Annotated in this window: 61 protein-coding genes, 1 pseudogene, 1 riboswitch and 1 other annotated feature (1 of these 64 running past the window's edge); of the genes and pseudogenes, 17 read left to right on the top strand and 45 right to left on the bottom strand. The window is 46.6% G+C overall.

Going from position 1 to position 55,630, the window contains the following annotated elements:
* Window positions 1-98 precede the first annotated feature (98 nt).
* A complete protein-coding gene (locus ACINLD_RS01820) occupies window positions 99-2,372 on the top strand; it encodes an ATP-dependent helicase (RefSeq protein WP_410206888.1) in 2,274 nt (757 codons plus the stop codon).
* Window positions 2,373-2,410: 38 nt separating this feature from the next.
* Here ACINLD_RS01820 and ACINLD_RS01815 read toward each other — a convergent pair whose 3' ends face one another.
* From ACINLD_RS01815 to ACINLD_RS01800, 4 genes are all read right to left on the bottom strand, one after another.
* A complete protein-coding gene (locus tag ACINLD_RS01815) occupies window positions 2,411-2,668 on the bottom strand; it encodes a stage VI sporulation protein F (RefSeq protein ID WP_026586447.1) in 258 nt (85 codons plus the stop codon).
* Window positions 2,669-2,799: 131 nt separating this feature from the next.
* A complete protein-coding gene (locus ACINLD_RS01810) occupies window positions 2,800-2,919 on the bottom strand; it encodes a YjcZ family sporulation protein (RefSeq protein ID WP_026586446.1) in 120 nt (39 codons plus the stop codon).
* Window positions 2,920-2,998: 79 nt separating this feature from the next.
* On the bottom strand, window positions 2,999-3,208 hold the full coding sequence (locus ACINLD_RS01805; protein WP_410206887.1) for a hypothetical protein: 210 nt from the start codon (window positions 3,206-3,208) through the stop codon (window positions 2,999-3,001).
* 289 nt (window positions 3,209-3,497) lie between these two features.
* The gene (locus ACINLD_RS01800; protein ID WP_026586444.1) at window positions 3,498-3,854 is read right to left on the bottom strand and encodes a DUF1360 domain-containing protein; all 357 of its coding nucleotides are present in this window, start codon (window positions 3,852-3,854) and stop codon (window positions 3,498-3,500) included.
* Between the two features lie 171 nt (window positions 3,855-4,025).
* Here ACINLD_RS01800 and ACINLD_RS01795 point away from each other — a divergent pair, with 171 nt between their 5' ends.
* From ACINLD_RS01795 to ACINLD_RS01775, 5 genes are all read left to right on the top strand, one after another.
* A complete protein-coding gene (locus ACINLD_RS01795) occupies window positions 4,026-4,412 on the top strand; it encodes a spore coat protein (RefSeq protein WP_026586443.1) in 387 nt (128 codons plus the stop codon).
* 46 nt (window positions 4,413-4,458) lie between these two features.
* Window positions 4,459-4,800 carry a hypothetical protein gene (locus ACINLD_RS01790; RefSeq protein ID WP_026586442.1) on the top strand — a complete coding sequence of 114 codons (342 nt, stop codon included), beginning with the start codon at window positions 4,459-4,461 and terminating at the stop codon, window positions 4,798-4,800.
* Window positions 4,801-4,867: 67 nt separating this feature from the next.
* The gene (locus ACINLD_RS01785; protein WP_026586441.1) at window positions 4,868-5,374 is read left to right on the top strand and encodes a spore coat protein; all 507 of its coding nucleotides are present in this window, start codon (window positions 4,868-4,870) and stop codon (window positions 5,372-5,374) included.
* A gap of 130 nt (window positions 5,375-5,504) precedes the next feature.
* Window positions 5,505-5,990: a CotY/CotZ family spore coat protein gene (locus ACINLD_RS01780; protein ID WP_026586440.1), complete on the top strand. Its 486-nt coding sequence runs from the start codon at window positions 5,505-5,507 to the stop codon at window positions 5,988-5,990.
* 150 nt (window positions 5,991-6,140) lie between these two features.
* Window positions 6,141-6,590: a CotY/CotZ family spore coat protein gene (locus tag ACINLD_RS01775; protein WP_026586439.1), complete on the top strand. Its 450-nt coding sequence runs from the start codon at window positions 6,141-6,143 to the stop codon at window positions 6,588-6,590.
* A 27-nt stretch (window positions 6,591-6,617) separates the two neighbouring features.
* Here the strand turns inward: ACINLD_RS01775 and ACINLD_RS01770 are convergent, their stop codons facing one another.
* The 10 genes from ACINLD_RS01770 to ACINLD_RS01725 all read right to left on the bottom strand — a co-directional run bounded on the left by ACINLD_RS01770 (window position 6,618) and on the right by ACINLD_RS01725 (window position 15,422).
* Window positions 6,618-7,094, bottom strand: coding sequence for a CotO family spore coat protein (locus tag ACINLD_RS01770; protein ID WP_026586438.1), 477 nt, complete (start codon window positions 7,092-7,094; stop codon window positions 6,618-6,620).
* 107 nt (window positions 7,095-7,201) lie between these two features.
* Window positions 7,202-7,978 (bottom strand): enoyl-ACP reductase FabI, encoded by a 777-nt coding sequence (gene fabI / locus ACINLD_RS01765; RefSeq protein WP_026586437.1) that lies wholly within the window; start codon window positions 7,976-7,978, stop codon window positions 7,202-7,204.
* A 150-nt stretch (window positions 7,979-8,128) separates the two neighbouring features.
* Complete coding sequence (gene thiD / locus ACINLD_RS01760; protein ID WP_026586436.1) at window positions 8,129-8,938, bottom strand: bifunctional hydroxymethylpyrimidine kinase/phosphomethylpyrimidine kinase; 810 nt, start codon at window positions 8,936-8,938, stop codon at window positions 8,129-8,131.
* Window positions 8,939-8,961: 23 nt separating this feature from the next.
* On the bottom strand, window positions 8,962-9,972 hold the full coding sequence (locus tag ACINLD_RS01755; RefSeq protein ID WP_026586435.1) for a ThiF family adenylyltransferase: 1,011 nt from the start codon (window positions 9,970-9,972) through the stop codon (window positions 8,962-8,964).
* The gene (locus ACINLD_RS01750; protein ID WP_026586434.1) at window positions 9,969-10,736 is read right to left on the bottom strand and encodes a thiazole synthase; all 768 of its coding nucleotides are present in this window, start codon (window positions 10,734-10,736) and stop codon (window positions 9,969-9,971) included. Before ACINLD_RS01750 ends, ACINLD_RS01755 begins: the two co-directional genes overlap by 4 nt.
* A gap of 2 nt (window positions 10,737-10,738) precedes the next feature.
* Window positions 10,739-10,942 (bottom strand): sulfur carrier protein ThiS, encoded by a 204-nt coding sequence (gene thiS, locus ACINLD_RS01745; protein WP_026586433.1) that lies wholly within the window; start codon window positions 10,940-10,942, stop codon window positions 10,739-10,741.
* Window positions 10,939-12,048: a glycine oxidase ThiO gene (thiO, locus tag ACINLD_RS01740; RefSeq protein ID WP_410206886.1), complete on the bottom strand. Its 1,110-nt coding sequence runs from the start codon at window positions 12,046-12,048 to the stop codon at window positions 10,939-10,941. The genes thiS and thiO overlap by 4 nt, the downstream gene beginning before the upstream one ends.
* A complete protein-coding gene (tenI, locus tag ACINLD_RS01735; RefSeq protein ID WP_026586431.1) occupies window positions 12,032-12,649 on the bottom strand; it encodes a thiazole tautomerase TenI in 618 nt (205 codons plus the stop codon). Before tenI ends, thiO begins: the two co-directional genes overlap by 17 nt.
* Window positions 12,624-13,325, bottom strand: a complete 702-nt coding sequence (gene tenA, locus ACINLD_RS01730) for a thiaminase II (protein ID WP_026586430.1) — start codon at window positions 13,323-13,325, stop codon at window positions 12,624-12,626. Before tenA ends, tenI begins: the two co-directional genes overlap by 26 nt.
* An 85-nt stretch (window positions 13,326-13,410) precedes the next feature.
* Window positions 13,411-13,519, bottom strand: a riboswitch (TPP riboswitch).
* 58 nt (window positions 13,520-13,577) lie between these two features.
* Window positions 13,578-15,422 (bottom strand): monovalent cation:proton antiporter family protein, encoded by a 1,845-nt coding sequence (locus ACINLD_RS01725; RefSeq protein WP_410206885.1) that lies wholly within the window; start codon window positions 15,420-15,422, stop codon window positions 13,578-13,580.
* A 326-nt stretch (window positions 15,423-15,748) separates the two neighbouring features.
* On the opposite strand from ACINLD_RS01725, the gene prpE reads away from it, so the two are divergent.
* Window positions 15,749-16,489 (top strand): bis(5'-nucleosyl)-tetraphosphatase PrpE, encoded by a 741-nt coding sequence (prpE, locus tag ACINLD_RS01720; protein ID WP_026586427.1) that lies wholly within the window; start codon window positions 15,749-15,751, stop codon window positions 16,487-16,489.
* A gap of 14 nt (window positions 16,490-16,503) precedes the next feature.
* Here the strand turns inward: prpE and ACINLD_RS01715 are convergent, their stop codons facing one another.
* The 4 genes from ACINLD_RS01715 to ACINLD_RS01700 are packed head-to-tail and all read right to left on the bottom strand — an operon-like array spanning window position 16,504 to window position 19,258.
* On the bottom strand, window positions 16,504-17,379 hold the full coding sequence (locus tag ACINLD_RS01715; protein ID WP_410206954.1) for an RluA family pseudouridine synthase: 876 nt from the start codon (window positions 17,377-17,379) through the stop codon (window positions 16,504-16,506).
* A 27-nt stretch (window positions 17,380-17,406) separates the two neighbouring features.
* The gene (locus ACINLD_RS01710) at window positions 17,407-18,207 is read right to left on the bottom strand and encodes an NAD kinase (RefSeq protein WP_026586425.1); all 801 of its coding nucleotides are present in this window, start codon (window positions 18,205-18,207) and stop codon (window positions 17,407-17,409) included.
* 18 nt (window positions 18,208-18,225) lie between these two features.
* On the bottom strand, window positions 18,226-18,861 hold the full coding sequence (locus ACINLD_RS01705) for a GTP pyrophosphokinase family protein (RefSeq protein WP_026586424.1): 636 nt from the start codon (window positions 18,859-18,861) through the stop codon (window positions 18,226-18,228).
* 31 nt (window positions 18,862-18,892) lie between these two features.
* Complete coding sequence (locus tag ACINLD_RS01700) at window positions 18,893-19,258, bottom strand: hypothetical protein (protein WP_026586423.1); 366 nt, start codon at window positions 19,256-19,258, stop codon at window positions 18,893-18,895.
* A 123-nt stretch (window positions 19,259-19,381) separates the two neighbouring features.
* Here ACINLD_RS01700 and ACINLD_RS01695 point away from each other — a divergent pair, with 123 nt between their 5' ends.
* The 5 genes from ACINLD_RS01695 (at window position 19,382) to ACINLD_RS01675 (ending at window position 22,765) form a co-directional block, all read left to right on the top strand.
* Window positions 19,382-19,972 (top strand): CYTH domain-containing protein, encoded by a 591-nt coding sequence (locus tag ACINLD_RS01695; protein ID WP_026586422.1) that lies wholly within the window; start codon window positions 19,382-19,384, stop codon window positions 19,970-19,972.
* Window positions 19,969-20,601: a lytic transglycosylase domain-containing protein gene (locus ACINLD_RS01690; RefSeq protein WP_077737036.1), complete on the top strand. Its 633-nt coding sequence runs from the start codon at window positions 19,969-19,971 to the stop codon at window positions 20,599-20,601. The genes ACINLD_RS01695 and ACINLD_RS01690 overlap by 4 nt, the downstream gene beginning before the upstream one ends.
* A 287-nt stretch (window positions 20,602-20,888) precedes the next feature.
* Window positions 20,889-21,287, top strand: a complete 399-nt coding sequence (locus ACINLD_RS01685; RefSeq protein ID WP_026586420.1) for a thiol management oxidoreductase — start codon at window positions 20,889-20,891, stop codon at window positions 21,285-21,287.
* Entirely contained in the window at window positions 21,284-22,186 is a 903-nt protein-coding gene (gene spxH, locus ACINLD_RS01680; RefSeq protein ID WP_077737037.1) for a protease adaptor protein SpxH, read from the top strand. The genes ACINLD_RS01685 and spxH overlap by 4 nt, the downstream gene beginning before the upstream one ends.
* Window positions 22,187-22,597: 411 nt before the next feature.
* On the top strand, window positions 22,598-22,765 hold the full coding sequence (locus ACINLD_RS01675) for a hypothetical protein (RefSeq protein WP_026586418.1): 168 nt from the start codon (window positions 22,598-22,600) through the stop codon (window positions 22,763-22,765).
* A 45-nt stretch (window positions 22,766-22,810) separates the two neighbouring features.
* Here ACINLD_RS01675 and pepF read toward each other — a convergent pair whose 3' ends face one another.
* Window positions 22,811-24,637: an oligoendopeptidase F gene (pepF, locus tag ACINLD_RS01670; RefSeq protein WP_306292036.1), complete on the bottom strand. Its 1,827-nt coding sequence runs from the start codon at window positions 24,635-24,637 to the stop codon at window positions 22,811-22,813.
* Between the two features lie 214 nt (window positions 24,638-24,851).
* Entirely contained in the window at window positions 24,852-26,000 is a 1,149-nt protein-coding gene (locus tag ACINLD_RS01665; protein WP_026586416.1) for a competence protein CoiA family protein, read from the bottom strand.
* A 117-nt stretch (window positions 26,001-26,117) separates the two neighbouring features.
* On the opposite strand from ACINLD_RS01665, the gene ACINLD_RS01660 reads away from it, so the two are divergent.
* Window positions 26,118-27,740 carry a sensor histidine kinase gene (locus tag ACINLD_RS01660; protein ID WP_026586415.1) on the top strand — a complete coding sequence of 541 codons (1,623 nt, stop codon included), beginning with the start codon at window positions 26,118-26,120 and terminating at the stop codon, window positions 27,738-27,740.
* A complete protein-coding gene (locus tag ACINLD_RS01655; RefSeq protein ID WP_026586414.1) occupies window positions 27,737-28,459 on the top strand; it encodes a response regulator in 723 nt (240 codons plus the stop codon). Before ACINLD_RS01660 ends, ACINLD_RS01655 begins: the two co-directional genes overlap by 4 nt.
* A gap of 22 nt (window positions 28,460-28,481) precedes the next feature.
* On the opposite strand, the gene ACINLD_RS01650 is transcribed toward ACINLD_RS01655, so the two are convergent.
* From ACINLD_RS01650 to ACINLD_RS01625, 6 genes and pseudogenes are all read right to left on the bottom strand, one after another.
* Complete coding sequence (locus ACINLD_RS01650) at window positions 28,482-29,987, bottom strand: tripartite tricarboxylate transporter permease (RefSeq protein WP_026586413.1); 1,506 nt, start codon at window positions 29,985-29,987, stop codon at window positions 28,482-28,484.
* Between the two features lie 23 nt (window positions 29,988-30,010).
* Complete coding sequence (locus ACINLD_RS01645; RefSeq protein ID WP_026586412.1) at window positions 30,011-30,466, bottom strand: tripartite tricarboxylate transporter TctB family protein; 456 nt, start codon at window positions 30,464-30,466, stop codon at window positions 30,011-30,013.
* 81 nt (window positions 30,467-30,547) lie between these two features.
* Window positions 30,548-31,573 (bottom strand): tripartite tricarboxylate transporter substrate binding protein, encoded by a 1,026-nt coding sequence (locus ACINLD_RS01640; RefSeq protein ID WP_410206884.1) that lies wholly within the window; start codon window positions 31,571-31,573, stop codon window positions 30,548-30,550.
* Window positions 31,574-31,822: 249 nt separating this feature from the next.
* Entirely contained in the window at window positions 31,823-33,034 is a 1,212-nt protein-coding gene (locus tag ACINLD_RS01635) for a glycosyl hydrolase family 8 (RefSeq protein WP_410206883.1), read from the bottom strand.
* A 313-nt stretch (window positions 33,035-33,347) separates the two neighbouring features.
* Window positions 33,348-33,986, bottom strand: a complete 639-nt coding sequence (mecA, locus tag ACINLD_RS01630; RefSeq protein WP_026586409.1) for an adaptor protein MecA — start codon at window positions 33,984-33,986, stop codon at window positions 33,348-33,350.
* Window positions 33,968-34,099, bottom strand: a pseudogene (locus ACINLD_RS01625) (hypothetical protein). The gene mecA and the pseudogene ACINLD_RS01625 overlap by 19 nt, the downstream one beginning before the upstream one ends.
* Before the next feature lie 167 nt (window positions 34,100-34,266).
* On the opposite strand from ACINLD_RS01625, the gene ACINLD_RS01620 reads away from it, so the two are divergent.
* Window positions 34,267-34,929, top strand: coding sequence for a TerC family protein (locus ACINLD_RS01620; protein WP_077737041.1), 663 nt, complete (start codon window positions 34,267-34,269; stop codon window positions 34,927-34,929).
* Window positions 34,930-34,970: 41 nt separating this feature from the next.
* Here the strand turns inward: ACINLD_RS01620 and spxA are convergent, their stop codons facing one another.
* The 7 genes from spxA to ACINLD_RS01585 all read right to left on the bottom strand — a co-directional run bounded on the left by spxA (window position 34,971) and on the right by ACINLD_RS01585 (window position 41,927).
* Window positions 34,971-35,366 carry a transcriptional regulator SpxA gene (gene spxA, locus ACINLD_RS01615; RefSeq protein WP_009328833.1) on the bottom strand — a complete coding sequence of 132 codons (396 nt, stop codon included), beginning with the start codon at window positions 35,364-35,366 and terminating at the stop codon, window positions 34,971-34,973.
* A 174-nt stretch (window positions 35,367-35,540) separates the two neighbouring features.
* Window positions 35,541-36,119, bottom strand: coding sequence for a GNAT family N-acetyltransferase (locus ACINLD_RS01610; protein ID WP_026586407.1), 579 nt, complete (start codon window positions 36,117-36,119; stop codon window positions 35,541-35,543).
* A 223-nt stretch (window positions 36,120-36,342) separates the two neighbouring features.
* The gene (locus ACINLD_RS01605) at window positions 36,343-37,266 is read right to left on the bottom strand and encodes an ABC transporter ATP-binding protein (RefSeq protein WP_077737042.1); all 924 of its coding nucleotides are present in this window, start codon (window positions 37,264-37,266) and stop codon (window positions 36,343-36,345) included.
* A gap of 1 nt (window position 37,267) precedes the next feature.
* A complete protein-coding gene (locus ACINLD_RS01600) occupies window positions 37,268-38,329 on the bottom strand; it encodes an ABC transporter ATP-binding protein (RefSeq protein WP_026586405.1) in 1,062 nt (353 codons plus the stop codon).
* Between the two features lie 13 nt (window positions 38,330-38,342).
* Window positions 38,343-39,260, bottom strand: a complete 918-nt coding sequence (locus tag ACINLD_RS01595; RefSeq protein ID WP_026586404.1) for an ABC transporter permease — start codon at window positions 39,258-39,260, stop codon at window positions 38,343-38,345.
* 4 nt (window positions 39,261-39,264) lie between these two features.
* Entirely contained in the window at window positions 39,265-40,200 is a 936-nt protein-coding gene (locus ACINLD_RS01590) for an ABC transporter permease (RefSeq protein WP_026586403.1), read from the bottom strand.
* Window positions 40,201-40,298: 98 nt separating this feature from the next.
* Window positions 40,299-41,927 carry a peptide ABC transporter substrate-binding protein gene (locus ACINLD_RS01585; RefSeq protein ID WP_409444887.1) on the bottom strand — a complete coding sequence of 543 codons (1,629 nt, stop codon included), beginning with the start codon at window positions 41,925-41,927 and terminating at the stop codon, window positions 40,299-40,301.
* Between the two features lie 455 nt (window positions 41,928-42,382).
* Window positions 42,383-42,604: a binding site (T-box leader), on the top strand.
* Window positions 42,605-42,653: 49 nt separating this feature from the next.
* Between ACINLD_RS01585 and trpS the strand changes: the two genes are divergently transcribed.
* Window positions 42,654-43,646, top strand: coding sequence for a tryptophan--tRNA ligase (gene trpS / locus ACINLD_RS01580; RefSeq protein ID WP_077737044.1), 993 nt, complete (start codon window positions 42,654-42,656; stop codon window positions 43,644-43,646).
* A 221-nt stretch (window positions 43,647-43,867) separates the two neighbouring features.
* Here trpS and ACINLD_RS01575 read toward each other — a convergent pair whose 3' ends face one another.
* The 9 genes from ACINLD_RS01575 to ACINLD_RS01535 all read right to left on the bottom strand — a co-directional run bounded on the left by ACINLD_RS01575 (window position 43,868) and on the right by ACINLD_RS01535 (window position 53,714).
* Window positions 43,868-44,620 carry a YjbA family protein gene (locus tag ACINLD_RS01575; protein ID WP_077737045.1) on the bottom strand — a complete coding sequence of 251 codons (753 nt, stop codon included), beginning with the start codon at window positions 44,618-44,620 and terminating at the stop codon, window positions 43,868-43,870.
* A gap of 122 nt (window positions 44,621-44,742) precedes the next feature.
* Window positions 44,743-45,657: an oligopeptide ABC transporter permease gene (opp4C, locus tag ACINLD_RS01570; protein WP_277692631.1), complete on the bottom strand. Its 915-nt coding sequence runs from the start codon at window positions 45,655-45,657 to the stop codon at window positions 44,743-44,745.
* A gap of 20 nt (window positions 45,658-45,677) precedes the next feature.
* Entirely contained in the window at window positions 45,678-46,628 is a 951-nt protein-coding gene (locus ACINLD_RS01565; RefSeq protein ID WP_026586399.1) for an ABC transporter permease, read from the bottom strand.
* 77 nt (window positions 46,629-46,705) lie between these two features.
* Complete coding sequence (locus ACINLD_RS01560) at window positions 46,706-48,337, bottom strand: peptide-binding protein (RefSeq protein ID WP_409444888.1); 1,632 nt, start codon at window positions 48,335-48,337, stop codon at window positions 46,706-46,708.
* A gap of 112 nt (window positions 48,338-48,449) precedes the next feature.
* Window positions 48,450-49,472 (bottom strand): ABC transporter ATP-binding protein, encoded by a 1,023-nt coding sequence (locus ACINLD_RS01555; protein ID WP_077737048.1) that lies wholly within the window; start codon window positions 49,470-49,472, stop codon window positions 48,450-48,452.
* 4 nt (window positions 49,473-49,476) lie between these two features.
* Window positions 49,477-50,451: an ABC transporter ATP-binding protein gene (locus tag ACINLD_RS01550; RefSeq protein WP_077737049.1), complete on the bottom strand. Its 975-nt coding sequence runs from the start codon at window positions 50,449-50,451 to the stop codon at window positions 49,477-49,479.
* A gap of 191 nt (window positions 50,452-50,642) precedes the next feature.
* Window positions 50,643-51,431, bottom strand: a complete 789-nt coding sequence (locus tag ACINLD_RS01545; protein ID WP_077737050.1) for a DUF2268 domain-containing protein — start codon at window positions 51,429-51,431, stop codon at window positions 50,643-50,645.
* Window positions 51,432-51,514: 83 nt separating this feature from the next.
* A complete protein-coding gene (gene fabF, locus ACINLD_RS01540; protein ID WP_026586394.1) occupies window positions 51,515-52,753 on the bottom strand; it encodes a beta-ketoacyl-ACP synthase II in 1,239 nt (412 codons plus the stop codon).
* 22 nt (window positions 52,754-52,775) lie between these two features.
* The gene (locus ACINLD_RS01535; protein ID WP_077737051.1) at window positions 52,776-53,714 is read right to left on the bottom strand and encodes a beta-ketoacyl-ACP synthase III; all 939 of its coding nucleotides are present in this window, start codon (window positions 53,712-53,714) and stop codon (window positions 52,776-52,778) included.
* A gap of 167 nt (window positions 53,715-53,881) precedes the next feature.
* On the opposite strand from ACINLD_RS01535, the gene ACINLD_RS01530 reads away from it, so the two are divergent.
* Window positions 53,882-54,115, top strand: coding sequence for a hypothetical protein (locus ACINLD_RS01530; protein WP_026586392.1), 234 nt, complete (start codon window positions 53,882-53,884; stop codon window positions 54,113-54,115).
* A gap of 36 nt (window positions 54,116-54,151) precedes the next feature.
* On the opposite strand, the gene ACINLD_RS01525 is transcribed toward ACINLD_RS01530, so the two are convergent.
* The 3 genes from ACINLD_RS01525 to ACINLD_RS01515 all read right to left on the bottom strand — a co-directional run.
* Entirely contained in the window at window positions 54,152-54,340 is a 189-nt protein-coding gene (locus tag ACINLD_RS01525) for a ComZ family protein (protein WP_026586391.1), read from the bottom strand.
* 7 nt (window positions 54,341-54,347) lie between these two features.
* Window positions 54,348-55,307: a BMP family ABC transporter substrate-binding protein gene (locus ACINLD_RS01520; RefSeq protein WP_077737052.1), complete on the bottom strand. Its 960-nt coding sequence runs from the start codon at window positions 55,305-55,307 to the stop codon at window positions 54,348-54,350.
* An 85-nt stretch (window positions 55,308-55,392) separates the two neighbouring features.
* Window positions 55,393-55,630, bottom strand: partial view of a hypothetical protein gene (locus tag ACINLD_RS01515; protein WP_077737053.1) — the final stretch only. 338 nt of this gene lie beyond the right edge of the window; 238 of the gene's 576 nt are visible here — the last part of the coding sequence; its start codon lies beyond the right edge, outside the window; the stop codon is at window positions 55,393-55,395.

Below are 55,630 nucleotides of genomic sequence, written 5' to 3'. Positions count from 1 at the left end.
TTACATTCCCAAAAATCGACTGTTTGAAACGGATCTCATTTGATATGATAGACGTTGTCTCACAACTGGACGACTACCAATTGTTGGAGGTGCTCTTTTTGAAATGCGCCCGATTAAATAACCGAGACATTCATATACATAAATATTCGAGAGAACATCTTCAATTCCTCTTTGATGAGGCAAGAAAAGACCGCATCACTTGCAAACACTGCGGCACACCTCTCAGACTGAAATTGACGATTCATGAAGAGCCGCAATTTTTCCATAGAGAAAACGGAGATTTTTCTCTATGTGAAGCGGAAGATCTGAAAGAACAAACAGAAGAGATCAAAGAAGCGGACTATCAGGAAAGCGGCGTCTTCCGCCTGCCGCAAGGAAAAGCGATTGCAGAATCACAGCAGACGGTACATTGGGAGCCGCCGAGAGAAGCGGCTGTTTCGACTCCGTTTGCTCCGGAGACAGAAGCGGCGGCAGAGCAGGTGTTTCCGAATATCCCTTTAAATGAAAAACAGCTTGAAGCCGTTTCTGCTTCAGAGGAGCCGCTGTTAGTCCTGGCCGGTGCCGGAAGCGGGAAAACGCGGGTATTAACCGCCCGGGCGGCGTATATGATCGAAAAGCTCGATGTCCCGCCGTCAGCCATCCTGCTTGTGACATTTACGACAAAAGCGGTGAAGGAAATGAAGGAGCGGATGGCTTCCCAGTACGGACTGGCCGAACGCACTGTCAACCGCATCGTGACCGGCACATTCCACAGCCTTTTTTATAAAATTCTCTATCATCACGATCCGGATAAATGGAATGGCGAGCATTTATTGAAATGGGAATGGCAAAAAGAACAGTATATCAAAATGGCGCTGGCCGAAGAAGGTCTTGATGAAAAGGATTTTCCCGTTGACCAAGCGATCCAGCAGATCGGCTACTGGAAGAACGCTTACCTTCCGAAAGAGCGCATCCCCCTTGAAGACGAATGGGAAAAGCGGGTGCACCGGCTGTACCGCCATTATGAAGAACGAAAAAGAGAGCGGCGGCAATTCGATTTTGACGATATGGCATCGGCATGCTATGAGCTCTTTCAAGAACGGCCCGATGTTTTAGAGAAATACCAGATGCGCTTTCATGCGATTCTGATCGATGAGTTTCAGGATATCAATCCCGTTCAATACGCGATCATCAAGCTTCTCGCAAGTCCTGAAAACAACCTGACATGCGTCGGGGATGATGATCAGTCGATCTACGCGTTCAGAGGCAGCAGCCCGTCTTTTATACTGGACTTTGATCAAGACTACCCAAACGCGAAAACGATCCGCCTCACAACCAACTACAGGTCATCCCACCCGATCGTGGCAAGTGCGGACGCGGTCGTGAAAAAAAATAAAAAGCGCTTCCCGAAAACATTGAAAGCAGTCAGGGACGACCAGAAAAAACCGATTTTATTTTATCCTTATGATGAGGAAGAAGAAGCGATCATGGTCGTCTCAGATATCCGGAAAAAAATCGAAATGGGGGCAAAGCCGGAAGATTTCGCCGTGCTTTATCGGACAAACAGCGGCGGACGGGCCATTTTTGAACGGCTCCATCAATCAGCCGTTCCCTACGCAGCCGAGCAAGGCGTCAGAACATTCTACAGCAGGCGGATTGTCCGGCAGATGCTCAGCTTTTTGTATTTAAGCCAAAATCAGGACGATGCCGAAGCCATCAAACAGCTTTTGCCGGCGCTGTTTCTCAAACAGTCCGCATTAAATACGCTCAAAGCCGCCTCGATCACGGAAGACTGCACAATGGTAGAGGCGCTCGCAACATTAACTGACATCAAACCGTTTCAGCGCGAAAAAATCAAAAAAATCATTCCTTTTTTCACCGGCCTGAAAACGATGAAACCGGTCGAAGCGATCACGTTTGCCGAGGAAAAGATGGGCTTTTCCGATTACTTGAAAAAGCGCGGAAACGAAGGCAACAAGCTCGAAAAAGGGTCGGATGATCTGCGCGATCTCAAAACAGCAGCGAAAAAATTCAAGACGATTCCGGAATTTCTCGAACATGTCGACCATATGCGGGCTGCCGAAAAAAGCAAACCCGATCCCGGCGGTGTCCAGCTTTTGACGATCCACCGCGCGAAAGGACTCGAATTTAAAACGGTCTATATCCTCGGAGCGCTAGACGGCTCCATCCCCCACGATTTCGCGCTCGATGCGGCGAGAAAAGGGGATGAAACCGCTCTTGAAGAAGAACGAAGGCTCCTCTATGTCGCGATGACCAGGGCCGAACACAATTTATATATCAGCGTCCCTTCGGTCAGAAGAGGCCGAAGCGCATACCGCTCAAGATTTTTGCAGCCGCTTTTAAAACCGAAACCTGAATTGCAACTCAAGTAAAAAACACCGGGCCTCCCTTTCATCGGAAGGCGCGGTGTTTATTTTTTGGAGTTCATCATTTTCGTGATCGTATTGAAATCCATTTTTTCTTTTCCGCTGACAATCGATTCGACGATCTTATCTTCCATTTCCTTCGGAACCCGTTTGTTCGCCAATTGTGCAACGCGCTTGATGACGCTGCGGACCGTATTTTCATCTTTGAAGTTTGCGTTTTGCAAAGAATTTGCCAGCTGCATGACGTCCGTCATACTGACGCCCGTTTTCTTTTCAATTTTCTTGAAAAATTGATTGTCCATACCCCTGCCTCCTTTTTTGGGAGTGATACGCTATCTTATGCATTCGGAAAACGTGTTGTGCTTTTCCACCTGAACAAGAAGAGAGCGCGCAAACCAAAGGCGCGGCGCTCTCTTCCTTTTGAACTAGAGAATTAGTATTTAAAAGAAGCACCTACAATGATAAGAAGAATAAACAACACAACGATCAGCACAAATTGCGAGCCATAGCCGCCTCCGCCATAGCCATAGCCTCCGCCACAACAAAAGCCCATCTAAAGCACCTCCTTTTCTCTCTACACGATATGATAGTTGCTAGGTTTCGCTTGGATTGATGCATAGGGCTTGTGTGGATTATTTAAAAATGCCCGGAAGATTCCCCTCTTCCCCCAGCCGTTTTTCAGCGTATTCCGCAAATTGTTCAAGCTGTTGTTCAAACTGTGCTGCGAAGCGATCAAACCGGTCCAATTCTTTCTCGTTATCAAACATGATCCGCTCATGATCTGCCTGCTTTCGCTGATGCTTTTCGAATATGGACTCGAACAGCTGTTCAAAAAGATTCATGCGATCTTCCTCCTCATGAATGATGTATGCAAGAGGTGAAAAAAGGGAAACAAAAAACCGGATGATTTCCGGTTTTTTTGTTCATATTATTGAATTCTCTTTTTTTTGCCGCATCCGCAGCCTTTTTTCTTCACTTTTTTTGAGAAAGTGGACTGATTGTTGCTGGAAGCATTCTTTAATCGGCCTTGCTGCCGTCTTTTCAATTGTCTCATTGCCATTCCTTCCTTTCTCATTCTTATGTGCCATTATATGATTCTTTCTTCGATAAGTTGCTGTGACAAACCCCCATTCAGTCCAGCCATTTTGATACGATCGTCTCCAGCACCCCCGCTAAGCCTGCGATGGCAAGCAAGAGGATCAGCCATTGGGCGACGTCCGGAATGAAGGCATAAAAAATCAGCAAGAACGCCGTACACCACACCCCCGTGCACCAATAGCAGCTCAACAGCTCGCCGATCCAGGCTCTCAAGCCTTTCCCTTTCATGACAATATAGGTTTCAATTTCACCGGTTTTTTCGTTTTTTTCTTCAATTTCCTCGTGGAAAAAGCTGCGCAGCGGGGCCGTGATCGTATCAAACACGATCAGGCGCGTCAGCCGAAACACCGCAATGGAAATTAAAATGAACAACAGCCAGCTTTGTATCACAGGGCTCCCCCTCTAAAAAAGTCTATTTCCAAATATATGCTATTCGCATCATAAACATGATGCGAGAAGCTTCATTCCTCTAAAATTGGGTGCTGAATTGTATGTTTTCCTTATTCCGCTAAGATACCGGTCTGCATTTAATAAAGTGTGGATAAGAAAGGAGTGAAGGTTATGTCGTTTCATGAAAATGCCGAAGAACTGTATGAGAAAACGTTCAACGAACTAACCAGTGAATATGACCAGTTGATTGAAGTGATTGATTCGGAACATGTCACGATCAACACGGCAAACGTAACAGCCGCACTCTCTTTACAGGCCATCGTCATCACATTGATGATCATGTCGGCGCAGATAGCGATCGAAGATCAGGATACGGCAGACATCGTCACTGAACACGTTTTAGCCGTAAATAGACTGCTAAATAGAAAGAAATTTTTCATTCAAGTCATTGGCAGCCGAAATGTAACCATTACACTTTCCTCTCTGCAGATCCTTCTTACAGTCCAAGTTTTAATTGAAGTGCTGATCGCGCTTTTAACAGAACTTGACATCCTTTAAAGCTTCTTTCTTTCTAATATTTTTTAGAAATTGAGGTGAGAATCAATTGTCAGACCGCGAAAAACTTAAAGCAGATGTCAGCCCGCTAACGAATACGCTTGTCCAAAATATTCTAAGAAAACACGGCGTCTCAAAAGATAATGTGCGGAAGCTGTCAGAAGGGGAAAAGGAAACCATTTTGAACATTCTCGATGATTTGAAAGCACAATCCGAAGCCCTCATCCAAAAACAGAAAGAGAAGCAAAAATCCCAAGCTGAGGCTTCCTCACAGTCTGAAGAAAAACCAAGACGAAGAAGACGTTCAAATAAATTAAGAGAAAAGCTCAAACAAAGAAGGCAACAGGAGACGACAGCCGAAAAAGAAGAAAAAAATGGGGATTTGGAGTAGGGTATCTGCCATATACAAGTTCAAGAGTTTGAACATTTAATAATAGTAAATGGAAGGAGGAAATCAAATGGAAACCAGACCATATTCTTGGGTTGCGCTTGATCCTGAATGCGAGCATCCGGGATCAGAGTATTATCCGAGATTCCCTAAGAAACAGCTTTGTGATGACTACAGCTGCAAATGCGGCAAAGACGAGGCATTTATCAATCAGGAGCTCGATCAGTTCAACATTAACAAACAGCTTTCAGATGAAACGATCATCATCAAAGACTCTTGCGATATCAGAGTCTCTACCGAGGAAACGCAAGTTGTCGCATCCGTCATGACAGCAGTACAGACAGCGATCGTCACAGTCGTTCTTGCAATCATTGATGATGCTGAGCTTGCAGAGCTTGTATCACAAGACCTGCTGCAGGTAACAGCAAACAAACAAGCAAACCGACAAAAATTGGTCATCGACAATTCCCGCGATGTAACAGTCACAACAGAAGATACAGATGTCGCTGTATTGGTCAGCACGGCGGTCCAAACGCTCACAGTTGTCATCGCAACGCTTATTGTCGGCATCATCTAATACAAAAAGCAGAGCCACCAAGCTCTGCTTTTCTTCATTTTTATAGACGATCACCCACACCAACAAGGGCACGGGTACATATCTTGTTAAAGACTAAAGTCAAATATCCTATACAAAGGAGCTGAAATCCATGAGCTGCGGAAAAAACCATGGCCGGCATGAAAATTGTGTATGCGAAGCAGTTGAGCAGATTATTGAAGAGCAGAATGCAGTCGAGGAAACATCAGCGTGCTCGACAAGCTGCTTTGGCAACCTGCTGAGTCCGACTGTTTCCGGTAAAGACACGATTCCGTTCCTTTTGTACGACAAAAAAGGCGGACTGTTTTCAACATTTGGAAATGTCGGCGGATTTTCAGATGATATGCAGTGTTTCGAATCTATTTTCTTCCGGGCAGAAAATCTAAAAGATTGCTGTGCAACTCTTTCAATCCTGAGGCCTGTGGACATAAACGGCGACACACTCAGCGTTTGCCACCCTTGTGACCCTGACTTTTTCGGGCTTGAAAAAACGGACTTTTGCATCGAGGTTGACCTGACATGTTTCTGTGCGATTCAATGTCTGTCACCTGATCTAGTCGATCGCACAGCAGACAAAAATCATCATCATAACGGTTAAAGATGTTGGACTGTATCAAGCCGATTCGCCCATAAGGACGGCTTGGTACACTCTTTACAACGGCTGCCGGCTCTCGGCAGCTCCTTTTGCCAATAAAAACCCGGCCGTTTCGAAACGAAATTAAAATCCTGATTTAGGAGGGATGATAACATGACGAAATTTTCAGGCGACAATTGTGTTTGTGAAGCCGTCGAAAACATCCACGACCTGCAAAACGCCATTGAAGAGGAAGGCTGCCCGACCAGCTGCTTCAGCAACCTGCTGTCACCGACACGCAATTTAGGCGACACCATTCCATTCATTTTATACACATCAAAGTCAAAGCCTTTTGTAGCGTTCGGAAATGTGGGTGAACTTCAAGCAGGCCCTTGTTTCAGCACCGTTTTCTTCAGAGTGGAAAATATCGATGACTGCTGCGCCACACTAAGACTGTTGATCGCCTTTGATGAAAACCGCCGCATTCTCGATTTTACAGATGATAAAGATAAAATATGCGATGTGTTCCGCCTTGAAAAAACGAATTTCTGCATCGAAGTCGATTTGGAATGCTTCTGTGCTATCGAATGTCTCAATCCGCAACTGATCAACCGTTCAAAATAAAAAGTCCCTGAACCGGGACTTTTTTTGTTAAAAGCCGAGCGGGTGCAGCGACGTGATGCTCTCGATCGCAAGTTTCGCCGGAGCGCCTTTGCTCGATGTCCGAACGAAGACCGCTCCGTCTTTTTTGTCAACGATCGTCCCTCTGTATGTTTTTCCGTCTGCTTCTATCAGACAAAGGGTTTTTGGCATATTTCCCGGCAGGCTTGTTAAAAAGTCGATCTTTTCATTGATGGACATTTTGCTGATCGGCTTCTTAACCGGCTTCATCCCTTTTTCAGGTCCGTCCGTCTCCTCTTTGTGCACGGCTTCCGCTTCTTTCTCCTTGGAAGGCGAAGCTTCTGCGCGCTCTTCTTTCCGCTTTGCCTTTTGCTCCGAAGGAACCGGCTTTTCCTTTTTCTTTCGTTTAATGAGAATATCCTGCATGTTGGCGTCCGCCGTGCCATAATCCGGCTGCACAATATACATGAGCGGCTTTTGCTCCGCGTCGTTTTTCTTATTAGACATCTTTATCCCTCCGTTTGCGTTCATGGTATATCTATATGACGGGAACGGAGAAATCAGAAGAAAAGAAAAAAGCAATCCTGTTTAGGATTGCTTTTTCAGCCCTTATTTTATCGGGCAATAATATGATAGCCGGAATCCACATGCAGGTTTTCGCCGGTCATGCCGCGGGAAAGGTCGCTGAACAGGAAAGCGGCCGTGTCGCCGACTTCTTCCGGTGTCGTCGTGCGGCGAAGCGGTGCGCGCTCTTCAATCTCTTTTAAGATGGAGTTGAAGTCGCTGATTCCTTTGGCTGACAATGTCCGGATAGGACCCGCGGAAATGCTGTTGACGCGGATTCCGTCTTTTCCGAGATCGCTCGCCAAATATTTGACGCTTGCATCAAGCGAAGCTTTCGCAACACCCATGACATTGTAGTTTGAAACGACGCGCTCTCCGCCGAGGTATGTCAGCGTGACAATGCTTCCGCCTTCTGTCATGATGCCGCGGGCCGCTTTGGCGACCGCTGTCAGTGAATATGAACTGATGTTGTGTGCAAGGAGAAAACCGTCGCGGGTCGTATTCAAATATTCTCCTGTCAGCTCTTCTTTGTTGGCGAACGCGATGCAGTGGGCAATGCCGTGAATGACTTGAACTTCCTCTTTGATTTTGGCAAAGCATTCTTCAATTTCCTGATCGTTTGTGACATCGCATGGCAGAACAAGCGAATCATTGCGCTCCAAGGAATCTGCCAGCTCCCTGACCGATTTTTCAAGGCGATCTCCGGCATACGTAAAAATCAATCTGGCGCCGGCATTGTGAAGCGAGCGGGCAATCCCCCACGCGATGCTTCGTTTATTGGCAACTCCCATGACGACAATATTGCGACCTTCAAGAGATAAATTCATATGTATTAAATCCTCCTAATGATTAACATTTTATTAGTACCTGATCATAATATATAGTATCACAATTGATAGCAGTCTGACAATTTCCGAAAAAAAACGGCAGGCGTTCCGTAAAAAACACGCTGCCGTTTTCTAATTCTTCTTTGTTAGCTACAGTCTCGCGCCCCTCTTTTGATAGGCAAAATGATTGGTCGGCCCGTGGCCGGCTCCGATATCCAGGCTGTTTGCAACCGCTTCGTGAACGAATTCTTCCGCGACTTGAAAAGCTTCATGTATCTCACACCCCTTCGCCGTTTGCGCCGTTAGAGCAGCGGCAAACGTGCAGCCTGTTCCATGAGTGTTTTTCGTCTCAATATAAGGATTGATATGTTCAATGAAGCTTTCTCCGTCAAAGAGGAGATCGGTCACTTTTTGGTTTTCCGGCTGATGCCCGCCTTTAATAATCGGGTAACGGACCCCCATTTTATGCAATTCCTCCGCCGCTTTTTTGCGATCATCCATCGTTTTGATGCTTCTTCCGGTCAGCACTTCCGCTTCCGGAATGTTCGGGGTTGCCGCATAAGCCAGCGGCAGAAGGCGCCGCTTCAATGTCTCCACGGCTTCATCATTTAATAATGAAGCTCCTCCTTTGGCAATCATGACGGGGTCGACGATGACGTTTCCCAAGTCGTATCTCGTGATGTTTTCAGCAATGACTTCAATCATCTCCGCGCTCCAGAGCATTCCCGTCTTCACAGCATCCGGTCTTAAATCTTCGGCGACGGCTTCAATCTGCTTTGCCAGCGCTTCTGGAGAAAGCGGATAAACACCGTGCACCCCTGTTGTGTTCTGTGCGGTAATCGCCGTCAAAGCGGTCATCCCGAAAACTTTTAGCTCCTGAAAGGTTTTGAGGTCGGCTTGGATACCCGCTCCTCCGCCTGAGTCAGATCCGGCGATCGTCAATGCTTTATATATGCTCATCATGTCTCTGCTCCCTTCGGTGTTTAGCCAATCCACCTGTGGTATATCGTTTTCGCTTTGTTGACATCGTTTGTTCCGTGAATAAAAGCGCGGCCGTCACGGAAAATGACGAATTTAAACTCTTTTAGCCTGCAGGATACAAGATAAGGATTCCCTGTCACATCCAAACCTGCTTGTTTCAATTTCACAGCCAGTTCTTTTAATTCAGGCACCCGGCCGCCCGCCGGTCTGATTTGAACCGTTTCCCGGCCGCAGAGCACGGCGGCTTTTGTTTCGTTTTCCGCGGACAAAAACGGGAAATCCCGGGTCCCGCAAGTCGGGCACGCCTGATTTTTAAGGGCATCGGCCCGAATTTCGGATCTTTCGTTTGTCCATATATCAAATGAGCGGAGCACCCCGCCCGCCTGATGTCCTGTCAAAAGCTTAAGAGCATCTATGACCTGGAAGGCGGCTACCTGCTGGACGATCGGACTGATGACGCCTGCTGTGTCACATGTCAGGAAGCCGTCCGGCAGATGCCCCAAAAGGCAATGAAGACAAGGCGTTCTGCCGGGGATAACGGTGTAGGTAATGCCATAGCTTGCCACACATGCCCCGTAGAGAAAAGGAACGCCCAATTTGACGGCTGCATCGTTTACGATCAGCCGGGTTTCAAAATTGTCCGTCGCATCAATGATCAAAGAAGCGCCTTCAGCGAGGCTGATTACTTTCTCGGCGGTTACGTCCGTGACGATTCCTTTGATGCGGACGGAGCTGTTGACGAGACGCAGCCTTTTTTCAGCAGCAGCCGCCTTGGGCAGATGGAGAGCGACATCCTCTTCTGTATAGAGCTGCTGACGCTGAAGATTGCTCCATTCCACATAATCCCTGTCAGCAATCGTCAGCGAGCCGATCCCGGCTCTTACAAGCATCTCAGCACTCGCCGCCCCCAAAGCCCCTGCCCCGATCAGAAGCACATGGGCGTCCTGCAGTTTTTTCTGGCCGTCCGGCCCGATCGGTCGGAACAGCTCCTGCCTCGAATATCTGCCGGTCAAATCGTCAACTTCCCTTCTTCAGGACTTGAGGCAATGCCGTAGTTTTTTTCCGGAATTCTTCCGGCAAGATAACCGAGCCGTCCCGCTTCAACGGCAAGCTTCATCGCATGCGCCATTTTCACAGGATCCTTTGCACCGCTGACAGCGGTATTCAATAGCACCCCGTCAGCACCGAGCTCCATCGCATATGCGGCATCTTTCGGAGAACCGATTCCGGCATCGACAATGACTGGAACTTGAGCCTGTTCGATGATGAACGACAGGTTGAGCGGATTGATGATCCCCTGTCCTGAACCGATCGGGGAGGCCCCCGGCATAATCGCATGGACGCCAAGCTCCTCCAGTTTTTTCGCCAGCACGACATCATCCGATGTATACGGCAGGACGATAAAACCTTCTTCCAGTAAAGTTTCGGAAGCTTTCAGCGTTTCGACAGGATCAGGTAAAAGCGAACGGTCGCAGCCGATGACTTCCACTTTGATCATGTCGCAAAGGCCGCTCGCTTTGGCAAGCTTGGCAATCCGCACCGCTTCTTCGGCCGTTTTCGCGCCGGCCGTATTCGGAAGCAGCGTATAGCGGCTTAAATCAAGCTGTTCCAAAAAGTTAGGCTGCGACTCTTCAAAAATATTCATCCTCCTCACTGCAAAGGTTAAAATCTCAGACTCTGATACACTCACGGCCTCTTTTTGGACCTCAAACGACGGGTATTTTCCCGTTCCGAGCAATAGCCTTGATTGAAATTCTCGATCCGCGATTTTTAACATGTTTATCCCCCTCCGACAAAATGAACGATTTCGATGACATCGTGTTCTTCCAATTCGACTTTGCGATATTGGTCTTTTCCGATAATTTCTCTGTTTCTTTCGACGACGACAACCCGGTTTTCCAGCTGATAGGATGCGAGCAGATCGTAAATCGTCCCCCCGTCATCCTTCCACTCTACCTGCCGTCCATTGAGCTGAATGTTCATCCGCCAACAGCCTCCTTTCTGTCCGCTTTAAACGCTTCTTGCCACGTTTGATCAACAGGTCGGTCCAGTATCATATTGGTGATCATCTCGCCTGTTGCTGGCGCCAAAAGAATGCCGTTTCTGAAATGCCCGGCCGCAAATAAAATCCGTGTGTTTTCCGGATGCCTGCCAATGTATGGATTACCGTCTTCGGTTTCCGGTCTGAGACCGGCCCAGCATTGGTCAATTTTCATGTTTTCGATCTCGGGCAACATCGTTTTCGCCTTTTTGATGACGGCTTCGATTCCGCCGAGCTCAGGCTGTTCACTCCAATCCCCCGGTTTCATCGTGGCGCCGATGACAAGCTTCCCGCTATGGCGGGGGACGATGTAGCAGTGGTCATGATACAGTGTCCTTGTTAAAGGGATCCCGTCATTCCAAACGGACAGACACTCACCTTTGACAGGGTAAAATCTTTTATTTAAGCCGAGCTGTTTGAAGAAAACACCGCTCCACACACCGCTTGCGATCACGACATGCTCCGCTTCCGCCTTGCCCGCCGCCGTCGTGACCACGTGCGCGCCAGACCCGGGCTCGATCGATATGACAGGGGCAAATTCAAAGATATCGGCGCCCGCCATTCTCGCTCCTTTGGCAAATGCCCGGCAAACGGAAACGGGTTCGACATGAACATCGTCTTGAATAAAATTGGCGCCGAGTATTCCTTTTCCCGCATAAGGCTCTTTCTCATACACCTCTTCCGCGCTCAGCCATTCGGCAGAATCCAGTTCTCCCATCTTCATAAGGCGCTCTCGATCGCTTTCAGAAAAGGCGAGCTTTAAAATTCCGCCGTTATGTCTTTTGATGTCAATCCCGCTGGTCTGTTTTAATTCAGCGGTGAGGCGTTTGTATGCCTGTTGGCTCACTCTGGCAAATTCAAAGAATGTCCCGGGTTTATCGCATTCGGCATGGGCGCCGAGCATGCCCGCCGCCGCACCTGTCGCTTTTTGTCCGATTTGACCGCTTTCAAAAACAGCCGTTTTGATCCCTGCTTTTGCAAGATGATAAGCAATCGAAGCGCCGATGATGCCTCCTCCGACCACGATTGTGTCATAGCGCTTTTTCATATGAATCTCCCTTCATGATCGAGGAAAGCCGTGCGGCTGCCGCATGCGGGCTGTCGCTCGAAAAGATCCCCGACATGACCGCGATCCCGTCAGGATCAGCCTTCTGCACGTCAGGAAGCGTTTTTGCGGTGATCCCGCCGATTGCGATAACCGGAATGCGAACGGCCGCCTTCACATCAGCGAGGCTCGCGGTTCCTCTTCCTGTCCGGCCTTTTTTGCTGTCTGTCGCAAAAATATGGCCGAACAGCACGTAATCGGCCCCTTCTTTTTCAGCCTGAACCGCCTCTTGAACCGAGTGAACAGATTTGCCGATTTTCAGATGCGGAAAACGATCTCTCACACACTTGACAGAAAAGCCGTGCGACGGCAGCTGAACACGATGGATATTGTGGAACAACGCGACATCCACCCTGTCATTGATGACGAGCTTTTGTTTATCCACGCCGCCGATGAGCAGCCTGCTGATTAAATCAGATATGTCGCCTGTATGCTTTGATCTCTCGCGAATGTGGATAAAGTCAGCAGCATTCTTGATGGAAATAATTTTTGCCGCCAATTCCTCCACAGAATGCCTGTTATCGGTGATCGCGTGAAGCTGCAACCTGATCCACCCCGCTTTGTGACCAGCTTTCTTTTTGATAGGCCATATCCCAGAACCGGTATTCGTAAAAGCTGGAGATGACGAAGTTCTCCTTCATCTTCTCGCGGGTTTTCTCATCAGCGTCTTCAGCCAGTTCATCGAAGCGGTTGATCTGTTCCGTTACAGATTTTTTAAACCAGTCTCCTCCGTATGTCGCGATCCATTCCTGATACACGGCATTGTCAGGTTTGCACGTTTTCAGCGTTTCGCCGACCTCGTAGTAAAGCCAATAGCACGGAAGCAATGCGGCGAGAATTTCCGCAAAATTACCGCTCATGACGGAACGGTACATGTGGCTCGTATAGGCATATGCCGTAGGCGACGGCTGAAACGCGTTGATTTCTTCTTCTGTAATCCCCAAAAGGTCAGTAAATTTTCTATGGAGCGACATCTCGGCTTCATATGTGCCTTTCGCGTGGTCAGCCATCCGGCTTGTCGTATACAAATCTTGAGCATATGCCGCTCCAAAGGATTGGACTTTGGCAAAGTGGGTCAAATAGTAGGAATCCTGCATGACATAGTATTTAAATCGGTCAACCGGAAGTGTGCCGTCTCCGATTCCTTTGATAAACGGGTGGACAAAGCTGCCTTCCCACCATTCGGCAGCGCTTTTTCGGCATTCTTCTGAAAATTTCATTTCAAGGCTCCTCCTTCATTCCTGAAAAATGAAAAAACCACTTTCCCCGCAGGAAAAGTGGTTTGGAATTTGCATATAGACATCGTCAAATACCTTGCCACTTCCCTACGCAGGTTTGAACCTGTTCAGGTTATGAGGGTCTAAAAGTCACACTTTTATCTCAGCCCTTATCAAGGACTCCCCTAGTGGAAAACATTTCTTTTTCATTCAGTTATACTTTAATCTTATCACGAAATAGAAAATGGTCAAGCATCAGTCTTCAAGCGTTTTTTTCAATTCTGCGATATATTCGCGCGAACCGGTGGCGATCAGCCTGTCGCCCATCTTCAGTCTTGTATCCCCGTGGGGCACAAGGCTGTCGACGCCCCGGAAGATCCGCACAAAAATGACATCTCCTGTAAAAGGAAACTCCCTTAACAGTACGCCGTCAAACCGGTCATTGTTCATATTGATCTGATATAAAGATGCATCCTGATTGGTCAGGAGCTTCATAACCCCCGGCGCTTCAATAAGGGCACGGAGCAATGTTTTCGTTGACAAGAGAATCGAGAATGTGTCGATCCCTTTTTCTTTCAATTCGCTTTCCGCCTGCGGCGAATCTGCGCTGGCGATAATTCTTTCCACCTTTTGCTCCTTCGCGTAAAGCGCAATTCCCGTGTTTCGCTCTTCATTTCCCGTCGCCACGACAAGAATGTCTGTTTCAAAAACGGCAAACGATTTTAATGTGTCATATTCATAATCAGGCAGCACTTCCACATCAAAGACGGAATCGGCCAGCTTCTCTTCTTTCTTTTCCTGATGAACATGGAGAATCCTGACGTTATATTCTTCAGGAGACAGTTCAAGTGTGACCGGAAGCGTCATTTGATTGGCGCCGATAAAAGTGATCGTCTTTTTCTCTATTTCGTTTTCCGCTTTCGGCATCAGCTTTTTAAAGCCGGTCGGTGTAATGATGCATGTGATCACAGCCACCAAAATCAGCGCGCCGGACATTTGCGCATCGATCACGCCGATGCGTTCGCCGATCGTCGTCGCTGCAATGACAAGAGACAGTGTCGATGTCAAAAGAAAACCTGAAGCCAGCACGGTTTTCGTGTCATACCATTTTTTCAAAACCAATGCGGGAATCACCTTGCTGATGAGTAATGCTACAAAGAGCAGCGGAATCATCACTAAAATTTTCGGGTTTCCAAAAAGCGACCAAATATCAAGCTTGACACCGGTCATCACAAAAAAGATCGGGATTAAAAAGCCATAGCCGAATGAATCAAGCTGCTGGACGAGCTCTTTGTTCGGTGAAAGCAGCGACACGAGCACCCCAGCTAAAAATGCGCCGAGAATATTTTCCGCGCCGAGCGATTCCGAAAGGGCGACCAGTACGATAATCAAAGTAAAAATCGCCCTTGTGCCGATTTGAATCGTCCCTTTTGACATCACTTCTACGAAAGAGCGCTTTTGAAAGACCCTTCCGAAAAGGTAGAGGACGACGCCTGCGCCAAACAATATAATCAACAGCCACATGTTGCTGTTTTCTTCACCATAGATCGATGCAAATACCGCCAACAAAATCATCGTCGCAAGATCGGCAATCACCGCCACAAGCAAAATAATCTGGCCGATATTCGTCTTCATGAGACGCTGTTCCTTCAAAGTCGGGACGACGACGCCGAGAGAAATCGTTGAAATGATCAGCGTCATTAAAAAGGCGTTATCAATAAATCCGGCCAGTACAAAGCTGTATGACAAGCCGAGCGACAAAATAAATATTCCGACAAAGATAAAGGCAGCCGTCGTAAATGTATTGGGAGCTGCTTTTCCGTTTGGGAGAAGCAATTTTTTCTTTCCTTTTTCAAAAGCGGAAAAATCAATTTCAAGACCGCTTAAAAACATGAGAAAAATAAATCCGAGCATCGACAGTGTTTCCAACCATGCATCATGTTCTGCAACAAGGTTGAAGCCGCTCTTGCCGATAATAAGCCCCATAATGATTTCCGCAACAACAACAGGTATACTGAGCCTAAAGCGGTGCAGCAGGATGGGCGTTAAAAATGCAAATATGAGTACAACAACTAATGATGAAACAGAAGTGTGCTCCATAAACTGGTACCTCCTAAAAACCGGTTTCCGGGTATGTTTATCTTGCCCTTTTTCAAGGCAAAAAAGATCCATATTTTTGAAATGTTATGTGAGAAAAGATGACCAGGCTTCACTTTGATCACATGTGTAAGAACCGATTTTAACAAGGCTCGCCCAGAAAAAAAAGTGATTTGCCTGATTTTCTCCATTAAAAATTTTCGCCGCCCAAAAAAAGGATGATTTCCAATAAACACTGCTCATGAACGAACGGCTTCGGGCCATGATAAGCATAGAAAATGAACCGCTTTCAGCTCGGGGTAAGACTAAAAACAGGAAGTGAAAAACAGATGAAATATGATGTGATCGGTGATATTCACGGATGCTACGACGAGATGATCGCACTGATTGAAAAGCTCGGCTACTCCTTTCAAGCAGGCCTGCCCGTCCACCCGGATAACAGAACGATCGTCTTTCTTGGAGATTTGACGGACAGAGGGCCCAAATCGCTTGAAGTGGTCGAATTTGTGGCCCGGGCCTTTGAAGAAGGAGCCGTTCGGTATGTGCCGGGCAATCACTGCAACAAGCTTTACCGCTTGTTCAAAGGTAATCCGGTAAAGCTGATGCACGGACTTGAAACAACGGCTGCCGAATACAAACAGCTGCCCCAAAATAAACAAAAACAGGTCAAAGAGCAATTCATGCGCCTTTATGAACGCGCTCCGCTCTATGAGATCCTTCATAACGGCGAACTTGTCGTCGCCCATGCGGGCATCAAAGCCGAAGACATTGGAAAAAAACCAGTTGGAAAGGTCAAGCAATTTGTGCTCTACGGAGATATTACGGGGGAAACGATGCCTGACGGAAGGCCTGTCAGACGGGACTGGGCGGCTCATTACCGGGGAAAACCGTGGGTTGTGTACGGCCATACACCAGTCAAAAGCCCGAGGACGCTTCATCATACGATCAATATTGATACGGGGTGTGTCTTCGGCAACATGCTTACCGCCTTCAGGTTTCCTGAGTTAAAGACGGTATCCGTAACGTCCTCAATGCCGTATGACGAATCGCGATTTCGCATGAATCCATAAAAAAGAGAGCTGTTTTAGCTCTCCAATAACTGTCCGATGTCGTTCGGAACCGGTGCCTGAAATGTCAGCTCTTTGGTTGTCAGCGGGTGGATAAACGTCAGCGCTTCGCTATGGAGCGCCTGTCTGTTGATCAACTCCCGGCTTCCGCCATAAAGTGTATCCCCGCATAGCGGGTGTCCGATATGGCTCATGTGGACGCGGATTTGATGGGTTCGTCCGGTTTCCAGCTTGAGCGAAACGTCCGTGATCCGGCCGAGGCGGCTGTTCACCCGAAAGCGGGTCACCGCTTTTTGTCCGTCAGGGAGCACAGCGCGCTCAATAATGCTTGACGCTTTTCGGCCGATCGGGGCGTCGATCGTGCCGCAATCATCGCGGAGCAGTCCATGGACGACTGCGCGGTACCTCCTTTTGACAAGACCCTGTTTTTGCATTCCTGATAAAAGCGAATGGGCAAACCGGTGCTTGGCGACAAGCATCACCCCCGATGTATCGCGGTCAAGCCTGTTGACCAGGTGCACGGTCGCCTGGCACCCGGTCTTTTGATAATAATGAATGAGCCCGTTGGCAAGGCTTCCGCCCGGGTGCTCCCGCGACGGAATGGACGAGAGACAGGGCTGTTTATTCAAGACGAGAACATGATCATCTTCAAATAAAATATCGAGCGGTATTTTCTCGGGCAGCAATGATTCGCTCACGCTTTCCGGCGGAAATTGGATGAGCAGCTCGTCCCCTTTTTGCAGAACATGCCTGACTGTCACATGCTCTCCGTTTACCAGCAGGTCGCCGCCCCCGAATTTGATGTCCGTTAGCATCCGCTTTGAAATGCCCAGGCTTTGCACATATTCTTTCAGAAGCATGCCATGCTCTTTTTCTGTTATCCTTTGGTTCATTGAAAAATCGTTCACAGCAACCCTTCCCTACTCACCCTTGCCGATGAAGGAATCCTGCACCCTCTTCCAAAACGGAAACGGCCGGAAGCGGGCGAATCTGACATTTTCTTTCGCGACGCGGCATTGAATCGACTTCACGTCTTTATGAAGCAATGTTAAATGATCGATTGCCACCTGAAATGTGACATCATTGATCGGTTTGATCAAACATGTGTGGTGTTCAGGCAAAATGAGCGGCGAACCGACCGTCCGAAAGACGCGGTTGTTGATAGACGCCATTTCGGCAAGCTGTATGGCTCTGATGGACGGGTGAATAATCGCCCCGCCGAGCGCCTTGTTATACGCCGTGCTTCCAGACGGAGTTGAAAGGCAGAGTCCGTCGCCGCGGAACGTTTCAAAAAGCTCACCCTTAATCTCGACATCTGTGACCAGCGTTCCTTCAATGCTTTTGATCGTACATTCATTAAGTGCCAAATACCGGGCTTCATCACTGCCGTCATTGTAGCGGACGATCACTTCCAAAATCGGATACTCGACGATTTGAAACGGCGTTTTGGCAATTGCGATCACCAGCTTTTCAATTTCATCGGGAACCCAGTCCGCATAAAAGCCGAGATGTCCTGTATGGACTCCGACAAACGCCGTTTTATCGAGGCGTCCGCTGTATTTGTGAAACGCGTACAAAAGCGTTCCGTCGCCGCCGACGGAAATGACGATATCCGGCTCTTCTTCATCGCACTCAAGGCCGAAGTCAAGCAGATATGTCTGAATTTTGCTTTTTAATGAATCTGAAACCGGATTTCCTTTCGATGATACTGCAAATTTCATCAGTCGATCTCCTTTCCCCTAACGGTCATCCTCGTCCTTTTTCTTCCGCGAGAAAGCCGCCTGGGCTTCCTGAATTTCGCCCCTGATCTCAGACATTTCTCTGTCAAGCCTTGAAGCCGCTTCAGAAGCTCTCTGAAGCCTCAGTTTCACTTTTTCCGGAATGTTGCCGCTGTACTTATAGTTTAAAGAGTGTTCAATCGTCGCCCAAAAATTCATCGCCAGCGTGCGGATTTGGATTTCAACGAGAATCTGTTTTTCTCCGTTTGTCGTCTGCAAAGGATACAGCACCACCAAGTGGTAGGAGCGGTAGCCGCTCTCTTTATGTTCCGCGATATAATCGCGCTTATCCACAACCGTAAAGTCTTTTCTCGCCAGGAGCATCTCCACGACGATGTGAATATCCTCAAAAAACTGGCACATGATTCTGAGCCCGGCGATATCCTGCATGCTCTCAATATTATGTAACGGAATGTTTTTCCGCTTGGCTTTTTCCAAAATGCTCGGAACAGGCTTTACCCGTCCGGTCACAAACTCAATCGGTGAATGTTCTTCCTCATATTCATAAAGGCCTCTCATCCCTTTAAGCTTCACTTTCAGCTCTTCAACTGCCTGCCGGTACGGCGCTAAAAACTGCTCCCATTGTTTTTCATCCATAAACCTTCCCCCAATTTCCTTGCCTTTTTTTCTAGAGGAATACCTTTTTCACTCTCTCTTCCATTTCTTCGCCATAATTTGCATTACCTTTAATATTGTCTATTAAATACGCGAGCTCGTCATGGAACCCGCTAAGCTCCATGCTCTCGTTTCCGATCTTTAAAAACACCGGAAGCTTTTTATCAAGAGCCGATTTAAGTTCGGACCAGATCGCCTCGTTTAAAATGACGTATTGGAAAGATTCACCTTGTTCAAGTATGTAAACAAATGCAAAATGATCGGAGTCCGCCAGCATCCGTCCGGCCGGTTTTCGCTCCGCTCCGTCATTGATCTCGCTTATCAGGACGAGCCGGTCATTTTGCAGATTCGCTTCAGCAATTTCAATTCTATTCTGCATAATGTTCTCCTTTACATAAAAAGTACAGTTTCATTTTATCATATCAGAATCAAGATTGATAAACGTTCCCTCTCACGAGATAATAAGAGAAATGTCATTTCAAACAATTGAGAGGAGTAGAAAATGAGTCAGGAACTCGAAATAGAATTTAAAAATATGCTGACAAAAAAAGAATTTGAACAAATAAAATCACATTATCAATTTTCTGCCGGAGAGTTTTTCACACAAAAAAACCATTATTTCGATACGCCGTCTTTTTCATTAAAAGAAAAAGGAGCGGCTCTGAGAATTCGCGAAAAACAAGGCCGGCATGTGCTGACATTAAAAGAGCCCGCTCCCGTCGGGTTGACGGAAACCCACCAGCAGCTGTCCTTTAAGCCTGACCCAGAATCATTTCAAATCCCGGACGGTCCCGTCTCCGACCGTCTGAAGGGCCTCGGTGTTGCACCAGGAAGCCTCGCATACTTCGGTACGCTTGCAACAGACCGCGCCGAAAAAAAACTGCCGCAGGGGTTAATAGTTTTGGATCGCAGCCGATACTTAACAGTAGAGGACTACGAACTGGAATTCGAAGTCGCTGATTATGAAAAGGGAAAGCATGATTTCAAAGCACTTTTACAATCATTCGGCATCCCTGAGCGACATACCAAAAATAAAATCGTCCGTTTTTATGAGCAAAAACGAGAAAGGATAAATAAGGTGGAAAAACAATGAACATCAATCTAGCCGCCCTTCTGGAACTTCAGGCGATTCGCTCGTTTTATCAAACGTCAGGCAGCACTTCCGAAGATACGGATTTTGACTTCAGCTCGATTTTAAATCAATATTTAGCGAATACAGGCAGCCTCTCGCAGGGAACACTTCCAGCCGTTCAGACGGCATCCGGGTCCCTTCCGGCGGAAAAAACCGCGCCTGTTGCCGCCGCATCATCCACCGCTCAAAAAACCGTTTCTTTTGGCGGCCAAAATCAAAAAATTGACGAGATCATCAAACAAGCCGCTGAAAAATACGGTGTGGATGAAAAGCTGATTCACGCCGTCGTCAAACAGGAGTCTGGCTACCGGCAGCAGGCGGTCAGCCCGTCCGGAGCCATGGGGCTGATGCAGCTCATGCCGTCGACGGCAAAATCGCTCGGTGTCAGCAATGCTTTTGACCCCGTTCAAAATATTGAAGGCGGGACAAAATATCTAAAGCAGATGCTTGATAAATACAGCGGGAATGTCAACCTCGCCTTGGCTGCGTATAATGCCGGACCTGGAAACGTTCAAAAGTACGGAGGGATTCCGCCTTTTAAAGAAACGCAAAATTATGTAAAAAAAATCACCGCGAATTACTACGCCTGAGCCGGAAAGATTTCTTTCCGGCTTTTTGCCGCCCATAAAAAAACCTCCAAATGAATCCTCCAAGTATAAAAAATACACATTTAATAAACGAATATGATATGATATTTCATACAAAACAAGCGATTCCATTCCGCGGGCTAAAAGTCGGTTTATTTGTAGAAATGGAACGGGGTTGCTAAAATAAGTATATACAATCTTGAAATAATAAATGATGCACAAGATAAATATTTTTTTGCAATGGGAATCGTTATTTTTTCCTATTAGCCATTTTAAAAGGAGTAGTCAACATGGGACAATCGTTTAACGCACCTTATGAAGCGATTGGAGAAGAACTTCTATCGCAACTTGTTGATACTTTTTATGAGCGGGTGGGACGGCATCCGCTGCTCTCGCCGATTTTCCCGGATGACTTGACGGAAACGGCGAGAAAACAGAAGCAATTTTTAACGCAATATTTGGGAGGCCCGCCGCTTTACACAGAAGAACACGGACACCCGATGCTGAGGGCTCGGCACCTTCCGTTTCCGATCACACCTGAACGGGCGGATGCGTGGCTTTCCTGTATGAAAGAGGCAATGGATCATGTCGGTTTGAATGGCGAAATCAGGGAATTTCTTTTTGAAAGGCTGACATTGACAGCCAGACACATGGTAAACCAGCCTAAAATGGAGGATGGTTCACATTGACGGTTAATCAGCGTGACCAGTTTTTCTCCCATTGCCACGGACACCCGCAAAAGCCGATGGAAATTTATATGTTTGTCGATCCGCTATCTCCGGAATGCTGGGCTTTGGAGCCTGTGATCAAAAAATTAAAGATCCGCTACGGCCGTTTTTTCACATTGCGCATGATTACCGCCTGCAGCATTACGGCGTTAAATGTCCAAAAGCGAAAGAAACACCGTCTCGCAGAGACTTGGGAAAAAATCGCCTGCAGGTCGGGAATGTCCTGCGACGGTACGCTTTGGTATGACAATGCGCTTTCCGCTCCATACCTTGCCTCCCTTGCCCTCAAAGCCGCGGAGCTGCAAGGCAGAAAAGCCGGGCTTCAGTTTTTGCGAAGCATGCAGGAAAACTTGTTTCTCAATCAGCAAGATATTACCGATGAAGAAGTGCTGTTTCACATTGCGGAAAACACACGGCTTGATGTGGAAGAATTTAAAAAAGACCTTCATTCACAAAGCGCTGTTAAAGCCCTGCAATGCGATATGAAAATCGCTGCCGAAATGGAAGTCGAATCCGTTCCGACGCTTACCTATTTTAACAGCCTCCGCGAAGCGGAGGGGTTAAAAGTAACCGGAAATTATTCATATGATGTATATGAAGAAGTGCTGTTTGAAATGCTCGGCGATGAACCGAAGCCGTCGCAGACGCCGCCGCTCGAATTGTTTGTTGAATACTTTCAATTTGTGGCGGACAAAGAAATTGCTGTCGTTTATGATTGGTCCCTTGAGGAGGTCGAACGCGAAATGAAAAAGCTTGCTTTCGCGCGAAAGGTCGAAAGGGTCGAAGCCAAACACGGCATGTTTTGGCGCTATGTAAACGAAAACGACGATGCCGGGCCGCTCTATCAGTGTGAAAAATGACACGGGATTCCCCGTGTTTTTCTTTTTCTAAAATACCAAACATATGTTCTTTTTAAAAACAGTAAGAAACCGCGCCGGGATAAGCGCGGTTTCTATTATGTCTTAACGACAACAAAGGGGATGGGAGAAATTTTTCACGGTCAAACAAAGGGGTAAATGTTTGTTTGTGATCAATTTCACATCATTATAATATCAAATCATGTCGACTTTTGACAACTGATTTTATTACTTTTCACATTTTTGTCACAAAACATAAAAAATAGATGTCCATCATATGATGAAAGTAGGAAAGAAAACGCCTGTGCTTCACAAGGTGCAGGAAGCCTAAAGCCCCGGCGATTCACAGATTTTCCGCTCCGCCTTTACGCTTTTTTTGATTTTAACATTTTATCAGTCCATAGGAGGGTTTTTATGCTGCAAATTGTTTTGGGACTTGCATCAATATTGGTTTTTTTTATATTAAATATTTTAGGCTTGATGCAGATGCTTCCGCTTTATATCACATCCCCCCTGCTGTTTGTATCCATCCTTTTTACGATCAGCCGCTTCAACCACAGAAAAACATTTAAAGGATTTTAACGCGAAAAAGCCGCCGGCAAAAGGCAGCACCGGCAGGCTTTCATATTATGGATTAAGCTTAAGCAGCAGCTCTTCCATTTCATCGAGCTGTTTTTCAAACGTTTTGCATGCGGCTTCAATCGGTTGTGACGACGTCATATCAACGCCCGCTTTTTTCAGCACTTCAATCGGATAATCCGAGCTGCCCGCTTTTAAAAATTCGATATAGCGGTCAACTGCTGGTTTGCCCTCTTTTAATATTTGCTGGCTTAAAGCCTGGGCTGCACTGAAGCCTGTCGCATATTGGTATACATAGTAATTGTAATAGAAATGCGGAATTCTTGACCATTCAAGGCCGATTTCCTTGTCGAGCTCAATATGATCTCCAAAGTACTTTTTGTTCAAATCATAATAGATGCTCGTCAACAGCTCAGGAGTCAGCGGCTCCCCTTCCTGGGCCCTGACATGGATCTCATGCTCAAATTCGGCAAACATCGTCTGTCTGAACACCGTTCCTTTAAATCCTTCAAGCATGTGGTTTAAAATATAAAGCCGCTGCTTCTCATCCTCAAGTGTATTCAACAAATATTCTCCCAAAAGGGCTTCATTTGTCGTTGAAGCCACTTCAGCCACGAAAATGCTGTAGTTGCCGTACGGATACGGCTGATATTTTCTCGTATAATAGCTGTGCACTGAATGGCCGAATTCATGAACGAGTGTAAAGAGGTTGTTGACGTTGTCGTGCCAGTTCAGCAAAATATACGGATTGGTTCCATATGTTCCGGAAGAATAGGCGCCGCTTCGCTTCCCTTTATTTTCATACACATCGACCCAGCGGTTGTTTAAGCCTTCTTTCAGAATCGATGTATAGTCTTCTCCCAAAGGTGCGAGACCCTTCAGCATATAATCTTTTGCCTGTTCATATGTGACCTTCATACCGGCATCTTTCACAAGCGGAGTATACAGGTCATACATGTGCACCTCATCAAGTTCAAGCACTTTTTTTCTGAGCTCGACGTATCGATGCAGGAGAGGCAGATGTTTATTGATCGTTTCGACAAGGTTATCATAGACTTCCTCCGGGATGCTGTTGCGCGACAGCGCCGCTTCCCTCGCCGATTTATAATGTTTAACTTTCGCATAAAAATTGTCTTTTTTCACCGCTCCGCTGAGCGTTGAAGCAAGCGTGTTTTTAAAGCGTCCGTACGTCTCGTACACCGCCTTGAAGGCAGCGCGTCGGACATCACGGTTGTCACTCTCTAAAAAGGTAATATAATTACCGTGTGTCAGCTGCTGTTTTTCCCCGTTTTCATCCGTAATCTCCGGGAATTCCATATCGGCGTTGTTCAGCATTCCGAATGTATTTGACGGTGAAGAGAGGACATCTGAAACCTCGGCCAAAAGCCCTTCTTCCTTCTCACTCAGCACATGCGGGCGCTCTTTGTTAATTTCTTCGAGCGCATGGGAATAAAGCTTTAATTCCTCTTTTTCTAAAAGGAACTGCTGCAGCTTTTCCTCTTGAATCGACAGAATTTCCGGCACCATATAGGCTGTGGCGCTGGCCGCCTGTGTATAAAGGTTGCCCGCTTTATCATTAAGGCCTTGATAAAACGAATTTCCCGTATCTTGATCATAGCGCATATGTGCGTAAGTATACAGCTTGCCGAGCCTTTCCATCACCTGATCCTGAAACGTCAGCGCTTCATACAGATCATCGGCTGAATGGCCGAGCTTGCCCTTGAATTCGGAGAGCTTAGGCAGCAGCTCTTTCACCGCTTGAAATTCCTCATTCCAAGCGTCATCGGTCGGGAAGATGTCCTCGAGTCTCCACGTGTCTTCTTGCTTTACCTCATCTCTTTGAGGCAGTTTCTTCGCTTGTTTTTCTTCAGCCACTGTAATTCCCCTCGCTTTCTTTACTCCAAGTCCATTGTTGCGCAATAAACTTGTATTGTGTTTATCTTCTGTTTTTTCACCGTCTTTTGTCAAATCATTTGCCAAAAAAATCATGCTTGACACCGCGACTAAACAACAAAATACATATCTTTTGATCTGAAACAGGCTAAAGACACCACCTTCCTTTCCTTAGATTGAACGAAAGGCATGGTTGTCATTCGGAAAAATACCATTCGTCACTCTTGAAAAGCTCCGAAAGCCGTGTTTTTGCAACAGGCAAACAGGCGGGATAATAAACTTCTTTCTCTTTCTTTAAAAATCCTTTTTCACAAAGGAGACAAATGTATTCACTCACGGCTCCTGACGCCGTCTCCCGTCCGTTCCACCTCAACTTCAGTTTGCCGCTTGAAATGAGTTTGTTCATGAAAGAAACGGCTGAATTCAGGCGGAAGGAAGACTGCTTCACAAGATGCAGATAAAGGTGGCCTTGCCATACATAAACCGGATGGGCAAATATATAGCCCTTTGATAAGGGAAGAAAAACTTCAGACGGAAAAAAAGGAAGCGGAACGCGAAATTTTTCGTAAAACAATGCAGCTATGTCTTTTTCATCTTTTGATAAAAAGCGCCGGGATGTCGTGCGAAATTTGAGGAGATTCCTCTTCCAGGAATGAAGCTGATAAGGGGAAGGCCTGACAGCGGAACGCAAATCACCGATCGTTGTTTGCTTGAGAGGGAGAAACCTTACCGTTGCGGATATTTTGTTTTTCAAAAACGGGATTAAATGCTCAAGGACAAGAAAAGCCTTTTGATCGGGGCAAAAAAACAAAAGCCTCGGGAGCTTTCTGCCGGTCCCGCTGAACTGCCAATGAAAATGTGAAAGCTGAAAAAAACTGCCCGTCAAGCGCTTCACGCGGTTTGCACCGATGATCCAGAGCGGCTCAATCCCGAGTTTCAGGAAGCCGTCCGTCCTTTTTCGATGCTCCGCCTTGCTGAGATTCGCACATTGAAACTCAACGGCTAACCGGCTGTCCGCAGAGCTTACAAGCAAATCCGGCCTCTGTCTGATCTGATCCAAATAAGGTTCCAGCACCGGATTGAGCCCTTGCCGACTGAACCATTTGTACAGGAGCCTTTTCCCTTGCAGATGATAGAGGCTTTCCGGCTCATGTGAAACAGGACATGTTGAATCCGGCTTATGGGCAAAGTGATGCACCTTTTGAACGCCGATTTTGAGATCGAGCTCATGATGGCAGACCGGACAATAAAAAGCGTGTTTTTTTCTCAAGCGGTTGAGTTCATCTGCGCTGTATCCGTCGGCAAGACAAATCAGCCGCCCTTCATTGTTTTGTGCGCTGAACACTTCTTCTCTCTCCTTTCTTTATTTAGTATTCAACAGATGTACGGTCTCCCCTTTTTCTGAAAACGCTTCAAATTTAAGCTGATTTTATATAAAGTAGTATTATAGAGCACGAAATAGATGGGAAAAGGAGTTTTTGATATAAAAAAGAAACTGACCACAAAACTGACATTGCTCATTCTATCATTGCTGTTCATCTTGCTTTCTGTCATGAGCGGACTTTATCTATTGATTTTAGAAAATTCTTTAAAAACGCAAATTGAGGCCAGAGCGCTCGATATGGCGAAAACGCTCTCCCAAATGCCATCCGTACGGGAAGCCTTTGAAACGCCCGATCCTTCAGAGACGCTGCAGCCGATTGCAGAAAAAGCGAGAAAACAGTCCGGTGCCCAATATGTGGTCATCGGCTCGGTCGATTCGATCCGCTATGCTCATCCCGATCCGGAAAAAATCGGCAAGCGGATGGTCGGCGGGGACAATCAACGAGCCCTTAAAAAAGGCGAATCATACGTTTCCGAAGCCGTCGGCACACTCGGAGCAGCCGTCAGGGGAAAAGCGCCGATCCGCACGGAAAATGGAGAAATCGTCGGCATCATCTCGGTCGGTTTTTTAAAAGAAAACATCCAGGATATCGTTTATCAATATCAGACGAAACTCATATTTTTATTGGGATTTGTTGTGCTGATGGGGGTTTCGGGAGCCGTCTATATTTCCCGCAATGTAAAAAAATCGATTTTCGGCCTTGAACCATATGAAATTAATCAATTATATACGGAAAAACAAGCGATTACCGAATCTGTGCACGAAGCATTGATCGCCATCAACAAACATGAAGAAATCACCCTTTTGAATAAAAAAGCCTGTGAACTGCTCGGCGCAGAAAGTGAAGACCAATGGCTGGGCAGGCCGATTGCCGAGCTTCTGCCGGACACGCTCCTTCCGGAAGTCTTGAAAACGAAAAAAGCCCAAAAAGACCAGGAATTAACGATCGGAAACGAAGAGCTGATCGTCAACAGGGTGCCGATTTTTGAAAAGGAAAGCATCCGCGGCGCTGTTGCGAGCTTCAGGAGAAAGACGGATATCGACGAACTTTCGAAAAAACTGGCGCAGACATCGCAATACGCGGAAGGGCTGAGAGCGCAGACCCACGAATATTCAAACAAGCTCAATACGATCGCCGGCCTGATCCAGCTTGAAAGCTATACTGAAGCGCTTGAATTAATCCAAAAAGAAAACAAAAGCCATCAGGATATGCTGCACTTTTTGATTCATTCCATACCTGACCCGCTTCTTTCAGGTCTCTTACTCGGTAAAATCAATCGCGCCAAAGAGCTCCACATCAACTTGGAAATCGATGAGAGCTCAAAAATAGACGCATTGCCGCCGGACATGGATCAGGGTAAATTCATTACGATCCTGGGGAATCTCATTGAGAACGCATTTGACGCCGTCTCTCAAAAGAAAGAGCGGAATATCCTCGTGTTTTTATCTGATGGAGGGGATCATATCCTGATCGAAGTCGAAGATTCGGGAGACGGAATTCCCGATGCAGACACAGAGCGGATTTTTCAAAAATTTTATTCGACAAAATCTGCAACTCACCGCGGTCTCGGGCTCTTTTTAGTAAAGGAAGCTGTCAATGCATTAAACGGAGAAATTAAAGCGGGCAAAAGCGAGCTTGGCGGAGCATTGTTTACTGTCGTGATTCCAAAAAAAAGAGAAGTGCTGGGGGTAGAAAGATGAAAGCACTGCAAGTTTTTATTGTTGAAGATGATATCAAAAACGCTGATATTCATCAAAAGCTGATCAGCAAAATTGAAGGGTTTTCCGTCGTCGGCATCGCCGAAAATTTTCAAGACGCCAAAGATTTGCTTCCGGTCGTAAAACCCGACCTTGTCCTGCTCGATATTTTTTTGCCGGATGGCTCCGGGATGGAGCTTTTATGGCTGATCAGACAGAAGCTGAGACGCACCGATGTCATGATGATTACAGCGGCCAAGGAAGTGGAATATGTTGAACAGGCGATCCGCGCCGGTGCGGTTGATTATTTGATTAAGCCGATCATGTTTTCCAGATTGAAAGAAACGCTTTTAAACTACCGTTCATACCGATTGAAAGTGAATACGCTGTCATCGATTGACCAGACGGATGTCGACACATTGATGGCGAAAAGAAAGAGCATGATGAAAGAAAAGCGGACAGCGGAAGATACCTACCCGAAGGGCATTGATGGACTGACATTAAAAAAAGTCGCCGATGTGTTGCAGAGCAGCGACAATGCCGACGGTGTCACGGCTGAAAATCTCGGCCGGACAATTGGTATCAGCAGAACGACCGCAAGGCGCTATTTGGAATTTTTAGCATCTGAAAAGCATGTCAAAACAGAACTTTACTACGGAACTGTCGGACGCCCTGAACGCAGATACAAGCCTGTTAAAGCAAATGAAAGTCCGGAAGCGTAGCGTTCCGGACCATCAAATTTTTTTACCCTTCGACATCGATCGATTTGTTTTGCCGGTTTCTCATTGCCCGGGAAATCGGCGGCACGATCAGAGACAGGAGTGCCACAATCAATAGACCGACTGTGACAGGGCTTTCGAAAAAGATGGACAGTCTCCCGGAAGAGAGTGTCATTGCCTGTCTGAACGACTCTTCCATCATACTCCCTAAAATAAAGGCCAAAATAAACGGAGCTGCCGGAAAGGAAAGAACCCGCATCAAATAGCCGAGGATGCCGAAGAAGACCAAAATATAGAGATGGACAATATTAAAGGTCACAGCATAAACACCGATCAAACAGAAGACAAAAATGAGCGAAATCAAGAGCTGCTTGGGAATCAGTAAAATTTTTGCCAAAAAAGGAATGAGCGGCAAGTTCAAAATCAGCAAAAACAAATTGCCGATGTACATGCTGGCGATCACGCCCCAAAAAACGTCAGGATGATCAGTCAGCATAAGCGGCCCCGGCTGAACACCGACGACGAGAAGCGCACCGAGCAAAACGGCGGTTGTTCCTGATCCGGGAATTCCGAGTGTCAACAGCGGGACAAACGCTCCGCTCGTTGCCGCGTTATTAGATGTTTCCGGCGCGGCAATCCCTTTAATATTGCCTTTGCCGAATGATTCAGGATTTTTCGAGATACGCTTTTCTGTAATATACGAAATAAATGAGGCGATCGTTGCTCCTGCACCCGGCAGGACGCCAAGCAGGAATCCGATCACTGAATGTCGTGCAATCGGCCCGGAAATCTCTTTCATTTCGCTTTTTGTCACCTTCAGGCTGCCGACTTGTGAGGCTTCGTTTGTCATCGGCTTGTTTCGCGTTTTAATTAAAAAGGCGACTTCAGCCAAGGCAAACAGTCCAAGGGCGACGATCAAAAAATCGATTCCTTCCAGAAGGCTTGCTGCACCGAAGGTAAACCGCTCTGTTCCCGTTTGCGGATCAATTCCGATCGTGGCGGTCATAAAGCCTAATGTTGCCGAAATTAACGCTTTGACGGTCGATCCTTCCGACAGGCTGGAGATCGCCACCAATCCCAGGAGCATCAGGGCGAAATATTCGGTCGGTCCAAATGTAACGGCGACATTGGCCATCGCCGGAGCGACAAGCATCAGGGCAACGACGGTAATCGTACCGCCGGCAAACGAACAAATGGCAGCTACGGCCAGCGCCTTTCCTGCTTTCCCCTGCTTCGCCATCGGATATCCGTCAAACGATGTGGCAACGGTTCCGGCCACACCGGGTGCATTTAAGAGAATGGAGGATGTCGAGCCGCCAAACACCGCGCCATAATAGACACCGGCCATCAAAATCAAAGCGGAGGCGGGATCCATCCCATAACTTAACGGAATCATGATGGCAATTGCAGTGATCGGTCCAAGCCCAGGAAGCATGCCGATCACTGTCCCGATCAATACGCCTAAAAATGCAAACATGATATTTTGCGGGGTCAAAGCCACCTGGAATCCGTATAAAATACTTTCTAACATGCACTTCCCTCCCTACTCGTTTATTAAAAAGGCATAACCCCCTGCGGTAGCATAATGTTCAGCAAATAATGAAATGAAACATAAATGGCGCTGCTGAAAATGAGCGAAACGGCGGCGGCAGTTTTCCATTTGCGATAGCCCAATACCGCCGGCAGGACGATCAGCAGCAAAACGGTTGACAATAAAAATCCAATGATCTCCAGCACCGTAATATAAATGATGAGAGAAGCGACGCAAAAGACCATCACCTTTACATCCTGCTTCTTTAATTGAAACAGCTTTTTTGCTTCCGTGTCTTTCTTGTCCTTTTCAAAAAACAAACAGATCCCGAGTATGACAAGCACTACGCCGAGGCTTTTCGGCAGCACGTCCGCGTCAATGACGGCGTACGGATAACTCTCCAAATTAAAGCTGAGCGCCAAATAGACGGCGGCTACAGCCAAAACCACGACAGATACGCCCCGGTTTGTGATCCTCATTGGTCTACACCAGCCTTTCTCGATTTCTGACAAGCCGGCGAAGCTTCGCCCGGCTTGCCGTCTGAAACGATCACATCGTGTTTATTTGGCTTCATCACCAAGCCCGATCTCATCAAGCAAACTTTTCATTGCTTTGTGTTGGGCATCAAGATATGTTTTGAATTCCTTATGGTCCATATATTTGTCCTCCCAGCCGTAGCTGTCCCGAATCGATTTCCAGCTGTCTTTTTCCATCATCTCTTTGATTTTCTTCTCATAAAACTTGACAGCTGCCTCACTCATTCCGGGCGGTCCCATAAAACCTCTCCATACGGTGAATTCGTCATCGATTCCCTGCTCTTTTAATGTCGGAAAGTCTTTGACGGTCTCCCCTTTCATGCGCTCCGGCGCGGTGATGGCCAGCACCCTGACCTTTCCGGCTCTCGCTTGTTCGGCGGCTTCACCGACCCCTGTCGAGTAGACATCCGCTTTTTTGCCGAGCAGCATGCTCATGCCGGCGCCGTCTTGCGCCGTAATATACTTGAGCTGCTTCGCATCAACACCCGCTTTTTGGACGGCGCTGACAAATTGCATATGGTCCATGCTTCCCGGTGATGACGTCCCGACAATCGAAACAGACTTCGGATCTTTTTTCAGTGCTTCAATCAGATCTTTCATAGATTGATATGGCGAATCTTTATGAACGACAAACGCGCCGTAATCGGCAATCACGCTTGCGATCGGTGTGAAATCTTCATGGCCGTATTGAGATTGTCCGTTTAACGGGACGAACAAGAGCGGCGGTGATGTAACAAAGAGCGTATGATTGTCGCCTTTTTTGCGGTGGACATACGACCAACCTGTCGCTCCCCCGCCGCCCGGTTTGTTGACGACAGCCATCTTGTCAATCAATTGTTCTTCACCCATGATTTTTGCCACAGTTCTGGCCGTTGTATCCCATCCCCCGCCGGCTCCGGCGGGCGCAACAACCTCAATCGGTTTTGAAGGTTTAAAATCTTTTTCTTCCCCGGCTTTATTGTTTGAAGCTGAGTTTCCGCCGCATCCTCCCAAAATGAGCGCAAACACGAGCAAAATCGTCAAGCCGCAAAGTTGACCCCTTTTTGACATTTGTGTTCCCCCTTTATTGTAATCGCTTTCATTATAGCTTCCTTATCTTTTCGTGCACAGTTTAACTGCATAAAATTCTTTTTGTTCATAATGTTCACAAAAAACCTTCCCCAAATATAGATTGCAGGCAATTTACCTCCATTAAAGGGTAGGATAGGCTCACAACGGCGGGATCAACTTCTGCTAATTAATAAACCCTTCTCCGCAGAGAAGGGTCAGTCTTTCAATTTGATATTACACACACATTCTTTAAGGAAGATACATCGTAAATTTGCCGTTTGCTACCAGGCTGTTCAGCATGTACAGGCAGGATCCGTAATAATCGTCAGGAATATAGGCGCTGTTAAACACATTGGCAAACCCTGTCCTTAATGAGGCATCGCTTGCTGCAGTCGCTCCGCCTGCATTGGCGGCGATCAGCCCCACCGGACTTCCTCTTTTAACGGCCGTCCCATTCAGCGTATATTCATGGGCCGTTCTCCCGAAGTTTTCCCGTTTCATAAACGTCAAGAACTTGTTAACCGCTTTTTGCTCGCTGGCGCGATATGCGTTATCTGCCGAGGACCAAAGTGTATAATCCATCGCGATGTGGGACACCGTCCGCCAAGCATCATAGCTGAAATTTCGGTCTGTTTCCGTTGAGGAATGTGCCGCATCGCTTACACCGTCGAAGCCGGCTTCATCAGGAAAGAGCCCTGTGGCGGCATTGGTGACGGATGATCCGTTATTTAAAACACTTTTAAACGTCGTTTCTGACAAGTATGTTCGAGATTTGTTTGCTGCCTCTTTCCAAAAATACTGCTGGCTGCTTCTGGCGCTTTTAGCGAATAACTCGAAAAAAGCAGGAACGTGGTAGGAAGGATCCGTCCAATTGACATAAGGGCCGAATCGAACCATCTCCTTGCTGTTTTTAATAAAAACTCTCGATTCCTTGCCAGCGTTGGCGTATTCGCCAGCACCGGCCAAAGCGTCAAGCAGGTCTTGGGCCCGCGCTTTGTAATCATACGGGTACTCTTTATCACCCCAGCGGTCAGACGCCATAAGAAGCGCTGCCGCAAACCAGACTTCACCGTCAGATGCAACATTCTGATCAATGGTTTGCACGTCTGAGCTGTTCGTTTTCATATGCCAGCGATGGTAGCCGTACAAACTGTCATTTTTCTCGGAATGGCGCATATATATGCGGACGAAATCCCATAGCCTTTGGAACTTATACTCATCATTCATTTGCAGCGTCATCATCATCCCGTAGCTCATACCCTCTGTTTTGACACTGTAGTAACCATTGCCCAGGTTATCGTCCGTCATCGAAGTGATATAAGCTGAACCGTCCTTCATATAATGAAACAGCGATCCGCCTTTCTCATCAAAATACTTTTTATAGGCCTGATTCAAATTGTTTTTGCCCGTTGGTCCGAGAAGAATATACGGCTGCCATGGCTGTTTGAGAAAAAGCGGCACAAAAACATGTTAAACCAATAAAGACAGCCATAATCCATTTTAAACATCTTCGCTTCAAATCGTTCTCACATTCCAAAATTTGTCATGATACCTCATCCATCTTAATCAATGAAGCGGGAAGTGTATAGATGATATTGACCTATTCGGTTTGGGCCGAAATGATTGGAAAGTGTGAAGCCGTTTGAATGATGGAGAATGGGAGGAGTGAAGTTGCGGGAACTTAAGCTTATCATGATCTTTTTTGTTCCCATCGTTGCTGACTGTGTAAAGGAACGGAGAAAATTAAAGCCGGCTTCAAAAGAAACCGGCTTTTTTATGCAAAGTGCTTTTTTATTGTATGAAGAGCATGATTTGCTGCGATCAGTTTTCCATACTCCTCCAGCATGTGAATCGTCATTTTTGATTCTGAGGCGTATTCCAGCAAAATGCTGAGCTGATTTTCAACCTCTTCATCAGGCAGTTCATTGAAATCCACGAATAAATAATAGCGGTTTTCATGAGAATACAATGTCGTTTGGCAGCCGACGACGGTCATTTTTGACAATGAGATGACATCCTCAAAATCAGCAAATTTTAATACGAATTGCAGCTTCTGCTCTTCGGCATCCTCTTCCTTTTGAAAATCTTCCAGCAATGCATCGAGGCTTTCTTCTGCTGCATCTTGCTTTTTATCTTCAGGAATCGGCAGTTCTAGCTTTTGTCCGTCTTTGGAAAGCTGAGCTCTTGTGACAATGATTTCCAACCCTTTATCAAGGGCCTGCACTTGAATCCAAAGGGGGCCTTCAACGGCAAACTCTTCTTCTTCGTGCACTTCGTCCATCATTTCCCAAAACAGCTCTTCACTGCGTTCACGATTGTACCAGATTTCTTCCCTGTCAAACCCCCGGTCTTCTATATCACCGTAGGAAATATAAAACTTAACCGTATGTTCGTTTATTCTTTCGATTTCCATTTGCCAACCTTCCCTTCTTTGTATGATGGTGAAGGGATAACTAAGCTCCCAATTAATTGTACTTTACTACACTTTACCCATTACGTCCACTTCTTAACCTTATCCCTGAACAATCTTTAATTTCTATTTTATGATAAAAAAGGCGCAAAAGAAATAAAAATGCATAAAAGACAAGCAAACATAATTTCCGCCCCGCTTCATATATTAATTGTACAAGCAGAGCTGAAGATGACGGGTTCTAAAAAAAACGGGCCCGTTTAGCAAAGAGAGGTGCCAGTTGATGGAACACGATGTGTTGATGTCATTCCTTGTCATCATCGGAATCGACCTCATTCTCGGCGGAGACAACGCCGTTGTCATCGCAATGGCCAGCCGCAATTTGCCTCCCATGCAGAGACAAAAAGCGATCATCATCGGCACATGCATCGCCATTTTCATGAGAATCATGCTGACTGCAGCCGCAGTGTATCTGCTGACAGTTCCCTATCTGCAATTGATCGGAGGAATCTTCCTTCTGTATTTAGGATACCAGCTCCTGATTGAGAAAAAAGATACCCAGCATGTCAAAAGCGGGACATCCCTATGGAAAGCGATTCGCATTATTGTGGTGGCTGATTTGTTCATGTCCTTAGATAATGTCATCGCTGTGGCCGGGGCCTCGCATGGGCGGCTGATGCTCGTCGTTGCCGGACTCATGATTTCGGTGCCCGTTATTATTTGGGGCAGCAGGCTGATTCAGGTCGCCATGACCAAATTTCCGCTGTTGCTATACGCCGGCAGCGGTCTGCTCGCATATACAGGCGGCGAAATGATCGTCAGAGAGCAGGAGCTGTCTTCCTTTATGGCCAAACACGGCATGATTGAAATGCTGCTCCCCGTCCTAACAGTTATTTTTGTGATTTTAGCCAGTATTTATTATGAACAACTTAGTGAGAAACATTAAAAAGAAGGCTGAAAAATTTCAGCCTTCTTTACTCTTCACAATTAATTGGCCAGACGCTGCGCTTCCCTCAATTGGAATGTGCGCACTTTGCGAGGCAGGAAGCGGCGGATTTCGTCCTCATTGTAACCAACCTGCAAGCGTTTTTCGTCGATGATGATCGGACGGCGCAACAGGCCTGGATGTTCATTGATGAGCTGGTAAAGCTCTTGCAGAGGCATTGTTTCAAGGTTGACGTTCAACTTTTGGAACACTTTTGAACGAGTTGAAATGATCTCGTCGGTTCCGTCTTCCGTCATCCGCAAAATTTCTTTTATCTCATCAATTGATAAAGGCTCTGAAAAAATATTTCTTTCCGTAAATGGAATATCATGCTCTTCTAACCATGCGCGCGCCTTTCTGCATGACGTGCAGCTTGGTGATGTATATAATGTAACCATATGCTTCACTCCTTAAAAAGTAGAATGAAATAGCGCATTCTTAAATTGAAATTAATCTAAAAAAGTAATCTTTATAGAGTATTATACTATAAAAAAGTAAGTGTGAACAGTCTGTAACAGAAATTTTTTGACAATCCTGCGACTTTTGTTCTTTTTGCCTATTCTCATTCTCAACTAGTTTAGTTCATCGAAAATGTTCTTTTGTTTTTGATCATCAACGATCTTCAGGACATCATCGACATCCTCAAACGATTCTCCATACCATTTTTCATCTTGATATGTATGGATTTTTTCATACGTTTCTTTCATCGCTTCATATACTTCTTCTTCCGTGTTTGAACGGGGAGACCAATATAAAATCTCCATTTCACTGACTTTGCCGGTGGCAAGCGACCGGCGCCGGTAACCAATTGACTCAGCGTGTTTAAAGTTTTGCTTTTGGTAAAATTTGAGACGCTTTGCCGTATCTGCATCCTCTTCGTCCACAGGTTCGACTTCGAGAAGGATCGGCTTGTTTTTCTTTTTCAGCTTTTCGAGCAGTTTTGAGCCGAGACCCTGGCCTCTTGCATCTTTAGAAACGAACAGATAGTCGATGAAGATAAAGGAATCAAACTCGGCATACATCAGCACGTGATGACGGCCTTCTTCTTTATGGTAAATATCGTTTTGTTCCTTTAATAATGCCTCCATATGTTCTTTTGATTTCATTTCTTCAACGGGAAAATACTCGCTAAGCTTTTCATACCAGTTCATTGATTTGCTCCTTATGATGTTCTTATGATTCACACCTTAGATATACCCGCTTTCTCTTTAGTTTAAACAATTTCTTTTAAGCATCAGGAGCAGATCAAGCTGAGCATGTTACCTATATATACTAAGACGAACGTCCGCGGCGAAGGTTTCATTTTTTTTTCACAAAAAAACGGAGCATCTGTTTTGCTCCGTCAAAAAGGCAGCCATCAGGCCGCCTTCTATATTATTTCGATTGGTACGCTTTGAACTCTTCTTCAGAACACATGACAAAATGTCCGGGCTTCACTTCGCGAAGCTCCATCTCTTCCCCGTCTCTCAGCTTATGGACGGACGGATCATACGTTTTCCGCATACGGTTGCGCTCGTAATCCGGATCCGGAAGCGGAATGGCTGACAAAAGCGATTGTGTATAAGGATGAAGCGGGTTCTCGTATAATTCATCGGCCGGCGCCAATTCAACCAGCTTGCCAAAATACATGACGCCGATCCGGTCGCTGATGTATTTCACCATCGACAGGTCATGAGCGATGAAAAGGTAGGTCAATCCCCTCTCCTTTTGCAGATCCTTCATAAGGTTGACGACCTGAGCCTGGATCGAGACGTCAAGCGCTGAGATCGGCTCATCGGCAATGATGAATTCAGGCTCGACCGCAAGAGCCCTGGCGATTCCGATCCGCTGGCGCTGTCCTCCGGAAAATTCGTGAGGATAGCGGTTTGCGTGCTCTTTGTTTAAGCCGACAAGATGGAGCAACTCGTGCACCCGTTCAAGCCGTTCTTGCTTCGATTTTGCCAGGCCGTGAATATCGATCCCTTCCGCGATGATATCGGCGACCGTCATCCGCGGATTCAGTGAAGCATACGGGTCCTGAAAGATCATCTGCATCTTCCGGTTGAATTCAAGAAGGTCTTTGGCAGACTTTTTGTCGTGCACATTTGTTCCTTTGAATAGCACCTCACCGGATGTCGCTTCATATAAACGAATGATTGTCCGTCCTGTCGTCGATTTACCGCAGCCGGATTCACCGACAAGGCCGAGCGTTTCTCCTTTATAGATGTCAAAAGAGATTCCGTCTACAGCTTTCACAGTTCCTTTAGGCGTTGAGAAATGCTGTTTTAAGTTCTTGATTTCAAGCAGTTTTTCCGCCATATCATTCACCTTCTTTCACTTGAACCGGTTTTTGGTCTTGAAACTCCCGCATTTTGCTTTTGACGGCCGCAGGCGGTTCAACCTTTGGAGCGTCAGGATGCATGAGCCATGATTTGACATAGTGTGTGTCAGATATTTTAAACATCGGCGGTTCTTGTTCAAAATCGATTTTCATTGCATAAGGGCTTCGCAATGCAAATGCGTCCCCTTTTGGCGGTTTCGTCAAATCAGGAGGCGAACCCGGAATCGCCATCAATTCTTCATCACCGTCATTGTCAAGGCTCGGCATTGAAGCAAGCAGCCCCCATGTGTAAGGGTGTTTCGGGTTGTAGAAAATTTCATCAACCGTTCCGATTTCAACAATCTGGCCGGCATACATAACGGCGACACGGTCGGCCACATTGGCGACGACGCCGAGATCGTGCGTAATAAAAATGATCGATGTATCAATCTTTTTCTGCAAATCTTTCATCAGTTCCAAAATTTGCGCCTGAATCGTCACATCGAGCGCTGTCGTCGGTTCATCAGCGATTAACAGCTTCGGATTGGCGGCGAGCGCCATCGCGATGACAACCCGCTGCCTCATGCCTCCGCTGAATTCGTGAGGATATTGATTCACACGCCGTTCAGGCATCGGAATCCCAACGAGGCTGAGCAGCTCGACCGCCCGCTTATTCGCGTCCTCTTTTGAAATCTTTTCATGTTTAAACAGTACTTCGGTGATTTGGCGGCCGACTTTCATCGTCGGGTTCAAAGACGTCATCGGATCCTGAAAAATCATACCGATGTCTTTGCCGCGAATCGACTGCATTTCCTTCTCTGTTTTCGGCACCAAATCTTCTCCGTCGAATAAAATTTGTCCTTTTTTAAAGTAGCCCGGCGGCATTGGAATCAGCTTCATAATCGCCTGTGAAGTGACGCTTTTGCCTGACCCGGATTCTCCGACGATCGCAAGCGTCTCTCCTTTGTCAACGTGAAAGTTGACACCGCGGATCGCCTGGACTTCGCCGGCATATGTTTTAAAAGAAATGGCCAAATCTTTCACTTCAAGTAAGTGTTTCATCTATCTCACTCCTTTATTTACGAAGCTTCGGATCTAAAGCATCGCGCAATCCGTCGCCGATAACGTTAAATGCAAACATGGTCAAACAGATAAATGTAGCCGGGAAAAACAGGCGCCATGGATAATATTCCAAGCCCTGCACACCGTCGGTTGCCATCGTTCCCCAGCTCGCTAACGGCTGCGGGACGCCGAGGCCAAGATAGCTTAAAAACGCTTCATAGAAAATCGCCGTAGGTACGGTCAATGTCATGGTGACCAAGATCGGGCTCATGATGTTTGGAAGCAGGTGTTTCCTGATGATGCGGGAGTTTTTCGCGCCCAATGTTCTCGACGCCAGGACAAACTCCTGGTTCTTAAGCTGAAGCACTTGTCCGCGCACGATTCTCGCCATGTTGATCCAGCCGGTGATGACCATGGCAACGATCATCGTGATCAAGCCTTTCCCCATGACAACGAGCAGCAGGATCGTCATTAATAAGGATGGAATCGCCCATAAGATGTCTGCTATTCTCATCATAATTTCATCCGTACGTCCGCCTCTGATGCCGGAAATCGCACCCCATATCACACCGATCAAAACGTCGATCAGCGCAGCAGCGAGTCCGATTGTCAGCGAGATGCGTGCGCCGACCCATGTTCGGACAAACACGTCTCTTCCAAGGTCATCTGTTCCAAACCAGTGCTCTGCGCTTGGCGGCTGATTCGTATTCGTTAAATCTGTCTCTTCATATTGAAAGCTCGAAAACATCGGCGCAAAGATGGCCATTAGAGCGATCAGGATCAGAATCACCAGCCCAAACAGCGCGAGCTTGTTTTCTTTAAATCTCAAGAATACATCCGTCCAAAACGAAAGGTTTTTCTTAGAGATCTTTTCGGCTTCGCTATGGTCAACAGCTGCAGGTTCAAACATGTCTTTTGGTATTTGCTGCATCCTTTTACTCCCCTTTCTTAGCGCCAAACAGTTTGATGCGCGGATCGATTAAGCCGTACAAAAGATCGACAAGCAAGACGCACAGCAAAAGAATCGCCCCGAAAAATACGGTGACACCCATGATAACCGTATAGTCGCGGTTTGTAATGCTTGTGACAAAGTGCATGCCCAGTCCCGGGATACCGAAGATTTTTTCAACGACAAACGTCCCCGTCAAAATGGATGCCGCCATCGGCCCCATATACGTCACGACAGGCATGATGGCATTGCGGATCGCATGCTTAAAGGTAACCGCTGACGTGCTTAACCCTTTCGCACGCGCCGTGCGGATGTAGTCGCTGCTCAGCACTTCAAGCATGCTTGAACGGGTCAGGCGGGCGATAAACGCCATCGGCATTGAGGCGACTGCGATTGCCGGAAGCACGGTATGTCCCCATGACTCCCATTGTGCGACAGGGAACCAGCCCAGTTTCATCGCCAGCACATACTGCAGAAGCGCCGCCATGATGAAGTTCGGCACGGAAATACCGACAACGGCGATAATCATCGCACTGTAGTCCTGCCATTTATTCCTCTTCAGCGCTGCGATCACGCCGAACAAAACACCGAATGCCAAGGCGAGGCAGATCGCTTCCAACCCAAGTGTAAAAGAGATCGGAAAGCCGGAGTTGATTAAGTCGTTTACAGTTTGTCCTTTATATTTAAATGAAGGCCCAAAATCCCATTTCATAACCGATACTAAGTAATCGAGATATTGTTTAAATAGGGGCTGGTCTAAACCATAGTAAGAATTGAGGCTTGCTTCAATTGCAGGAGGAAGTTTCTTCTCGCCTGAAAAAGGTCCGCCCGGAATTGCTCTCATCAGGAAGAAGGTAGCTGTTACAATAACCCAGAGAGAAATCAGCATATATACGAGACGACGGCCTAAAAATTTAAACATTGTTACACACCTCCGAATATTCAGTCTATTAACTTCTTTTCATAAATAAAAGTATATGGGGGGAAACTCCTAGGCCCCATATACTTTTTGATGCAGTTTTATTCAAAATACGCTGTTTTGAAATAGATCTCTCCAGTCCCTGTCAGAACAACGCCTTTTAAGTTTTCATCTTGCATATAAGGCATTGTGTAGAAGTAAATCGGAGCGATCGGCAGTTCATCCATAATGATGCTTTCGGCTTCTTTCATCAGCTCGATGCGTTTATCGTCATCGGTTTCTGTGGAAGCTTTTTCAAGCAATTTTTTGTATTCTGCATTTTCCCAGTTTGTATCATTGTTTCCGCCTTCTTTGTCACGGTATGTTTCAAGGAAGTTCATCGCGTCGTTGAAGTCGGCGATCCAGCCCATGCGGCCGATTTGATAGTTTCCGGTATGGAGTTTATCAATGTATACGTTCCATTCCTCATTGCCTAATTCAACATCAACGCCTAGATCCCTGCTCCACATTTCCTGTACGGCCTGGGCGATTTTTTGGTGGCCTTCATCCGTATTGTAGGAAAGCGTGATTTTCGGAAGGTCGGACGCCTTTTTCAAACCGAGTTCTTTCAAGCCTTTATTCAAGTATTCTTTTGCTTTTTCAACATCGTGATCTTTGAAATAACCTTTGTTTGACTCAAACCCGGTGACAGCCGGCGGAACGAATCCCATCGCCGGAATCTGTTCAGCCTGTGTGATGTTTTTAACGATCGCCTCGCGATTGATCGCGTATGTCAAGGCTTTACGGATGTTGACATTGTTCAATGGAGCAGCTTCCGTATTGAATTTGTAAAGGTAAACGGCTGCGAACGGATCGATATGCAAGCCTTCTTTTTTCAGGCTTGGAATCGCATCTGTCGGAATCTCATCAAGTGGCTGTCCGACGAAATCAATCTCGCCTTTTTTGTACATGTTGAGGCCGGTGTTGGCGTCGTTGACCATCGCCATGTTGATTTTCTTCAGCTTGACAGCGTCTTTATCCCAGTACTGGTCGTTTTTCTCCAGCACGATGCTTCCGTTGTGCTTCCATTTCGTCATTTTGAAAGGTCCGTTGGATACGTAGTTCTCGTCGGCTTTTGTATACCATTTCGGATTTTTCTCAGCGACCTTTTTATTGACTGGCATATATGTGTAGAATGCCGTCAATTCCGTAAAGTACGGTGTCGGTTTTTCAAGCTCGACTTTCAACGTCTTGTCATCAACTGCTTTAACGCCGACATCTTCAATTTTGCCTTTGCCGGTGTTCGCCGCTTCACCGCCTTTTAAGTAGTAAAGCTGGTAAGCGTATTGTGACTCATTTTTCGGGTCAAGTGCCCATTTCCAAGCGTATTCAAAATCCTCCGCTGTTACAGGATCTCCATTTGACCATTTCGCGCCATCGCGGATCGTAAACGTGTATGTCTTCTGATCATCGCTGACTTCGATTTTTGACGCGGCAGCTTCAACCGGCTTTCCGTCTTTGCCGATTGTCGTCAATCCTTCAAAAGTCTGACGAAGTACGTTTGCAGAAACCGAATCGTTCGCAAGTCCCGGATTGAGTGAAAACGGCTCGGTTTTAATGTTTACATTCAATGTGTCTTTGCCTTTGCTGTCTTTTTTACCACCATCGCCAGAGCTTGAGCCGAAGCCGCAGGCGCTGAGAACGAGAGTGAAAATAAGCATTAAACTGATTAATGACCAACGCTTCTTCAAAAAGAAACCCCCCTAATTCATATTTTTTAGTTCCTTACTCCTGAACATTCAGATTTATCATAAAAAAGTATTAGGTCCACTTGCCATACTTTTTTCTCTGTTTCGTCTATTCTGAATATTTTTATGTAAAGAACCTGTAACACCGAAGTGAACAAATTCATTATAATTAATAGAATAATTTATTGCAATATTAATTTTCAATTATTTTTTTATTCAAACAATTTAACTTTGTCAGTTTTTCTACCAATGATACAAATATACTTCTCTGTATTAAAGCGTAAACACACTAAAATGAAAGTCGATATTTAACAGAAAGAAACGTTTTACACATATAACATTTACTATTCGTTATAAAGAATTCACCACTGTCAGGCCGACTCTTCTCATCCCGATATTGTTTTTCTTTTTGGAGCCCCGTGACTTTCATTTCGAATTTATATATAATAAAATTATGGATAAATGCTTTGAAAAAGAAGAGTACACATTTCTCCCCATTTACAGAGAGTCCGCGGGGCTGGGAGCGGATAATGGCGAATGTGGAATGGGCTTTGGAGCAGCTGACCGAACACGTATAAGTAGGCTCAGCCGGAGCAGGCTTCGTTAACAACGTTTAAAGTGATTTCATTTTGATCATAATGAAATAATCAGGGTGGCACCGCGGTTCATTCGTCCCTTTCTTAAGGGAAGAGTGGGCCTTTTTATTTTGAAATGAAAAGAGGGATTCATATGAAGAAAACGATATTTTCCGGAATTCAGCCGAGCGGCTCTGTTACGCTTGGCAACTACATCGGTGCGATGAAGCAGTTTGTCGAGCTGCAGGATGATTACAATTGCTATTTTTGCATCGTTGACCAGCATGCGATTACGGTTCCGCAGGACCGCCTCGCATTGAGAAAAAACATCCGCAACTTGGCCGCGCTTTACTTGGCCATCGGCCTTGATCCGGAGAAGGCGACGCTGTTCATCCAATCCGAGGTGCCGGCGCATGCCCAGGCAGGCTGGATGATGCAGTGTGTCGCCTATATCGGCGAGCTTGAGCGGATGACTCAGTTTAAAGACAAATCACACGGAAAAGAAGCCGTCGTCTCCGGTCTCTTGACATATCCCCCGCTCATGGCGGCCGATATTCTGCTGTATGGCACAGACGTCGTTCCCGTCGGCGAGGATCAGAAGCAGCATCTTGAGCTGACGAGAAATTTGGCAGAACGCTTCAACAAAAAATACAATGACATCTTTACGGTTCCCGAAGTGAAGATTCCGAAAGTCGGCGCCCGCATCATGTCGCTTGCCGACCCGCTCAAAAAGATGAGCAAATCGGACCCGAACCAAAAAGCGTTCATCACCCTGCTTGACGATCCAAAGCAGCTTGAGAAAAAAATCAAGAGCGCCGTTACCGATTCTGACGGAATCGTGAAGTTCGACAAAGAAAACAAACCGGGCGTCTCCAATCTGCTGACCATCTATTCGATTCTCGGACAAGTCTCAATCGATGAGCTTGAGGCCAAATACGAGGGCAAAGGCTACGGCGAATTTAAAACCGATCTCGCCGACGTCGTCGTCGGCGCCCTGAAGCCGATACAAGATCGGTACTATGAATTGATCGAATCTGAGGAATTGGACCGGATTCTGGACGAAGGCGCCGAACGGGCAAACCAAGCGGCGGGCAAAATGCTAAAGAAAATGGAAAACGCGATGGGGCTCGGCCGCAAAAGACGTTAAGCAAAAAACACCTTCTTGATTGCTTCTGCAATGAGAAGGTGTTTTTCATAAAGAACAGGCCTGCACGGCCGCAAAATGCGATATTCCTATAATTCGCGTTGATGAAAACATGCCTCTGGTCCTGCAGAAGCCGCTTTTTCGCCGTGTTTTTTCTTTATTAGTATAAGGTTCTGTTTTTTAATGGAAAGCGCAAAAAAGCCATCGGCATGACCGACGGCTTTTTAGTTGACTTTTGACTCATTTTCAATTTCCCAAAGCTTCTCAAAAAACGGCTGTCCTTTAATTAAGTTTTCACAAAAGTCCCGGTGTTTGTCAGACCAGCCGTCAATCGTTTCATTGAAAAGCATGTCCCAGATTTCTTCAAATGTCATCCGTTTAATCTGTTCATACATATACGGATTCCATTCCGTGTACCAGTAGGCGATCTCAGCGCGGTTTTTAAGACCTTTCAGCTGATCAAGCGCCATGAACAGCAGCTGTTTCAGCTGACGTTCTTTTCTTGTTAATCCTCTGACATGCTCCGGTGATAATGATAAGATGTGGTATTCCTTGGAAGACTGCAGCTTTTCCGGTGCAAATTCGTATTCTTGTGCTTCAACGTCCTTGACCATGTCATAGACGAGCTGTTCCTGTCTTGGGATGAGGCGGCTTTTTCTGACGGGGATCGAATAGCCGGCTGTATCAACCGCCAGGATTCCGATGCCGTCTGTTACGACGAAGCAATGATCAAGCTGTGTACGCTCATGGTTTTTGCGGATATATGCTTTTTGATGGACATCCTTTAATAATTCGGATGGAAGTTCTGATAGATCATTTTCTATGTAGTTGAACAAAACGGACGAAACTCTTAATAAAGGCACCTGATCCAACAGTTCAACACTGTCTTCCTTCCGCCATTCATGAAAGTGACAGACATTGTAGCCATTTTCTTCTCCCTCAAACCAATTCACCCACACATCATGAAGAAATAACATTTCCTAACCCCTCACTTTATAAAAACTGTTGTCCACAGTATAGGCAAGGGTAAAGGAAATTATTCCATCTATGGCAATGGCTCATAAAAAAACGGGGCCGCCTGAAAGACGCCCCTGTTTTCTCATTTAATATTCTTCGGATCAAGCGCATCTCGGAGCCCGTCTCCGAGAAAATTAAAGCACAAAACGGTGATTAAAATCATCAAGCCCGGAAACAGCGGATACCACCACGCTTCAATCATGATCGTAAAGTTTTGCGCATCCTGCAGCATGTTGCCCCAGCTCGCCATCGGCGGCTGGACGCCGAAGCCGAGATAGCTTAATGCCGATTCCGCAAGAATCACGGTACCGACGGACAGTGTCGCCGCAACGATGATCGGCCCCATGGCGTTCGGCAGGATGTGCGAAAAAATGATTTTGTAGCTCCGCGTCCCGATCGTTTTTGCGGCCAGGACAAACTCCCGCGATCTCAAGGACAAAAATTCTCCGCGCACAAGCCGCGCCGTCGTCGTCCATCTCGTCAAAGCGAAAATCAGAATCAGCTTGTCAATGCCAGGCTGGAAAATCGTGACCAGCGTGATCAAGAGAAAGATATCCGGGATGGATAGGATGATATCAACGATTCTCATCAATATCGCATCAATGATTCCGCCGAAATAGCCGGCAATGGCGCCGACCACGGTTCCGATCGTGATCGACCCGAGCACTGAGGCGAAGCCGACAAGCAAGGAAATTTGCGCTCCGTACAGCAGGCGGCTGAAAATATCGCGGCCGAATTTATCCGTTCCCATCAAATGTTCGGCACTCGGCGCCTGCAGCTTGTGAAGCAGATTTTGCTGTTCCGGTGCATATGGAGCGATCAAAGGTGCAAAAAGCGCTGAGAGTACCACAATTAAAAGCATCAGGCCGCCGGCGACAGCCAGCTTATTTTTAAAGAATTTCTCAAAAAAGATTTTCGTCATCGTTTCCGGTTTTTGCGGAATGTTTTCCTGTAATCCGATTTCCGCTGAAGGTGCTGAAGGATTTGGCTGTGGCATCGTTTATCCCCCCCTTATTGTTAATACTCAATCCGCGGATCGATCACCGCATACAGAATGTCGGCGATTAAGTTGCCGATGACGACCAGCACGGCAGAAATGACGGTCATGGCCATAATAACCGGGTAATCCCTTTGAAACGCGGAATCAATAAACAGTTTTCCGAGACCCGGCCAGCTGAAAATCTGTTCGGTAATGACCGCTCCGCCGATAAAAGAAGGAATCATCAGTCCAAAAATCGTCACGACTGGAAGCAGTCCGTTGCGCAAACCGTGCTTGTACACGACGCGATTTTCTTTAAAGCCTTTTGCTCTGGCCGTTCGTATGTAATCCTGTCTGAGCACATCAAGCATGCTCGACCTTGTATACCGCGTGAGCCCCGCCATATCGGCGACCGCAAGTACGAATGCAGGCAAAATCAAATGATGAACCCGATCCCATATGCTGAAACCGGAGTTGAGCGTCATCACACCGCCGGTCGGAAACCAGCCCAAGTTGACCGCAAGAACCATAATCAAGATCAGACCAAGCCAAAAATTCGGGATCGCAAGACCGATGAATGATGTAAACGTAATGCCGTAATCAAGCTTGGAATAAGGGCGCCGCGCCGACAGCACGCCGAACGGTATCGAAATTAAAAGCGCCAGTATGGTTGAAACAACCATTAACAGAAGCGTGTTGGGCAGCCGCGCAAGAATCAAATCAATGACAGGCGTTCCCTTCCTGACGATCGAGGTGCCAAAATCGCCCTGCAACATATTGCCGAGCCATTTCAAATATTGAATATGCTCCGGCTCATTCAACCCGTATTTCTCGATGAATCGCTCCCGGTCAGCCTGGGTGATCGACGGATCAAGCATGAGCGAAACCGGATTGCCGGGGGCCGATTTCATAATCGCGAAGGAAAGAATGGTAATTCCAAGCAAGATCGGAATAGACATTAACGTTCTCCGAATAATGTATGTCACCATCTTCTATTCCCCTTTTATCATGGATTTTAAAGCGCAGGGAGAGGAAAACCGCCCTCTCCCCTTTAAAGAATATGAGATTATTGTTTCAGCCACCATTTATTAATGTTGTAGAAATCATCTTTCGGATGGAATTCAAAGCCTCTTAAGTTTTTAGGAACCGCCCGGTGGTAATTATAGTAGAACAAGAACGTGTACGGCTGATCTTCGGCAATTAATTTATAAATTTTCTCGTACGCTTTTGAGTATTCTTCGCGGTCTTTCAGTTTTTTCGCTTCCACAAGCAGCTTATCGACTTCTTCGTTTTTGTACCAAATGTTGTTGAGACCCGATTCAGACTGGCTGGAATGGAAAATGTCGTATTGATCAGGGAAGGTCCCTAAGCTCCAGCCTAACAGAAGCGCATCGTAATCCCAGTTTGGCGCGCTCGTTTGCTCAATTAGAGCGCTGAACTCGACAATCTGCGGCTTCGCTTCAATGCCGACTTCTTTCAGCTGCTGCTGAATGACGACGGCCGCATCTTCACGCACTTTGTTTCCTTGGTTTGTTTTCAGTGTAAACGAAAACTTTTTCCCGTCTTTGTCTAAAATGCCGTCACCATCTGTATCTTCCCAACCCTCTTCTTTCAGCATTTTTTTCGCTTTTTCCGGATCGTAGTCAAAGACCGGAATATCGGCATCTTTCGGATAGTTCCATGAGACTGGGCTTTCCGGGATATTCGCGACTTCTCCGTCGCCGTCAAGGACATTATCGACGATCGCTTTGCGGTCAATCGCATGTGTCAGCGCCTGACGGACTTTTTTATCTTTAAACAGTTCGTTTTTCTCGTTCCAGCCAATGTACGCATAGTTCAGGCCGAGTCCTGATTCATCCCTTACATGATCAAATTTTTCGACCGTTTTGACATCTGTTCCAGGGACGACGAAATAATCAATGTCCCCTGCCTGAAGCTGGGCGAGCGCCGCGTTGGCGTCCGGAATCACTTTGTATGTCAGTGTGTCGAGATAAGGTCCTTCCCCGTAGTAATCTTCATTTGCTTCCACTTTGACGTACTGCCCCTGCTTCCATTCCACAAATTTAAACGGCCCGGTGCCGATCGGATTTTTCCGGTTAAATTCATGGTCGCCGAGATCTTTAATCGGCACATCTCCCAAAATGTGTTCAGGAAGAATATAGTAGCTTAAAGTGACAGGCAAAAATGAAGGGTCGTTATGTTTCAGCTTGAATTCCACTTCGTATTTTCCTTTTTTTGTCACTTTGTCGATCATTTCGAAGTTTGAGCCGCGTTCGCCCGCATAATCTTTGCTGAGCGGAATGTTGTACGTAAACACGACGTCATCCGCGGTGAATTCCTCGCCGTCATGCCACTTGACGCCTTCTTTCAGTTTGACGTCAAAGGTTAGTCCGTCCTCAGACTCATCAATCTTTTCAGCGAGTTTCATCGTCGGATTTAGTTTCGTATCAGAGCCGACAAGCCCGTCAAATATAAACCCTTCGATATCAGAGCTGGAAACATCTGTTGAATATAAACTGTTAAATAAAGTAGGCTCTCCTGTCGAACCGATAACCAAGTCCCCGCCTTTTTGAGGCTTTCCGTCAGATTTGCCTTCTTTTTCTTCCCCGCCGACTTCACCGCTGTTGCAGCCCGCTAGAAAAATAGATAAGATCAATAGCAAGCTAAAAATCGAAAATCCTGTTTTGCGCATGTTCATTTTATGAATTCCCCCTTATTAAACTGTTGTCCTTCCTTTCAGACGAATTGACCCCCGTTTTTTAAGAAGACATTCCCCCTCTCAAGGATTAAATATGTGAAGGCCTTTCCCTTTATTCGTAAAGGTGGCATGCCACAAAATGGTTGGCTTTCACTTCCTTGAAAGCGGGTGCCGTTTCCGCGCAAATCGCTTTTGCCGCCGGACATCGCGTATGAAAGACGCAGCCATTTGGAGGATTGGCAGGGCTCGGCAGCTCCCCTTTCAAAACGATCCTTTCCCGTTTCTCCCGGCCTTTTTTCCTTGTGACGGGGACGGCGGAAAGCAAGGCCTGTGTATATGGATGAAGCGGATTGTCGTACAGTTCATGCTTATCCGTCAGCTCCATCATTTTGCCGAGGTACATCACGCCGACTCTGTCGCTGATATGGCGGACGACGCTCAAATCATGGGAGATGAACAGATACGTCAAGTTGAATTCTGCTTGAAGCTCTTCCATCAAATTGATCACTTGGGCCTGAATCGACACATCCAAAGCCGAAACCGGTTCGTCGGCGATGATGAGCTCAGGGTTTAAGGCGAGTGCCCGCGCGATTCCGATCCGCTGGCGCTGGCCTCCGGAAAATTCATGGGGATAGCGGTTTGCAAAGGACGGATGCAGGCCGACCCTCGCCAATAGCTCTTCAGCTTTTTCATTGCGCTCTTTGAGATTGTACATATGATGTGTGGTGAAGGGTTCTTTGATGATGGAACGCAAGGTTTTTCTCGGATTCAAAGAGGCGTATGGATCTTGAAAAACCATTTGGATATTTTTGCGGACGCTTTTTCTCAAAGCTTCTTCCGACAGCCCGGAAATGTCCCGGCCTTTGAAAAGGATTTGCCCTGCTGTCGGTTTGTAAAGACGGATCATCGTCCTGCCGGCCGTTGATTTTCCACAGCCCGACTCACCGACGATCCCGAGCGTTTCGCCGCGCTTTAATGAAAAGCTGAGGCCGTCGACCGCCTTGACATCGCCGATTCTTTTCTGAAAAATTCCCGACCGGATCGGAAAGTATTTTTTGACGTCCTTCAGTTCGAGCAAGGGTTCGTCTCCGGTTATCTGCTGTGTGGTCTCCAACTGTTCTACATTTGATGTCATCGCCTTACTCCTCCTCCTCATATAAGAAGCATCTGACGGACCGGCCGTCCGGCCGCGTTTTCAAGCCGGGCTGGGCACCCCAGCATTTATCGACCGCGTTCGGACACCTCGGGGCAAAACGACAGCCTGCCGGAAGGTTGTCAGGCGTTGGTACATTTCCTTTTATGGCTGTTAATTTTTCAATGGAGCCGTCAATCACAGGGATGGAGTTTAACAGGCCTTTTGTATAGGGGTGCAGGGGTTCATCAAAGAGTTCGTCTACTGCAGCGTTTTCCACAACTTGTCCGCAATACATCACGATCACGCGGTCTGCGATTTCCGAGACGACGCCGAGATCATGGGTAATGAGAAGAATCGAGGTATTAAATTTGTCGCATAAATCTTTCATCAGCTCCAGCACTTGTGCTTGAATCGTCACATCCAGCGCTGTCGTCGGTTCATCGGCGATGAGCAGTTTCGGGTTGCAGCTGAGGGCGATCGCGATCATCACCCTTTGCCTCATGCCGCCGGACAAGCGGTGGGGGTAGTCTTTCATCAGCTGTTCCGCTCTTGAAAAGCCGACAAGCTTTAACAGTTCAACCGCCTTTTGTTCGGCCTTTTTTTTAGAAAGCTTTTTATGATAGATCAATACCTCTCTGATTTGTTCGCCGATCGTTAAAACAGGGTTGAGCGATGTCATCGGCTCCTGGAAAATCATCGAGATTTCGTTTCCGCGAATCTTGCAGAAATCTTCTTCCTTGTATGTAACGAGATCCTGGCCTTCCAGTTTGATGGAGCCGTTTATGATCTTGCCGCCGGAGCTCTGAACCAGCCCCATGATGGAGAGGGATGTGATGCTTTTTCCTGAGCCTGATTCTCCAACCAGCGCCACGGTCTCCCCTTTTTTGATCGAAAAATCGACGCCGTCAACCGCCGGAATCGGCTGTTTTTTTCTAAAAAAATAAGTTTTTAAATCATTGACTTCCAGCAATGCGCTCATCTAGATTCCCCTTCCCATAGATCAGAAGTTAAATATAATTGAAAACTAATATTTATTTTTTCAAAAGCTGCTGGATAAGACTGAATTATCTTAAAATTTTATAGTTGTATATTATTACATAACCATTACAAAAGCAAGGAATTTTTAGATTAAATGTAATAATATTAATTTAATCCCATAATTTTAATGTTTTAAAGCGACAGCTCTATAAAATCTTCAGACGGAAGGGATAAAACATCGGCAACTTTCAATTTCTTTTTCGACAAATATTTTTTTACAATATTGTAGCCGACGGCATAACCGAGCATATCAGGATAATAACCTTTTCCAAATAAAATATTGGAGAATAGTCGTCCTTCGTGGCGTTTCAGCTCGAAATGCGGCTCAACGAGGCGGGTTTGAAAATGGGCGAGCTGTTTTTCCGAGTAAATCTTGGTCCATGCTGCTGTTTCCGATGCTCCAAGACGTTCATAAACGGCATTTTCGGCCAGGCCTTCGAGAATAATTGTATCAAGAAGCGTCATATTTTTTTCTTCTTTTGCGATATTTTCTAACCGGCAGACATGGTTATATTCATGGGTCATGACCGCTGAAACGGCCGGGGGAGAAAGGTGTGCTGAAAGAAACAAAAAGAGTTTGTCATGAAAGGCAAGCCCTGATTTTGATCCGAATTCGGCGCGGATTTTGCGGTTTCTTTCATCGACTGGAAGGATGATGATCGGAACGTCGGGTCCGTTCCACCGTTTTTTGAGCAGCTGTTCTTCTTTTTCCGCTTGTTCAAATACGCCTTTTTTCTTGAGCTCCTTCATCGTATCCCTGCCTTCCGGCCAATTTTTGACCATGCCGTGGGATTGCAGATGGCTGATCAGCGACATGCTTTTTTCCTTCGGCGCCCCTTTGAAATACGGCAGAAGAAAAAAAGACAGCTCCCGCATTGATAAAGCTTGTTCATACCATTCGTATGTTTTAGCGACACTCATCTTCTCTTCACTCCTTTTTCACCTGTATGTTATGCAGGCCATAAAAAACGGCTACCATCTAGATGGCAGCCGTTTCAAAGAGGCTATTCATATTTTTTGAAAATAAGTGTCGCATTGTGTCCGCCGAAGCCGAGCGAATTGCTGAGCACAACATTGACATCCTGGCGGCGCGCCTTGTCCGGAACATAGTCCAGATCGCAATCTTCGTCAGGCGTTTCAATATTGATTGTCGGAGGAATGATGCCTTCTTTAATAGCAAGCACTGAGAAGATCGCTTCGATTCCTCCGGCAGCGCCAAGCAGGTGCCCTGTCATCGATTTTGTCGAACTGACGGCAAGCTTGTAGGCGTGTTCGCCGAAGACTTCTTTAATGGCGATCGTTTCGAATTTATCGTTGTACGGTGTGCTTGTGCCGTGCGCATTGATATAATCGACAGATTCAGGAGCGAGACCCGAGTCTTTAATCGCTTCTTTCATCGCTCTGACGCCGCCTTCTCCGTTTGGCGCAGGCGCGGTGATGTGGTATGCGTCTCCCGTTGAACCGTAGCCGACCACTTCCGCGTAGATTGTCGCTCCGCGGTTTAATGCGTGCTCAAGCTCCTCAAGGACGACGATTCCCGCTCCTTCTCCCATGACGAAGCCGTCGCGGTTTTTGTCAAACGGGCGGCTCGCCGTTTTCGGGTCCGGATTTGTCGAGAGCGCTTTGTTCGCAGAAAAGCCCGCAAATGACATTCTTGTCAGCGGCGCTTCCGTTCCGCCCGAGATCATCACATCGGCGTCGCCGCGCTGAATGACTTTAAAGGCATCGCCGATGGAATTCGTGCCCGTCGCACATGCCGTAACCGTACATGAGTTAACGCCTTTTGCACCGAGCGCGATCGAAATTTGTCCAGTCGCCATATCGGGGATCATCATCGGCACGAAAAACGGGCTGACCCGGCGCGGTCCTTTTGTCAAAAATGTTTCGAACTGCTGCTCAAGCGTTTCGAGCCCGCCGATGCCGGAACCGACCCAAACGCCGATTCTGTCGGCATTTTTATCATTGATGTCAAGCCCCGCGTCTTCGACAGCCATTTTCGCAGAGACAACGGCATATTGTGTGAACCGGTCCATTTTTCTTGCATCTTTTTTATCCATGTAATCTTCTATTTTAAAATCTTTCAATTCTGCGGCCACTTTTGCAGGATACTCATCCGCATTGACCCGTGTAATCGGCCCGACCCCGGAAACCCCGTTAACCGCATTATTCCAGCTCGTTTTGACGTCATTACCAAGAGGTGATAAAGCTCCTAATCCGGTAATGACTACTCTTTTACTATTCATAAGTTGCACCTCACCTTTCTTTCTAGCGGCCCCAGCGCATGGCAATGGCTCCCCATGTCAAGCCTCCGCCGAAACCGACCATCACAATGACGTCACCGTCTTTAATGTTACCAGCTTCAAGCTCTTCCACAAGTGAAATCGGAATTGAAGCGGCTGATGTGTTTCCATATTTATGAACCGTTTTAGACATTTTTTCAAGCGGAAGCTCCAAACGTTCGCGCGCCGCCTCCATGATCCGGATGTTGGCCTGATGAGGCACCAAAAAGTCGACATCCTCTTTAGTCAGTCCCGCTTTTTCAATGACATTGACACTGGATTCTCCCATTTGGCGGACGGCGAATTTGAACACTTCCCTGCCATTCATGATTGTATGATCTTTTTCATCCAAGTACAAGTGTTTTCCGCCTCTTCCATCTGCGCCGAGCTCAAAGGAAAGAATGCCTTTGTCATCGCTGACTGGTCCGACAACCGCGGCTCCCGCTCCGTCTCCGAATAAAACGGCCGTGTTGCGGTCATCCCAGTCGGTAATGCTTGAAAGCTTCTCCACTCCGACAACAAGCACATGCTTGTATGTTCCGGCTTCGATAAACTGTTTTCCGGTGACAAGACCGTACATAAAACCGGCGCAGGCCGCACTGATATCCATCGCACAAGCGTTGAATGCACCGAGCTTTTCTTGAATCATGCAGGACACTGTCGGGAATGACTGATCAGGAGTAACGGTGGCAACGAGGATCATATCAAGATCTTCCGCCTTAACATCTGCATCTTCCAGCGCTTTTTTTGCAGCGGCGACAGCCATGTCAGACGTCATTTCGTCTTCGGCTGCGATTCTTCTTTCTTCTATTCCTGTTCTTGTACGAATCCACTCGTCAGAAGTTTCAACCATCTTTTCCAAGTCGAAATTGGTCAGTATTTTTTCAGGGATGTACCGGCCAATTCCAATAATTCCAGCTTTCATAGGAAAGACTCCTTTATTCATGATTTTTTCCAACTAATGTTATGAGTAATTATTAGTATCTGGTACTAATCCTACCCTATTTTTTTTCAGTTGGCAATATATTCGTCTAATCTATCAGCAGAGAACCTTCATATAGTAGTGGTAAATAGAGCAAGGGGGGATGATGGATGGCAAATGACGATTTTTTCTCAAAAATGATGTTCGGCACAAATCAGCCCGCACACCGCGAGGAACAGTCTGATCGCCAGGAAGCTGAAGAAACAAACACCGCACAGGAACCCGACTACATGCATGTCATGAACCAGGTTGGACAAATTATGGATTCGATCGATGAACTGAAGCCGATGTTTAAAGAAATCGGCTCGATGGTGAGCGCTTTGCGAAAAAAGATTTCCATCTAAAAAGCCACTTCTCTTTAAAGTGGCTTTTCCCAGTTATCAAGCGTCTGCGTCGGCATCTGCTTTTCCGAGCTCATACGCTTCAGCCATAACCTTCGTAAATAAGGTCATAAACGGCTGGAGCATATCAGGTGAAAGCTCAATGCCCGCTTTCTCCATTTCTTCTTTTGCTTCGGGAACGTACTTCATGGCAATTTGCAAAAATTCCATCGATTTTTCGTGCTGCATCTCTCGGTCACCTCGCATATTCATTTGGCAGTTTATTTGTTTTTTTGTATTGTTCAATCAACCTTTTCATGTCTTTTTGAAACGATTGATCGACGACCGGGCTGAACTCCCCCATCTCGATGACGCCTTCCTGAATGTCGAAGGTCCGCCGGCCACCCTTCAGTTCGCCTTTGTTAAATTCTGCGGCTGTGATTTCATAGGCCTCGTCGACATGCTGAATGGTGCTTGTCAATACGACGTTTTCCCCCAATTCAGACTGGTCGCTCACATAGCCGATGGCGTACAAACCGTCTTTTTTGATTTGTTCAATGACAGGGACATTATACCCGTCTCCGGCGGGATACACAACATCGACGCCCTTCTTTTTCATTTTTTCATATAATATAATGGCTTTTTCGGCGTCATCCCACTGCCCTACATAGTCTGTGATGACCTCGATGTCCGGATTTATGTATTTCGCGCCTTCGATAAAACCTTCAACTTCAGGCTGCCACTTTTGTGTCGCAAGCACGCCGATTTTGTTCGATTTCGATTGGTGGGCTGCTGTCATGCCTCCGAAAAATCCCATCGCTTTTCCTGCGAGGGATATGCTTGTCACATTTTGATGTTCGGCCTTGCTGTTCATCAGCACAAAATGAATATCGGGATAGTCGTCAGCTATGTCATTAAAGGTTTTTTCGTATTCGCTTCCGTGCCCGTAGATTAAATTGACGCCTTTTTTATGAAAATCCTCTACAGCCATTTTGACTGCCGCCTCATTGTCAATTCCTTCTTTATAATAGACATCGACATTGAAAACAGACTGTATTCTTAACAAGCCTTTATATCCTTTGGTTCCCCATACTTGATCACTTATTGTATCAGGGACAAGCAAACCGACTTTTTCAATTTTCCCCGCAAGCGGCGCTGAGCGGCAGCCGCATAAGGCAAGGAAAACCAAAAAAATCATGCCAAGCCTGTACACCATGCCATGTTCAACTCCCTTTCAAAAAACAAGCAGTTTTAATCTATCTTTATTGTATCCTTTCAAGGGTAGATAAGGAAGATCTTTCTTATTTTTTGTCGAAAGTTGTAGACATTTGTCTCTTCCATTCCTCGATTTTGGCATCGGCCTCTTCCGCAGTTGTTTTCTGTTCGAACTCCAATTCCTCAAGGTTTTGGTGCACCATGAAATCGGCGAGCTGAGCTGCAACGTCATCCACAAAAAAACACGCTTCCCCTTGCTCTGGACCTTCTTCTTCCGCGTTCCAGGGACCGTACATATCCGGCAGTACGATGGTCTTCACTCCT

The sequence above is a fragment of the Bacillus sp. z60-11 genome (assembly GCF_046464135.1).
Lineage (GTDB): Bacteria > Bacillota > Bacilli > Bacillales > Bacillaceae > Bacillus > Bacillus sonorensis_A.
This window is presented reverse-complemented; position numbering and strand designations above follow the sequence as displayed.

Bases quoted from the DNA above. Each gene is read 5' to 3' on its own strand.
- ACINLD_RS01710 (WP_026586425.1), bottom strand. From the start codon at position 18,207: ATGAAATTTGCAGTATCATCGAAAGGAAATCCGGTTTCAGATTCATTA.
- ACINLD_RS01565 (WP_026586399.1), bottom strand. From the start codon at position 46,628: ATGGTGACATACATTATTCGGAGAACGTTAATGTCTATTCCGATCTTG.
- thiD (WP_026586436.1), bottom strand. From the start codon at position 8,938: ATGAGCATATATAAAGCATTGACGATCGCCGGATCTGACTCAGGCGGA.
- ACINLD_RS01640 (WP_410206884.1), bottom strand. From the start codon at position 31,573: ATGTCAAAAAGGGGTCAACTTTGCGGCTTGACGATTTTGCTCGTGTTT.
- fabF (WP_026586394.1), bottom strand. From the start codon at position 52,753: ATGAATAGTAAAAGAGTAGTCATTACCGGATTAGGAGCTTTATCACCT.
- ACINLD_RS01660 (WP_026586415.1), top strand. From the start codon at position 26,118: ATGGGAAAAGGAGTTTTTGATATAAAAAAGAAACTGACCACAAAACTG.
- thiO (WP_410206886.1), bottom strand. From the start codon at position 12,048: ATGAAAAAGCGCTATGACACAATCGTGGTCGGAGGAGGCATCATCGGC.
- ACINLD_RS01675 (WP_026586418.1), top strand. From the start codon at position 22,598: ATGCTGCAAATTGTTTTGGGACTTGCATCAATATTGGTTTTTTTTATA.
- ACINLD_RS01695 (WP_026586422.1), top strand. From the start codon at position 19,382: ATGAGTCAGGAACTCGAAATAGAATTTAAAAATATGCTGACAAAAAAA.
- ACINLD_RS01725 (WP_410206885.1), bottom strand. From the start codon at position 15,422: ATGGAGCACACTTCTGTTTCATCATTAGTTGTTGTACTCATATTTGCA.
- ACINLD_RS01620 (WP_077737041.1), top strand. From the start codon at position 34,267: ATGGAACACGATGTGTTGATGTCATTCCTTGTCATCATCGGAATCGAC.
- ACINLD_RS01595 (WP_026586404.1), bottom strand. From the start codon at position 39,260: ATGCAGCAAATACCAAAAGACATGTTTGAACCTGCAGCTGTTGACCAT.
- ACINLD_RS01810 (WP_026586446.1), bottom strand. From the start codon at position 2,919: ATGGGCTTTTGTTGTGGCGGAGGCTATGGCTATGGCGGAGGCGGCTAT.
- ACINLD_RS01775 (WP_026586439.1), top strand. From the start codon at position 6,141: ATGACGAAATTTTCAGGCGACAATTGTGTTTGTGAAGCCGTCGAAAAC.
- tenA (WP_026586430.1), bottom strand. From the start codon at position 13,325: ATGAAATTTTCAGAAGAATGCCGAAAAAGCGCTGCCGAATGGTGGGAA.
- ACINLD_RS01805 (WP_410206887.1), bottom strand. From the start codon at position 3,208: ATGAATCTTTTTGAACAGCTGTTCGAGTCCATATTCGAAAAGCATCAG.
- trpS (WP_077737044.1), top strand. From the start codon at position 42,654: ATGAAGAAAACGATATTTTCCGGAATTCAGCCGAGCGGCTCTGTTACG.
- ACINLD_RS01605 (WP_077737042.1), bottom strand. From the start codon at position 37,266: ATGGCGGAAAAACTGCTTGAAATCAAGAACTTAAAACAGCATTTCTCA.
- ACINLD_RS01535 (WP_077737051.1), bottom strand. From the start codon at position 53,714: ATGAAAGCTGGAATTATTGGAATTGGCCGGTACATCCCTGAAAAAATA.
- ACINLD_RS01685 (WP_026586420.1), top strand. From the start codon at position 20,889: ATGGGACAATCGTTTAACGCACCTTATGAAGCGATTGGAGAAGAACTT.
- fabI (WP_026586437.1), bottom strand. From the start codon at position 7,978: ATGAATTTATCTCTTGAAGGTCGCAATATTGTCGTCATGGGAGTTGCC.
- ACINLD_RS01525 (WP_026586391.1), bottom strand. From the start codon at position 54,340: ATGCAGCACGAAAAATCGATGGAATTTTTGCAAATTGCCATGAAGTAC.
- ACINLD_RS01590 (WP_026586403.1), bottom strand. From the start codon at position 40,200: ATGTTTAAATTTTTAGGCCGTCGTCTCGTATATATGCTGATTTCTCTC.
- ACINLD_RS01690 (WP_077737036.1), top strand. From the start codon at position 19,969: ATGAACATCAATCTAGCCGCCCTTCTGGAACTTCAGGCGATTCGCTCG.
- ACINLD_RS01600 (WP_026586405.1), bottom strand. From the start codon at position 38,329: ATGAAACACTTACTTGAAGTGAAAGATTTGGCCATTTCTTTTAAAACA.
- ACINLD_RS01815 (WP_026586447.1), bottom strand. From the start codon at position 2,668: ATGGACAATCAATTTTTCAAGAAAATTGAAAAGAAAACGGGCGTCAGT.
- mecA (WP_026586409.1), bottom strand. From the start codon at position 33,986: ATGGAAATCGAAAGAATAAACGAACATACGGTTAAGTTTTATATTTCC.
- thiS (WP_026586433.1), bottom strand. From the start codon at position 10,942: ATGAACATTCAGCTCAATGGACGGCAGGTAGAGTGGAAGGATGACGGG.
- ACINLD_RS01780 (WP_026586440.1), top strand. From the start codon at position 5,505: ATGAGCTGCGGAAAAAACCATGGCCGGCATGAAAATTGTGTATGCGAA.
- ACINLD_RS01645 (WP_026586412.1), bottom strand. From the start codon at position 30,466: ATGAGGATCACAAACCGGGGCGTATCTGTCGTGGTTTTGGCTGTAGCC.
- ACINLD_RS01545 (WP_077737050.1), bottom strand. From the start codon at position 51,431: ATGAGTGTCGCTAAAACATACGAATGGTATGAACAAGCTTTATCAATG.
- ACINLD_RS01520 (WP_077737052.1), bottom strand. From the start codon at position 55,307: ATGGTGTACAGGCTTGGCATGATTTTTTTGGTTTTCCTTGCCTTATGC.
- ACINLD_RS01530 (WP_026586392.1), top strand. From the start codon at position 53,882: ATGGCAAATGACGATTTTTTCTCAAAAATGATGTTCGGCACAAATCAG.
- ACINLD_RS01550 (WP_077737049.1), bottom strand. From the start codon at position 50,451: ATGAGCGCATTGCTGGAAGTCAATGATTTAAAAACTTATTTTTTTAGA.
- ACINLD_RS01610 (WP_026586407.1), bottom strand. From the start codon at position 36,119: ATGAACTGGTATGAAAAGCTTAGCGAGTATTTTCCCGTTGAAGAAATG.
- spxA (WP_009328833.1), bottom strand. From the start codon at position 35,366: ATGGTTACATTATATACATCACCAAGCTGCACGTCATGCAGAAAGGCG.
- ACINLD_RS01795 (WP_026586443.1), top strand. From the start codon at position 4,026: ATGTCGTTTCATGAAAATGCCGAAGAACTGTATGAGAAAACGTTCAAC.
- ACINLD_RS01575 (WP_077737045.1), bottom strand. From the start codon at position 44,620: ATGTTATTTCTTCATGATGTGTGGGTGAATTGGTTTGAGGGAGAAGAA.
- ACINLD_RS01700 (WP_026586423.1), bottom strand. From the start codon at position 19,258: ATGCAGAATAGAATTGAAATTGCTGAAGCGAATCTGCAAAATGACCGG.
- ACINLD_RS01560 (WP_409444888.1), bottom strand. From the start codon at position 48,337: ATGAACATGCGCAAAACAGGATTTTCGATTTTTAGCTTGCTATTGATC.
- ACINLD_RS01770 (WP_026586438.1), bottom strand. From the start codon at position 7,094: ATGTCTAATAAGAAAAACGACGCGGAGCAAAAGCCGCTCATGTATATT.
- ACINLD_RS01785 (WP_026586441.1), top strand. From the start codon at position 4,868: ATGGAAACCAGACCATATTCTTGGGTTGCGCTTGATCCTGAATGCGAG.
- prpE (WP_026586427.1), top strand. From the start codon at position 15,749: ATGAAATATGATGTGATCGGTGATATTCACGGATGCTACGACGAGATG.
- ACINLD_RS01555 (WP_077737048.1), bottom strand. From the start codon at position 49,472: ATGACATCAAATGTAGAACAGTTGGAGACCACACAGCAGATAACCGGA.
- ACINLD_RS01750 (WP_026586434.1), bottom strand. From the start codon at position 10,736: ATGTTAAAAATCGCGGATCGAGAATTTCAATCAAGGCTATTGCTCGGA.
- ACINLD_RS01650 (WP_026586413.1), bottom strand. From the start codon at position 29,987: ATGTTAGAAAGTATTTTATACGGATTCCAGGTGGCTTTGACCCCGCAA.
- ACINLD_RS01655 (WP_026586414.1), top strand. From the start codon at position 27,737: ATGAAAGCACTGCAAGTTTTTATTGTTGAAGATGATATCAAAAACGCT.
- ACINLD_RS01715 (WP_410206954.1), bottom strand. From the start codon at position 17,379: ATGAACCAAAGGATAACAGAAAAAGAGCATGGCATGCTTCTGAAAGAA.
- ACINLD_RS01705 (WP_026586424.1), bottom strand. From the start codon at position 18,861: ATGGATGAAAAACAATGGGAGCAGTTTTTAGCGCCGTACCGGCAGGCA.
- opp4C (WP_277692631.1), bottom strand. From the start codon at position 45,657: ATGCCACAGCCAAATCCTTCAGCACCTTCAGCGGAAATCGGATTACAG.